The sequence below is a fragment of the Ruminococcus sp. BSD2780120874_150323_B10 genome, from assembly GCF_015553695.1.
GTDB classification, from domain to species: domain Bacteria; phylum Bacillota; class Clostridia; order Oscillospirales; family Acutalibacteraceae; genus Ruminococcoides; species Ruminococcoides intestinale_A.
The window spans coordinates 1-41100 of sequence record NZ_JADNHD010000019.1; the positions used below are offsets into that span (position 1 = coordinate 1).

Here is a 41100-nt window from a genome sequence, read left to right on the forward strand (position 1 = left end):
AAATTGAGTAAACTTTTTTTGTTTTTGGGAGGATAATTTAGCGTTAGCTAAATTTCAATGCCCGACCGACACTCCGCTAAACCATAATTTACCCCAACTTTTGACAAAGAACCACAAAAAAATAAGCACGATGCGTTTAATGCACCGTGCTTTTGTTTACCACTCAGTAACTTCTTTAATAAATATTTTATCTTTATATCTTCCGTTTTTATTAGCCTTGGCAAGTCTTAATCTGTCAAGTTCACCGTCTGTCATACCTCTTGCATTGGCAATGGCATAAACAACTTCAAGAATATCGGCAAGCGCCTCGGTATTTTTATCAATCTGATACTCTGTACACTCCTCTGAAAGCTTTAATTCAAGCATTTCAAGGTATCTTTCGTCAGAAAGAATTTCGGTTTCACACATCTGACCGTTTTCTTCAATGATCTTCGGAATTTTATCTCTCACAAGTTTATTATACTTCTTAATCATATACCACACCTCTTATCCGTTGAAAATCATATTAATATGTAATTATTATACACAACAGCAACAAAAAAGTCAATAAAAGGAGTATTTTGCAATACCCCAACTATTTAATTATACCACAATGCAAAATGCACTTCAATAGATTTTGATAAAATAAAAATATAAATATTTTTAATATTTATATTGACAACAGTTGATTTATTCTGTATAATATAGACAAAGAAAAGGAACAAAAGGAGGTTTCTAATATGAAAGTAAAAGTCCATTACATAAGATATATCAGAGATTTCATGCGGAGCCTTCCCCCAAACAAACAATAACCTGATACATTAGAAAAGGTTATAATATCTCGTTTGTTTGTCGGGCAGCTGATAATTTCAATGTTATTAAACATATTATTAATTTAAATCAGACAAGGTTTCCGATTACTACCAATCAAACAATTGCATTCAAAGCGTACGAATACAAAAAAGAACTTCATATTTTTTATATAGATTGTCTGCGAAAGTAGTTGTTAGGTTATTATTCGTAAAAATGAGCTTTAAAGTAATCACAATTCTAAGGTAATCAGGTTTATCCGAGATTATGATTACAACTTAATATAATTTAAAATTTTGTTAATGGTGGTCGTACCAATGTACAGATAAAATTTATCTAATAAAAATCTAAAGATTGGAGATAAGACCGATGTACGAGGAAGTTTATATTTAGATATACTATAGTATAGGAGATAATTCCGATGTAAACTTTAACGATTTCTAAATTATACATAATTGGAGATGAGTCCGAAATTTAGTTTATAAAAAGCCGATAACATAAGTATTGTTACCGGGTAATGATGATAATAAATTAAAATTTCAATAAAACAATACCTACCGACAGAGAATACTCTGTCGGTAGATTTTTGTTTTGCGGCTTTATTAAGTTGCGTAAACTATTTACAGAACTGATAATATTTCCCTCATCACGGAAAAATGTGGGATAATCAAAAATAAATATTGAAAAAGAGCATAGGAAGCTCCAAAATTGTAGTTGACAAGACAAACAACGGAGGAGAGAAACCTATGCTCTTTTTAGATGACATCAAAGTCGAATTTTAAAGTAAAGGATTTCAAGGAACACATATAGGAATCAGCCCTAATAAAGATAAAAGCGTACTGTTTCTGGAGAGCTTAAGGTCAACGCAGACAGTCCGGTGCCCTTATTGTGGAGGCAGTGTGTATATTTATGAAAACGGACAAGTCAAACTCAAAGATATTCCAATAAGGAGAGGTACTACACACATATGGAACTTCTTTATCCATAGATATCAATGCAACTGTTGCCACGAAACATTTACAGAGGAAATACCTTTCAAATATCCCGGAACACGGATAGCATACCGAGCTGCAAACTGGATCAAGGGCTTTTTGCAGCAAAAAATGTCCATCAAAGCAATACAGGAATTGACCGGTATTCACTGGGACACGATTCGCAAAGTACAGCGAGAGATTATGGACGAGGCAATTTGGGAAAGGAAAAAAATGTTAAGAGAGGAAGGCTACAAGCCGAGGATACTTGCTGTTGATGAATTTGCAATCCATAAAGGACATAGTTACGCAACCTGCGTGATGGATTTGGAGCAGGGAGATATCTTATGGGTCGGAAAAGGCAGAGCGATGAAGGATTTTGAAAAGTTCTTTGAAGATGTGCCTTCCGACTCCTTGTCAGCAGTCATCGCGGTAGCGATGGACATGAACGCATCTTACAACAAACTTGTAACAAAGGATTTGCCCAAAGCACGGATTGTATATGATCGGTTTCATATGCAGTCGCAATTTGGCAGAGATGTTCTCGGCGCTGTTCGTCTGGATAAAGCTCGAAGGCATAAAGCCAAAGAAAAAGAAATTCTTGCCGATATCTCGGATGATACCGACAAGGAAACTATGAAATCTCTTAAACAAGAAGCTAAAGCGGAAAAGCAGGAATACAGCCAACTCAAGAAGCTGCGCTGGTCATTACTCACTAACTCTGATAAACTCTCCGACAGTAAAACCGAGAAATTACAACCTATTCTGCAAGATCATCACGACCTTGCTGTTTGTTATGCCATGAAAGAGGAAATGTGCAGACTTTATGAACTGACAGATTAGCAACAAGCAGTCATCGGATGGACAAAATGGTTTCAGGCGGCGAAAGAAAGTGAGATTCCCGCATTGATACGGTTTGCAGTTCAAAAAGAAAAACGGCTCTCCGGATTAGCTGCCCATGCCATCTACTCAATCAGCACTGGCAAGCTCGAAGGCTTCAACAACAAGATAAAAGTCGCTAAACGAATCGGCTATGGTTACCGTGACGACGACTTCTTCTTTACCTTAATTCGCTATCTTTCTATTTCTTCTGTCTGTTCTCCATCCCACAAAAAATCGTGATGAACCAGATATTTTCAACTTTTTTTAAAATTTCATTCTTACTAAAACTTGATCAATCAAAAATTAGGGGCTGTTGCAAATTTTTCTCATTTGCGACAGCCCCTTTAGTATTCAATCTCCTTGTCAAATACAGCCAGAAGCGTTGACAAGTTAAATGAAAAATTAGCAAAACACCTCATTTGGAGCAACAACAAAACAATGCGGACACTCGGAAGAAAGAGCCCTGTTCAGCTCCTCGCAGAGAAGCTGTCGGAGTGACCGCCGATTTTTTGGAAGCCTTTTTCGTTCCGCTACGCTCCACTTCAAAGGCTTCCAAAAATCATTGTACTATACTTTGACTTATTTTTTTACTAAAAATGGGTCACATCTATTTACAACGCAGAGCAGAGCGTGAAAAAATAAATAAAAATATCTTGACTAACATTGCAATATTTGCTAATATATGATATAAATTTATAAGTTTTTCTTTATTTTACAATTTTATTGTGGTTGAAAAGAAGGTGTAATATTTGAAATATTTGTTTTTGACGGCGTTGGTTTTTGTTGTATCTGTATTTTTTTATGGTTGTAGTGATGAAAATCAAAATTTAAGTGATTTATCTGAGTCAAAAAATCAATCTTTGACCATAGGAGATATAGCCTATGATAAAAATAATTCAAATGGATATCGAATATATCTTAAAGAAAATGAAAATTTAATTCCTTTTTGTGTGCTTACCTCTGATTATGACGGTTATTGCTTGATTTTGAGAGAGTTTTTATTAGATGAATATGTTGTTTACAACACTCCGAGAGAATATGCCTCTTACTATGCCGATAGTAATATTGATGTTTTTCTTAATCAGACATATTATTCCCAACTTTCGCAAGATATACAGCAATTAATAGTTCCGTGTAAAATAGAAATAACTACAAAAAATGCAATAGACACACACGATAATGAAACCGAGATTATAGAGCGTAATGTGTTTTTACTTTCAGCAAACGAGGTAAATTCCTCATTAAGTCGTGCGGCAATCAAAGAGGGAAAGCCACTTTTGTTTTTTGATAAAACTTCGAACAGAATAGCAACATTTGATAATTTGGAATCAAGTTCTTGGCTGTTGCGTACTCCGGCATTAAGAGATGGAAATACTATTATTGGTGTTGCGGACGATGGCAGTATTGGAATGGGAGGGATAAGTACTATCACGGGAAGTGGAGTCGGTGCAGTCAGACCGGCGTTTTGTATTCCTGCTAATGTTCCTATAACATTAGAAAATACTGATACAGGTGAAAAACGCTTTTTATTAAATAAAAAATTATAATTAACTAGGAGGTGACTCTGAAAAATAAGGAAAAAACGCAAGAGTAAAAAAGGATACAAAAAAACAGAGCAGCTATAAAAACTACTCTGTTATGGCTCCCCCAACTGGGCTCGAACCAGCGACATCATGATTAACAGTCATGCGCTCTGGCGAGTGTAGGGAAATAGCAGAATAAATATAAAATACTAATTAAAATGTATTTTTAAATAATTTTTCATTTTTTCCTTTTGATGTAAAGTCTTTGGAATACCTAATTCAGATGAAATCATAGACAAGTGTTCAACATAATCCTCACTTGTCATATTACTCTTAACAAAGGAAGGTTTTATGCAATTCTCAACCTCGGGCCACTTAGCAGTATCATCATCTAACTTTAACAAAACATACTTAGCAAAATCATCAGGGTTTATAAAAATTGATTTCGAGTTAAAGTACTCTTTTTTTAAATTGAAATCTAGTATTATCATTTTTCTTAATGCCCTAAATACTTGGTATTGAATTTCATATTTTGACAATTGTGGTATAATTAATTTTCTCAATTGATATAAAAACATACTTAAATTTTTATTGCATACAACTTCCCTATGAATTGAAAATTCATTAAGAAGCGATAACAATTCTTCAATTGTAAATGAAGACTCAAATGCACCCAAGTAATCACTTTGTTCTAATACGCAGCATTTAATAACTACTATGTAAAATAAATCAAAATATTTATCATCTTTAATCTGCAATATCAAGTTACTTGTTAAGCCACTTTCAAGATAATAAACAAGTTGACTAATAACATTGTCATCAATCCTGTGCGATATATTCGAATGCATTAATCTTTCAGAAACATATCCAACATCTACTTTATCTAAACTATAAATAGAAAAAAGTGATTTTAAGTTATCTATGTTTATGTATTCCCAATCGCTTCTAAATCTGTAAACAGAGTAGTATATGATCAAATAAGTAAAAATGTAAAATCTATCACTTACATTAAAAATTTCTGTCAAGTTTTTAATATCAACTGAATTATTAGAAATCATATTTTCAGTAATTTTCAGGCATAAATAACCCATCAAATTACAATCGCTGTTTACAATACTATAAATAGAAACAAAATTTTCAAAAGTTGCTGTACCAACAAAACAGCTACATAGTTATTTTCTAATCGACCTTTTTATTTCATCTTGACAGAAGATTGAAACCGTTTTATTTTCATAATTATTCATATATGCAAATAAGTATTCAATCGTTGCTTTTTTACTCATTGTATTATTATCTTGATATAGGCAATCAATAATTTCACAATATCTCTTTTTTAAGCTATTCGAGTAAAAATCATCTGATAAATAATAATCAAAAAGAAGAATATTTATAATTAATTTGGTGAATGAATGTATATTGTTTTCGTCAATTTTTTCACAGTAGTTTTTTACAATAACCAGTAAGGCGTCAACCTCAAAACACTTATTAAATACCTTTTTAGCTTTATCACTAATAATAGCCGATTTGTCTTTGTTTAAATCTAACTTTCTATCATAATACCTTTCCAATATTTCAAGAGCAAACATATCATAATATATTTGTTCTTGCTTTGCTTCATTTTTATTATCATCCAAAACTATAACTTTTGCCAATTTATTTGAAATATTAAGGAAATTTTTTGAATTAATTTCTTGTGAATAAAAAAGTTATTGTCTTTGAGGAACTTTTCATAAGCTTTTGTAACCACTCTTATGGAAATCATATTTCTTGTCTTATTCATACCTAAAACATATTTAGCTATTTGAAATAGCAATAAAAACATGACACCAAAATACAACATAATTGCAATTATATCAATAATAATCATAGTATTTACTACTATCTTTGGCGTAACATATATCACACGAATTGCAGGCAATGAAATTATTTCGAATAATATTAGAACTAAAAACAGCTTACTCTTTACTAAGCTAAGAATGGTTACATTATCCTTTAATTCTAATTCAAAGATATTATACCCAAGATAAAAATTACTTCGTTGATCATTTTTTTGATGATCACAAAGAAATTGAAAAGAAGCTAAAACAATACCAAATATTGTAATCAGACCGACAAGTAATGAAATATAATTTTCCATTATTACATTAAACATTTTATTAATTCCGCAAATATCAAAAAACATTTTTATCTTTTTCCTTTTTGGCACAATTTTGTCAGTAAATTACGCGTGTAACTTGAGCGAGATATTTTTATAGTCAGGCGCAACAAACCAATCAGTTTTTAAAGGCGCTACAATAAACTCAGAATTTTCAATACATCTCTTATCAATAACAAACATCGGTCTATCTAGTTGCAAAAAATAATTCAACTCATATTTACACCATACAGAATTTTTTGAATTCTCTGATTCAACAAAAATAAGTGCTTTTGATTGAAGTAATCTTTTTTCTATCACTCTAAGTGTAGCATCACACATTAGATTACGTTTCAAATAATCTGCATCACTTATCCAATCACAAAATACGTTATTTCCCTGTTGATTTTCATACACTATCAATTTTTGTACAGAAAAACTATCTTTACTACTGTGAGAAATAAAAAAATCATATTCTTTTATTTTTTGTTCTTTTGAATTCTCTATACAGTATTCAAGTTCATAAGGATTTTTAGGTATATGATATGTTTGATTTGGATAAACATCTCTTAAGAATATTTTTCTTTTTTTATTTCTTGTGTGTACTTGCATATATTTTTGTTTTCTTGCTCGTGGCTGGTAATTAAAACTCTGTAAATGATAGAACGCCTCCCAGCGTAACTGTTTATTGAGTTCTGTATCATTTATTTTAAAGAAAAACCGAATAATTTTCGGACTATAGTATTTTTTTAGTTCTAAAAGGATATATAACCTGTCCTTTTGACTTGTATTTTTTCGTTCATAAAATCCTATCAGTTGATCTAAATATGCAGGAGTAATTTGTTGAGTTTTTGCTAAAGCTTTTTCTATTTTCTGATCTATTCGTTCTATTCTTGGTCTTCGTTTACTCCATAATGCTTCTTTTGCTTTTAAAAAATCTTCTTCCGAAAAAGAATCAGAATAGTGTTTCTTGTATTCAAAAGAGGTAACTTTTTTATACAAACTAACACTTTGAAGCAACCTCTCAGGTTTCTTCATACCATAGCGAATTTTCCCAAAGCGTTTCTTTAAATACTTATCCTTTTGCTGATAGTAAGAATATTTATATTTAACAGAATTCCATTCGTGGGGATAATAATGTTTTAGTAATGCTATTATATCACTTTCTTTGTAATATTGCGGCAATAAAGGTAATAAAGATTTTATCTGTTTTTGCCACATTTGCAAGATATCTCTAATTTCATGTTCATAAATATGTTTTGTTACGCCAGACATTTTCTTACTTCATTCTCCTAAGGCATTAAATATGAGTGATTATAATAACACAAGTGCAAATCAACGCAAGCGGTATGTAAAACCATATTTCTGTTTTTGATAATAAACTAGAACAAAATGTATTTTTCACTGGATTATTTGCATAATTTGATACATTTAATGAAAAGTCTATATCGTTTTCATCTTTCATACGAACATCATTATATAAAGTTCTATATAGCCGTTCTTGCCATAAATAATATGCATCTAAAAACCAAAAAACAATAACCGGTACATAAGTAATAAGAAAATACATTTTATCTGATTCTTTACTTGCCAAAGCAAAAATACCTGATGCTAATGTTACTGCCCAACCTTTGAGTTTAAAAGAATTACTCGCCATTCGATTAATAACACCCTGAATTAGTTCTAAATGCTTTAATTTATTATCCATAATTTCACCATTATTTGTTGTGTAATTTTGCAGCTTTTTCTATCCATGAACCTAAGTTATAATATCCATCATCAAGTTTATAATCATAAACACCATCACAAATCTCATCAAAATAGACAGGCCTATTATTATCTTTATTATAACCTATTACGGTGTGTACGTTACCTGCTTGTGATGTTTTTTTCGTTCGCATATCTTTTAGGTTATGAATATATACACCAATAACAGCATTACCCCTATTTATACTTTTTCTAATTTCATGTTGTACAAAGGGTCTGTTTAATGTTTCGCTACCAATTAGTACTACTGTTACAGATGTACCTTCCAATTGGCGATCAATCCATCTATGTATTGCCGATTCACCTTGTCTCTTTATCTGTTCAAACTCAGCCTTATCAATAAATCCAGCCGCCTCTTTTCCTTGTATAACCCAACTGTTTCTTACAGTCATTGAACGATTAATGTCATTATCGTAATGAAAACTAAAAAACACTCTTCTTGCCATTTATTTGCAACCTCTATCTATATTGAATTTACCTATTTATAAACCATTCATTTAATGGTGTAATAAAATTTCCATTTTTTGTAACTTCTCTAACATAATATCCTTTTGCGATAGGCGCTCCACCATTATATTTCTCTGTTCCATCATAATATACAATGTACGGATAAATTCTCATGTACTCATTACCTTTGTAATTTCTATCATATGTTCCTTCGGGTTTCATTGGAAACAAAGCAATATGCTTATTATATTTTTTTGCATCGCCAAAACCAAGTTCCCAATTACACCATTTTGAATCAATAGCTCCATTAGTTGCCAATAGAATAAATTTATCACATCTTGAAATTCTATCCTTTATACGTGTTGCAGTTTCAGCTGATGTAACTTTCGGCATTGAAGGATCCTGACTATCAATATAAGCTTTTACATTATATTTGTTCTGCAAAAAGCCAATAACACCCTTAAGGTCATCAAGTTCATCATGTTTATGTGATATAAAAACTGTTGTTTTTGCAGATGCATAATGTAATATTTCAGAAACTTCCGCTCTTGATTCATTTAAACTTATATTTGAATAATCACTAAACTCACCTTGTTGAAAAATTCTCATTTTACTAACACCTCAACTATTATTATTATTTATTTTAATTGTGATAACTTCTATCATATTGCTTTGGCTATATCGTACTCATCCTGATTATCTTGAATTGAATAGGCTCTATCAATATATTTATCTACATTATCAACAAAATCATTCCATTTAACACAAAGCATATAATTGCATTCTCCATGATATATGTAATTGTTGTTGTCGCATTGCTCTTTATCAGGACTTTTCTGATTAAACATATTTTTACTCATAATTGTAAAAATCCTATCTGAGTCGTTATTATAATGAGTACACTTTTTGGTGCAACAATCTTTTTGATATGTAAAATAGTCATAAGAACCATTTATATCTGGTACAATTACTGCTATTAATGCATTTGTTTTGCTTGTCACTGAATTTCCACTGGAATCAATCCTTGAAATTTCTTTAAGTGAATAAGATATTTCCTGAGGAATCCACTGATGTTTTTCAGCTTTATACTTTTCCCTCATTCCTTTTGATAACATAACAATTGTAAGCGTACTATCGTATATTCTATTCTTTAACTTTTCCCAAATTATGTCGTCTGATAACTGAGATAGATCCTCACCATCAGATTCACCCTTATAAATATGTTCTGTTTTATCTTCTAAAATATCTTCAAGTTTGTCAACATAATTTCTAACAGTACATAGTCCTCCTTTGCCGTCCATACCTATAATATTTTCGACATTATTATCGCCATATTTATATGACACAAAAATTTTTCTTCCCATTTTTATTCCTCCTTGGATATTTGTTTAATATAATCAATGACTAATCTGGCAGATTTCTTATAATCTATTCCTTTCTTCAGGCTGATATTTAACTCCTCAGATGCATCATTTATTTCGCTCCAATTACCTTTTTCAGAGTAGTCTTTTGCAATTTCTGATGAACATCCGCCAACAGAACCGATCAAAAATACCGGTATTCCCTTACTTTTTGCTATGGCGATTTCCTCTCTTATACCTTCTTCACTCCTATTTTCTTTTATTTTTCCGCCCAAACAAATTAGTGCTTTTACATTTTCTCTTTCAATTAGTTTTTTTCTTAACTCTGTAAGACTTAAAACCTGATTATTATCAACTTTGTCGATCTCTATAGGAGTACATCTATCCTTAAAATTTAAAATATTATTATGTGATACAAAATAATTAGAAATATACATCTTAACTTTTTCTACATAATTTTCTGTAACAATTTTTGCAGTATCAAAAATTAATTCCTGAAACGTCGGATGTGCTCCAAAACACAAATTAAATCCTTCTTTAAGTATCTCTTTCACAAAACAAATTAAAGAGTAAGTCAAATTTTGCTTAAAAATCTCATCGCTGTCAGGGAAAGCTCCCGAAATAACAATATCATAAGGTGAATCTACCGAATTACCTTTTAGATATTTAAAATAGGTATAATAAAAATCATCGAAATTATCGGATAGTATGTCGTCATATTCAGTACGGGTAATTACTCTTTTTGAAAGCATTACTGCTGAGTCAAACTCTGAGGATGAGTATTGGGCTAAGATGCTTTTCAATTCGTCCGCATCAGATTGTTTCGGTATTCTTCCAAAAAATTGTACAAACTGCTTGATTGTCCTTTGCGGATAGCTATAACCTTTCCTCGGCAACGATAAAGAATAAATCATTTTTGTGTCATTAACTAGTTCCAATTTATCATTCAATAAATCAGTAATACAGTTCATTTCATCATAAACATCATCACTTTTAGATAAAAGTATTTCATATGATTTATCCAAAATCTGATCTGCGATTTCATTAAGTGTTTCCTGATTACTAAAATCTTCTTCTAAATACTCAAGATGTGGTTTTTCGGAAGGCATATATTTTAGACTTTTTATGTTTGGATTACCGATTTTAACCCAAAGAATCGGAATATTGTTAATTAGTGCATATAATATCTCTTTAAGTATCCAGTCTGAAGTTGCAGAAAGTTCAGTGTGAAAAAACACAAGCACATCGCTATATACCAATGCAGTATCAATAACATCTTGTGCATTTTCGCCAATATTAACATTTACTATATCTCGAAAACATTCTTTCTCCGGTGCCAAAACATTTAAAGTATCACAAATAGAAGCCGTAATTTCTTCTCCATCCAACCGTCTATGACTTAGAAAAATATTTATATTCTCGTTGCAAATTGTAGGCATACATTCAGAAATTATTTTACGAGCAAACACATTGGCTGGAATCTCAACATAATCGTTCGACAAATCTCTTCTTCTCAATTGTTCATAAACATCAAAACTTTGCTTATTAGAAATAATTGAAGGAGGTATTCTGTTTTCTTTGTCAAAGGCTACAGGAAATATTTTGGATTTCTTAATTAAAGCTTCTTCTAAAAAATCATAATAAGTATCTAGATAACCATTAAAAGCTACCACAATTGAATCATTATCCAATTTTGAAACACACTTTTTATAATTCATTTTTTGAACACGATAATACTCTATTCCATAACAACCCAATTGTTTCTCCACGATTTTTAAAAAATCCATAACTTTATTAATATTTTCTTCATCATTTGTTGTAGAGTTAGGTGCTAATATATATACTTTCATATTTTTATTCACACTTTCCTTTTTGTTTATATAATCAATTAGTTTATGTTTTCTGTTTCAAATACAGGATAACTAAGAATTATCAACTAATTGTTTTGAGGTGCAAAATGGATTGTTCTACCTTTGATTGGACTGTTTTTGATGCAATGATTAATTTATTTGATACTTTTATTATAGTGATACCTGCAATTATTACCTTCATACATTATAAAGTTAATAAGTTGGAAATTAGTGTCATATCAAAAACCGATTCTGGAATTAAACTATGTTTGCATAATGTGAGCAGGAATACTATTTTTGTGTTAAAAGCATCATTAGATTCTAAGGAATTAGACAATAAAATAGATATTATAGAGTATTTTACTTCAGAAAGCAATGAAAAGCTACTATCTATTAAACCAGATGGTGTTATATCCCTTACATTAGATTATACAATAATGAATATTCCTCCTATAAAAAAGGGAAACATCACTATTTATAATGGAAATCATAAAATCAAAAAGAAATTAAAATGAGGTATTAAAGTGTTCTTTGATAGAGATAAAGCAACTCAAGATTTGAGAAATCAACTATCTACATGTGAAGGATGGATAGTTGTATCAGGAGATCTGAATATAGGTAAAACAGCTTTCGTAAAAAATGCAGTTACAGATTCTTTAGTTTTATATTGTGAGCCTTTATATGAATTAGATTATATGCGTGAATTTTGTAAACAGATAAGTAATTTTGCACGTGATATTCTTATAAATTTCGCCAACAAAAAAATATACATATCCAATAAATATAATGAACTTGTAAAAACAGAAACAGGATTTATAAATGATTTAAGCGATGAAGAAGTAAGTGATTGCATTGAACGAATAATAAAAAAGGAACTATCTGAAAAAATATCTTATTTTGCAAGAACAGTTGGTTCTGTTTTAAAATCAAAGGTTAATTATATTGTGATTGATAATTTATTTAATTGTGATGTGTCTTTTTATGAGTGGTTTGTATCTTTATCAGAAAAATTCACGTCAAAAAATAATCATATAATTGCTGTATGTGATACTAATACGATATGGAAAAGTGATCATATAAAATGTACATTCAACAATATGTTTTCTCCAATAAGTATTAATAAATTTGACGATGAAGAAGCGTATTTTCAATTACTAAACCATAAGATTTATTTCAACAATGATTTTTATACAAGAAGATTATCTAAAATTCTTTACCATAAATTTGATGGTAATTCTTTGAAAATATTTCAACTTATAGATTTAGCACTTAATAAAATTGAATCATTATCTAGTGATGATGAAAGGGAAAAAGTAATTCTTAAAGAAAGCGATACAATCGAAAAAAGCATATTTAATTCAATAATTTACCTTCAAAGGTTTATATTGTCTGCTCTTGCGATATGTCCAATCTCTTTGACGGCTAAACAAATTGGAACAATATTAGAACACCCTTCAGATGAAATAAAAAAGGAAATGCTACACTTAATTAGCAAAAACTTGATACTTTGTGAATTTAATATCGAAAACAACGAAACATTTTATCGTATATCCACTACATTTTCACGCCAAGATTTTATAAACTTAGTAGATAGTAATATGATTTTTTATATACAGAAGAAATTATATTCAATGCATAAGAATGATATAATTACTTTATCTGCTCGTGATTATACTGAAATAGCTATAAAAATAAAAAGTTCAGATTTGTATTCAATTGTTAAAAAATATCGCTTAGAATTAATATCCATAGAAGATGATGAATTATTGGCAGATATTATAAACAAAACAATAAATTCAACAAAGCAAGTGTTTGATTACCTTAAAAATTCTACAACAGCTAAGTTGCTCTATAGGTTTGGTTGGTATCAAAACGCCCTTAAAGTAATTAACGAAGTTGATAAAGAAAACCAATTTTCTAATTATGATTTATTGATGAAAAAAGGTGATATTCAACATCTATTATTACATCCTCAAACTGCAGATACGTATAAATTTGCTTCAGAAATTAATGGAATAACAACAAATCAAAAATTGAGTGCAATTAATCGGCAGATAATGGCGATGACGCAACAAAACCAAGATGGATTAATTGAAGCAAGGGAATTGTATAAAAGAACCATTAAACTACACATAGATAATAAATGTAATGGATTAATTGAATTATATAGGAACGCAAATAATATATTCAATTATGATGAAGCTATGCAATACACAATCAAAGGATATCGTATTGCATGTGAATTGGGTAATGATATTGAAAAGATAAAATGTATGCACAATATATGCATGCTAGATTTATATAATAATTCTTATTTAAAATCAAAGTATAAATTGGACTTTAATCCTTCATTTGAAACAGTTTTTAAAGAAATAACAAAATTAGGAGTGTATAGACATGAAACAGCCTATCCCTTACTTGATATGGGTACTGTCGAAATGTTTAAATTTAACAATGACCAAAACCCTAAGTATCTCCAAAAAGCAAGGACTTTTTATTCGCAAGCACAATTATATGCGAAATCGTTTTATGCAATTAATATAGCAAAAATGGGTCTGCTTATTGTTAACAGTTATTTATATAAAGACATCGCACCTTTACAAAGTATTAGAACCAGATTTTATAATGAATATGAATCACAAAAATATGAGATAAAAGATTTTAGAGTGCATCGAAAAATATTGTTTTCATTAGCTACAAGTTCCCTTATTACGAAAGATTATGATGAGGGGATAAAATATTTACTTGAATCAAAGAAACATGTTTTTGAAGGTGAAATATTAAGATTCAATAACTTATGCGATGCATTTAAATTAGAAAAAGAAATAATATCAACTGAAAATGTAGATTATATTCATACCACAGAATATCATAGAACTATTAAATTTGTTCCTTGGTTAATTAGTTTCGGACATTAATCTATTTGTTATTGTGGCTATTAACTTTTTGCAAATTTCGTTATAACTAATATTGCACAATTTGGAAATTTGTCCAATTTCTGATGTTTGACTAAATATAGGTAATGCATTCGCTTCAATAAAATATATATTATTATTGTTTACTCTAAAATCTATTCTTCCATAATCACGCATGCCTAATATTTCAAATATTTCAGTTGACTTATTTTTTATTTCACTCACTATTTCAGTATGTAAAACAGTCTGAGGCAATGAATAATTCCTAATATGATTAGCTTTATCATTAATAGTAAATATTCTAGACTCAAAATAATAATTACCATTAGCGCTAATAATGAGCGGTTGAACAAGTTCATAATTACCCTTATTACCAATAATCCATACAGTTATTTCGTATCCTTGAATATATTCTTCTACTAAAATAGGTTTGTATTGATTTAAAAGACTAATAGATTTTGCTTTTGCATCTTCATATGAAAAGCAAAGCGAATGTTCATCAATACCAAGTGACGACCCTTCAGAGTTAGGCTTTACAATAACAGGCAAATTAATATCAGCGTTCATTAATTCATCTGTATCATTAACATTATATATATCAATACTTTTAGGAATATTTAAATGTTTTTCTAAAATTTTTTTACAACAAGACTTATCATTAACTAATAATGATACAAAGGGATCTGAACCCGAATACTTTAAACCGAGCATTTCGAGAAATATCGGACTTTGACCTCTTTTGAATTGGGCTGGAAATCCATAGTTATAATTTATTATTATACAATCCTCTTTATCTATCTCATCGTTATTCCTACATAATGAAAGAAGTTTATCCATGCCACCAAAAAATTCACAATTGTAACCATTTTTATTGATAGCATCTACTAACTGCATCATACTTTTTTCACTCACATAATCATTATATATATTACTCTGCTTTAGTAAGTTTGTATGGTTTTCTCTTAACTCAGCTATTACGTAATATTTCATATTTCTTCAATCCTTTAGTTGATAATTCTTAGTTATCCTTTATTCATTATTTTCAGGTAAGGTCAATAATACATTTCTGTTAACAAAATACGCTACACATCTTAAATTCAACTGGTGTATGTCTATGTAGTGCTTAATCTCATTCTAAGAAAAAAGTATTAAGCCTTAACTAAATCTATATTTCGGGTATGTAATATAAAAACATTTATAATTACACTTTATGGTGTCAATTATAACATAATTTGACAAATATTTAAATAACTTTTACGCAAATCAGTTATAAAATTTCACATAGTGTTTTTATGCATTTTGTATAATACAATTTTGTTTATTGCTCAATAAATAAAATTTTTAGGCAAAATAAATATAGATATTTGAATAGACTTTCTTTATTTTCTGTTGCATAATAAATTTATAAACAATAAGGAGCTATATGCGATGGAAATAAAAAATGTACAAGCAAATAATCTAACAACTGATTATCTAAACTTCTGTATTTCAAGGAAAAATCTCGATCAGAAAACGATAAAATCATACACTATTGATTTAAGGCAGTATTTTGAATTCACTATGGAATCTGCTATTGAATGGACAAACAAAAAATCCATTGAGCAATATATAAATTTACTGCACTGTAAGTACAAACCTAAGAGTGTTAAGCGTAAAATTGCTTCGCTAAAAGCATTTTTTCACTATCTTGAAATTGAGGAACTTATTGATATTAACCCTTTTCATAAGATACAAATCAAGTATAAAGAACCCTTTATTCTCCCAAAAACTATTCCCATAAATAATATTGAACAAATTATTAGGTTTGCTTATCTACAACTTACCAAAGCGAAAACTGAGTATGCTAAAAAAGTTGCTCTGCGGAATGCACTCATACTTGAGTTACTGTTTGCCACCGGAATGAGGATTTCAGAATTATGCACACTCACGACTGAACAAATTGATTTTAATGATTACATAATCAAAATTTACGGAAAGGGCTCAAAAGAACGCCTGATTCAAATCTGCAATCAAAATGTTCAGGAGTTGCTCAAAAAGTATAATCAATCATTTAAATTTGAAATAACAAACAACAAATTATTCTTTATAAATAGACTCGGAAACCGTCTATCTGAACAGTCTGTTCGTAATATGATTACCAACTATGCAATCGGTGCAGAAGTGCCGCTGCACATTACTCCGCATATGTTTCGTCACTCTTTTGCAACTCTACTGCTTGAAGAAGATGTTGATATCAGATATATTCAGCAAATGCTTGGTCACAGCTCAATTACTACAACACAGATTTACACTCACACCAGCATCAATAAGCAGAAAAATATTCTATCTACAAAACACCCAAGGAATAAAATTGAAATTGGGATATAAAAAAAGCCTTGCAAGCTTTTTAACTCACAAGGCAATCAGAATACTTTATTCACTTTTATCAAAATCATTTTCTATTACATCGGAAATGAGATTTGAAAAATCGACGGCATTTTTTGAAGTAATCACAGGTTTTCCTGTTCTTTCCTCGATATCTTTTCGTGCATTTCCGGCGACTTCTCCGCCCTCTTTTGCAACACTTCTGTTTTCAGAAAAAGATTGAGGATTTTTCTCTTTGGAAATCTCAGTTGTGGTAGCTTCTGCCAACATATTCAGTACCAACTCAAGCGTACTCATATTATCTCTCAGGTTTTCCTTTTTCAATCCTTTGAGATTTTTATACTGGCGGGTTGTCATTCCTGACCACGCTTTTGTAATTTCATCAGTCAGAATTGCATATTCTACACCCTGCTTTACACCACGAGAATCCCATTCATCAGTAAGCTCTTTTCTCACCTGTATAGCCTGAAGTCTTTGATTTATCCACTCTCTGCTATATCCTTTTTTCAGGTATGTTTCAAGAGCTCGCTCTATGGTAAGTTCGGGATCAATAGTTTCATCTATTCTTTCTCTGCCAACTTCTGCAAGCCACATTTTAAATGGTTCTGCTTTTGGTGACGGGATTGACTGTATTAATCTTAAAAGCTGTTCTGTATTTGCAACATCTGTTTTGTAATTTTTACCATCCTTAGGAGATTGCATTTTCAGTTGTACGATATTTTCGTACAACTGGTTTGCTCCTTCAGCTTTAAGCTTTCGCTTAAGATCGCTCCAGTAACGACGAGGTTCATTACTGTCAGTCAGAACTGAAATTACATCAACTATGGAAAAATACCATTCTTCTTCTGACTCATTCCACGCAGTACGAATCTTTTTATCTTCAAAAATTTGTATTTTATTTTCTTCACTCATATATGTTCACCCACTTCTAACCTAAAATTATTATAGCAGACTGAGTTTACAAATTCAATCTATTAAGCTTTATAGAGATAGGAATTGTTCATAATTAAGGTCGAATATAATCTCTAATTCATAACCTCGTGATACTTTCACTTCTCTTATGAGCTGACAGGCTATCATTTTCTTCTGCTCCATTGTTGAATTGTCAAATTCGTCTGCCCAAGTTCTGAATTGTGAATAATAAAAATCAAGCCTGTCCATCGCATTTTGCTGATTGGCAAGCTTGTACTTTATATCACTTAATTCAATTTCTTTTTTATGGAGCAAATCGTTTGTATTGTCAATAGAAGTGGACAGTATATCGGGAGTGAAGCGGCTTTCGCCGAGTAAAGAGCGTCCTATTTCGGCGGACAATTCAACCACCTGTCTTTTAAGCTTTTCAATTTCTTTTTCAAGCTTTGTCTGTTTTCTCCTATACTCCGATATTTCGGAGTTGTAGCGTTTTTCGAGTGCTATATCTTTTGGTGTTGATTTGATTTTAGCGAGATAATCCCTCAGCGTTGCAATCACGGCACCGTCAATTCTGTGCGCTACATAAGCCGACTGCCCGTCACATGCACCTCTTTTCATCGCTTTATTGGTACATATATACCTCTGTCTGCGAACTCTGTACTGACTTCCGTCTGCCCTGTCGTATCTGTCGATATAGCTTGTTGATACCATCTTCTGACCGCAGTGGGCACAGTATATATTTCCCGACAGCAATGTACTGCCTTTGGTAGTCCTTGCAATTTGTTTCTTCTCTTCATTTTTGTTAGAACGCTGACTTAATATAAATTGTGCTTGTTCATATACATTTTCATCAATGATGTGAAGTCTTTCGATATACGGTGATTCAACACCTCCTGATACAAGATAACCGCAGTACAGCCTGTTCTTTAGAATACGATTAACCGTATTACATTGAAACTTGCTGTTATTATGGGTTCTGATTCCGTGACTGTTCAGATAGTCAGCCATTCGATATGAGCCGTAACCCTCTTTAACTGTCATCTCAAATATCTTCTTGACTATCGGAGCTTCATCATCGTCAACGACTATGTCCATAAGCTCTTTTCCCTTTTTATTGATTTCACCGCTTTTGATAAGTTTGTAGCCGAATGGTGCAACACCTCCGGTAAATTTGCCGTCTAACGTCATCTGGTTAAGGCGAGTTTTAACACGAGCGGACGTTTTCTGACTTTCACCGTTGGCTTGCCAAAATCGTATGTAATTCATAAGCTTGTCCACATGATTATCCATACGCTGTTCGCCCTCATTAACGCTCCACACCTCTATGCCGTGTTTGATGAACCATTCGACGACAAACGGGGTTTCATCATCAATTCTGCCTATTCTGTCAAACATAAAGACAAGGAGTACATCAAATTCTTTCTTTTCTGCGGCGGCTTTTAAATCCTGAATAGCATCTCGGTCACTTGCCGAAACCTTGAATCCCGACACACCTTTTTCCTGAAACTCTTTCAGAATGGTCCAGCCGTTGCGTTCTGCAAATTCTCTGCACGAAGTTTTCTGCATTGGAATATCATCTTTATCAACCTGACCTTTGGTTGATACTCTGTACAAGCAATATACTCTTTTCATTTTATCACCCTTTCATACGATTTTTGCAAACCAACAATACTACATAATTCCTATAATATCCAGCGAAATCCAAAAAATAAATTGAAATAAATTCAGCATCCAATCTGAGTTTTCATTCTGTTCTCAAATGTATCCAAAAGATTTTCGAGAATATTCCTTTCAACATGGTTATTTCTGTTTTTAGAAAAGTAGATTGTGACCTTGCAGTCGTTTATAACAGATTCTATTCTGTGTTCTGAATCAATGTTATTTTCATTTATATAGTTTTCGTTCAAATTATCACCTGTTCCTTATTTTTTGTCATCTATATTATCTTTCATCTGCTCATCAGCTTTTGCCGCTGCATTGCACAAGCACATAAAAACTACACCTATAAAAGCACCGACAAAAAGGCCAATCATAAATCCTAACATTTTAACACCTTCTTTCAGTAATTTTCTTCTAAATACCCCGACAGAAGAAAACAAAAAATCTTCTGCTGTCGGGATAATATCAATCGTTTGTGGATAGCTCTAATTTTCACGCTATCCTGTTGTCGCTATTTATCCTCGATGCCCTGCGACAAGGAACACATCAGACGGCTATTGCATATAGCTCCATTGGAATTTCACCACCGTGAGGATCTCCCACGGCCGCCCTCTTTGGTTACGACGGTTCTATCACGCTCGACTTTTGACTGGACGGAAGTATCATTATCCCCTCTGCCTGTCATCGCCTTCATTGAATTTGCCTTTCAATGTCTGAGTCCTGAAGAACTGTAAAGGTGTTCGCTCATGTAGCTTGTCCGTTCCGAACAGCAGAAGGAATGTATCTGATGTGCTTATATTTGTTTTTCAAAGAGCAACGCCTGTTCTCTGAAAAAAGAGAACAGGCGAAAGGATTATTTATCCCTTTCACCTGTTTCCTCACTTAAAAGCTAAAACACACCCCTAATTTATAAATTTTTTAAAATATTTTTGATTTTTTCTACTGCACGATACACCGATCTTTGCACACATTGATAAGTACAGCCTTCTTCAAGTGCTATTTTATCAAAAGTTTTTTCTTCAAAATAGTACTTTTTCAATCTGCGTTTTTGCACATCGGGTAATTTGCTTATTGCCATATGCAAATTTTCTGTAATCTGAACATTTTCAAAGTATTCTTCTAACGACCATTCACTTGCATCTTTCTTTTTATTCAAAGTATGTTCATATACTTCGGAGTGTTCCAAATGTCTGTTGTACTCATTCATTTGGAAAATATCTTCAAGTTCAAATATATTGAAAGTTTCAAATACGCTCTTTGAAACTTCAACCATTTGAATGCGGTTATTAACATCAACGAAATAAACATAGTATCTTCCTTTTTCTGAGCATAAAGTATAAGGATTATACTTGTCTTTTCTTCTCTTAGGACGTTTGTCCATTAATTTTTCCTCCAATCAATCTGAATCTTTTAGTAATTCAGGTTGTTTGGAGGACCTCTGTTTCTATATTTCATCATGCCCTTCCATTTTCATGTAAAAAGGGCATAAAAATACCGACAAGTATAGAAAGCTATTACTTGTCGGTATTCTATCACACGCTATTAAATGTCTTTATTCTTCTTGCTATCACAAAATTCATTAATTATATAGTTATTAACATAAAACTTGCCTTTGACCCCTATTTCTTTTCTTATATTACGGAAGCACTTCTCAGTTTTCACTCGTATATTATCATAAGCAGTTACAGAATTTGAACATTTATATTCCGAACAAGTGCAAGCACTGCGGTAAATTCCTTTTTATTCGTGGTGGCAAATATTTCAGCTACTGTGATAATCCGTTAAAGGACGAGCCTGACAAGACCTGTCGAGATGTCGGCTCAAGACGGCACTATGACGACAAGTGCAAAAACGATCCCATCTGGCAAACTTACAACAGGGCATACAAAGCACACTATGCAAGGTATATGAAAAAGAAAATGACCATTTCCGAATTTGAGAAATGGTCACGGTTTGCGTCAAGTTTGAGGGATAAGGCGGTTGCAGGAAAGGTTGATTTTGCACAGTATTATGCCAATATACGGAAGTAGCTTTTCTTTGTTTACTGCTATGCAGATTTTAGATATGTATAATCAGGTATTATATAATTATAAAAATATTACAAACGTTTGAAACAAGAATTTGATAACACAAAAACAAATATACTACTTATCAATATAAAAATATATGGACATATTATGTCCATGGTGCTGCTTGGAATATCAGATGAAAGCATATTAATAAACTTAAGAAAGTCAATATTGGCAGTCATGCAAAATATTTCGTAACACACACTGATAATAAAAGGAATTGCTATATTTTTTAAAATTATAGATATTGAAAAACTAATACTAAAAAAAGCAAATGTCTGAACAAAAAATATAAAAATATAATTAAAATAATTAAAATTTAGTATTATACAATATAAGCCAAGCAATACACATATATGCAGGAAATAAAAAACAAACACAAGAAAAAGTTCAACTATAAGACTTTTTTTATAAACAAGCAATAGTTCTCTGATCCTGCCCTCTACATACTCTCTGAAACCAAATAAAGTCCACCATACAGCAAAAAATGGGCAAAAAATTTGTAACATTATGTATGTTGAAAAATAACATTGTTCGGGTGAATATCCTTTAGCAAAATCCAAATATGTTAAAAAAGGAAGTACAAGAAATAAAAAAACAACAGGTACAATATAGAGAATTCCCATTCCTTTAAGTGTTAATTGTATTAATGAAAGGCGGTTTATATATCTTTTAAGGCACATAAATATCCATCCTCTATATCAGCGTTAATACTCACTCCCTGCTCAATAAAATTACTTGAGAGAACGATTATATAATTTTTATTATCCTTACTGATTCTGTCTTTAACATAATAATTTCCCTCTAAATTATTTTCATATTCTTCGTCTAAAAGAAAAACTTTTTCATTTCCGATAGAAGTAATATCGCTGCAAGTTCCCTGAACAACATTTCTTCCCTCATTAATTATAACAATCTCATCACATATTGATTTTACGTCCGAAACAATGTGAGTAGAAATAATAATAGTTTTATCATTTTTTATTTTCCTTAAAAGAGATTTAAATCTTACTCTCTCCTCAGGATCAAGACCTGCAGTCGGTTCATCAAACAAAACAATTTCAGGATTTCCCATTATAGCTTGGGCTATTCCCAATCGTCGAACCATACCTCCTGACAGCGAACCCACTTTGTTTTTAATTTTATCACTTAGGTTGACCAAATCAATGCAATATCTGATTCCATTGTCTTGATTTGACTTAGGTATTTTCTTTAATGTGGCAAAATATCTCATAGTTTCATATACAGTCAATGACTTCATAGCACCAAACTGCTGAGGCAAATATCCTATATTTTCACAATCGCACTCAATGCTTCCCTTTTCGGGAGAAAGCAAACCGCATATACATCTCATCATAGTAGTTTTGCCGGAACCGTTTGGCCCAAGCAAGCCATAAATACCGTGCTTAAATTCGCAGGAAAAATCATTTAAAGCTTTTGTTTTCTTAAAAGACTTGGTGCAGTTCTTCAAAATCAGCACAATTATACCTTCTTCCTTGTTAATTATCATTTATACTTTCGGAGTCAACCACGGCTTTTTCTACATATTTAGAATAGCCCATATCTCTTTGAGCAAGAAGTATTTCAGCAACTTGCTTCTTTGTTTCCTCATCAGTTGCTTTATTAATAAAAACTGTATCATCTCCTAAAAATATTCCATCATAAATACAATTAGAAGAAAGCATTTCATTTATCTGAATAATAGTATATTCTTTGAGATTTAATTTATTGCTGCTATTGTTATCCAACTCATTAATGTATTTCTGAATTTCGTCTATATATTCTTCATCTATTTCGCTCAATCCCCACCCCTTTACAGTAATTGCATAAATCTTATAAATATCAGACGAATTTGATTTATAAAATCCACTAAAAAGCGTAGGATAGCTTGTAACCCCGACAAAACAATTTTTCTCATTCTTTACCTCATCAAGATTTGAATAAAACTGCCTTGCTGAATCAACTCGAATATTAAATTCTGTTCCGGATTTTATCTCAATCGGATTATATGTGGTATAATCACCCGTAATTTTGTGAAATCCGGGAATAGGGTAATATGCAAAAAAGCCGGGCAGAGAACACGCCTGATAATTACTGTATAATATAGGTGAATAACCGCTGTACTTTATGCTTATAAGTTGCAGGTTTCCGTTCCCTATTACAGTAACATAATCTCCTTCACGATTATATTTTAAAGCATTTCCTTCAATATCAGTTATCTTTAAAACATTGTATCCATGGTACAATGTAAAATTGTAGTACTCTAAACCTGTATCAGATAAAGTCATTGATACTTCGGCATCTAATTGTCTGTAAATGCTTAAATCCATATCGTATGATGTAACTTCAAAATCCGGTTCTTGGTTCTTTTGCTCATTTTCAGTATAAAACAAATAATCTGACATTGAAATACTGTCAAGCTGAGCTCCCTTTTCAATATGGCTTCCGCCATAAAAGTAGCCAACCAGATTAAATGTTGAAATTAATAGTGTTAATGACAGTAAAACAGCTTTTAATGCGGTTTTCTTTATTTGACAAAGTTTGAAAAACAAAAATGACAGTAGAGAAATCCAGAAAATAATTAAATTCCATCTATAAATTTCAGCATACATACCGTAATCATGGTTTATGTACCACTCTAAATCATTTGGCAGAATATATGCAAGAAAATATTTTGCTTCCCAAAAATTAATTTTGGTAACCTGACTTAACCCCCCCGGAATAAAGTCAGATGTACTTGACACAAGGAAAATTATAAGCGCCATAAGAGCATATGAAACAATCCTTTTCGTCTTTTGAGCAAAAAAAACGCCAAGTAAAATCGGGATTATTCCACCCAGAAAAACATATAAAAATAAAACTGAAAATATATGATACAAATAACTGTAGTCATTCATTCCAGATGACAAAAATATAACAAAATTAAATACAAATGCGCTAAAGAACTCTAAAGCCGGAATAAACAACAAAACTGTTACAGTACTTGTTAAAATCCTAGTCTTACCATTTTTGTGTGAATACAATGCTTCATCTATATAACAACGCTTATATAGGTAAAAGAATTCATATGATGTAAAACATAATATTACAAATGATAGTAAGCATAATTTTATAGAATTCTTTAAATATATTAATACATCATTATTGAGTGAAAAGCTATAACAACTATATACAAGATTCCCCAAAAAACATACTAACAGTATGATAACCGGAATAAATATTATTTTAGTTTTAAAAAACAATTTTAAATTTTGTTTTATCATTTTTACTCACCCTATTCCTTGTAAGTACGGGTCTTACAAGGAAATAATAAATACTAAATTAGATTGCTGTAATTTTACCTGTGGCTGAACAATTCTTTTTTGATTCCGTTTTTCATCTTGTTTGATAATCTTTTTTCGTTTTTCATTGTAATCAACCTCCTTATTATAAATTTATCAAAAAAATGCTTGTAAATGTTGAATTTTACAAAAATGGTAATAAATTCGACAAAAAATGCACTTTTAATCTATTATAGCCCTTCATCTTACAACTATATAAAAACTTTTAAATATTATAATCATATAAGAATATTATCTTTTTTAAATTTATTAACAATATTGCCGATGATTGATAACATTTTATTGGTTGATATTAATGTATGTAGACTACAAAAATAGGAATTTGTATAGCACAACATAGAAAAGAAATAAAAATGGAAAAAAATGCTTTAGCCAAAAAAACATGTTTTTCAAATTATCACATATCAAATATTGAAAACGGTTACTCTGTACTAGGTATTGAAACATTTGCTAAAATCTGCAATGCATTAAATATCACACCTGACTATCTCTTATTAAGTACTTTAAAAAGTAATAACATTCCTCAAAATATTGTTAACAAATTAAATCATTGAATCTAATATCAAAAATAATATATAGAGTTTTAACTGAACAGGAATAAAACAGATGACAAATTCTTTTTTTTGAGTTATAATCCTAATTAAGGAGGTATAGCTCTATGAATGTACTGATATGTGATGATGATTTGAAAATCGTTCAGCAAATCAAAAAATTTCTCCTTAAATTATCAAAACAGTCAACCTATAATTTTGATATTACCTGCTTTTCAAATGGGGATTCTATATTGGATAAACAAATTAAAACTGATTTTGCGTTTATTGATATAGAAATGCCCGGTGTTAATGGACTTTCTGTTACAAAACATCTCCAAAAAATAAATCCTAATATTATTATTTTTATAGTTACTTCTTTTCAAGGATACCTAGATGATGCAATGGATTTAAAGGTTTTTAGATTTTTATCTAAACCCATTGACGAAAATAGATTTTTTAGGAGCATGGAGATTGCTTTAAATCTGTATAAACAAAGCACAGAAAAAATTATCTTAGACTATTTTGATGAATATCACAATATATTTACAATTGACATCTTGTATTTAACTATAGAAAATCGCAAAACTAAACTAGTTACAAAAACGCAAGAGTTCATTTCAAATAAAAAGTTTGATTATTGGAAAAAGCAGTTATCCAAATACGAGTATTTTGCCCAATCACACTATAGTTACATAGTTAATTTAAAGAATGTAACAGACTTTAATAAAAATGAAATCACATTATCATTTAATTCTAAAAAAGCAACAGTACCTATATCCCGTAGTTTCTATGTATCATTCAAAAAAGCTTTTTATGAATATATGGGAGGTACAACATGATTTCTAATATCTGTTACGCTATAGTCTTTCTGATTGAGTCACTCATATCTTTTTATTATTTTGATTTTAAATTTAAACGAAAAATTGCTAAAAAATTCATATTTTTATTTGCACTAGGAAATTTTATTATTTTATACATACTTCATTTTTGTGAAATCCCCATTATAAATCTTTTGGGATTCTTTTTCTGTAATTTTCTAATTTCTATATTATGTTATAATACAAAATTAAAATCCGCTTTATTTAATAACTTAATTCTTTTATTTCTTATGATCGTCACTGAATTAATAGTATTTTATTTTTCTTCAATCATTTTCAGGATAGATTTACTTGAAAGCTATAATGATGATTTTGTATTAATTATTCAAGCTACAATTTGTAAATTGCTTTATTTCTTATCAATACATTTAATTATAAAAATATCACAAAAAGAAAGCATGGAAACGAATTCTAAATTTGCTCTTATTCTTTGCATTCTGCCAATCGCTTCTATTATTTTAATGCACACTACTGTATATCTTTGTATTATCTATTCAGTAAATAATAATTTTAAATTATCTTTAGTTATAGGAAACTTACTTCTATTGTTTTCAAATATTATTGTTTTCTATATAAACGAACTAACAATAAAAGTTAATCATAAATACACACAAATACTTTTAGATAAGCAGCAAGAAAAGGATACGATAGATTACTATAAGCTGTTAAGCGAACAGAATGAAAATTCAAAAGTGTTGATTCACGACATAACTAAGCACTTAAATACAATTAAACAATTATCAGAAGATAAGGATTCAAATATAGCTCAATATATTTCTGAAATTGTTAATGATTTTAGTATTATGAATCCAATTGACTACTGTAATAACCCTACAGTCAATTTAATTACTCATAGGTATTATGAGATATGCAAGAAAAATAACATCAACTTTACAATCAGTATAAAAAACGCAAATATTGATTTTATTAAAGAACATGATATAACTGCCTTACTTGACAACCTTTTAGAAAATGCAGTTGAGTCAGCGTTAATGACAAATGAAAAATTTATTGATTTTTCTATTAGTACAAGAAATTCCAATTTTGTAATCATTAAAATTTCAAATTCTTGCAATAAAAAACCTAAATACATTGATGGAACTCTCGTATCTTCTAAAAGCACATCCGGTATGCACGGAATTGGCACTAGAAGTATTAAACGAGTAGTTGAAAAATACAATGGAAATTTAGAAATGAAATTTGATAGCAATACAAATACATTCACTTCTACTATTGGAATAAACTCTAATACACAAAATTACGAACGAATATAATCTCTTATTTTTCTTCCATATATTTTTTCGTTATTTACTTATTGAAACAGTGTTACCGCCCTTGTTCACGGTAACACTGTTCAGTTACGATTTATCTAGGCTTTTTCGAGTTTTATAATAATCATGTAAGTGCTTAAGTATCGCTCTTTAGAAATAAATTATATTTTCTTAGACTTATATAATCTATCTGCATTGATACTATTGTCTGTTTCAACAATTATTTATGTAATTTTGATGTTAAAAATCAAATTATAGTATCAGGAAAAGGAATATCTAATGAAATGTTTTAAAAATCGCTATAACAATTTATCATATATAATTTTCACAATACTATCTTTGTTTTCAATAAGTCTGATTTTTAACAATAATGTATGGTTTGATGAAGCTTATACACTGTCGCTAATTCAGCACAATTATTCCGAAGTAATTGAAATATTAAAATCGGATATGCATCCTCCTCTATACTTTATATCTCTGAAATTCTTCTGTGAGATTTTCGGTTATTCGATTTTAGTAACTAAAATTTTTTCGGTACTCGGTTACATTGCAACGCTTTTGCTTGGCTGTACCGTGGTTAAGAAGCATTTCGGTTCGGATACATCAATGGTATATATGCTTACTATAGGGGCAATTCCTATGTCGCTTTATTTCAGCGTTCAGCAGAGATCGTATCAATGGTCCATATTTTTTGTTACACTTTGCTTTTCGGAAGCTTTGCTGTTTCTTGAAAATCACGGGACGCGGCATTGCGTTATATTTGTTATCACCGCTTTGTTTGCCGCGTACAACCACATTTACGCTTTGCTTGCGGTCGGCGTGATTTTCATTTTCGTGAATATCTATGCTTTTGTAAAAGACGGAAAGCTGATAAAAGCAATCATAATATCTGATATAGCTATGACGGTGGGATATTCTCCGTGGATTATCCCGCTGTTATATCAAACCGAGGCGGCTGCCGGTAGCTTCTGGCTAAAAGGAGTAGAACCGCTTTCGGTGGTTGTGTTTGCATCGGGAATTGTTATTTCGACGCTGATACTCGCCAAAAAGGAAAACCGCAGGTTATCTGTAATATTTGCGATAACCTGCGTATTAAGCGTTCAGGCAATAGGTCTGCTTGTGACAATTTTCATTCGCCCCTTTTACATAGCGAGGTACAGCGTTGTTATATCGGGAATTTTCGCGCTGCTTGTCGCTTTTGGCACACAACATATAAAAGAAAAAGTTAAAAATATTATTTGCGTATTGCTTTGCGCACTTAACGTAGCCTGTCTTATCGGCACGGGAATATTTGAATACAACCCGTCAATGAATAATTTTTTCAACCGCTTTGATGAAATAGCTTCTTCAACAGATACATTTTTATATTGCGACAGCTCATTCGGAATTTTGTCATATTATTATCCCGAAAACACGCATATCTGCACTTATTACGAACCGTGGTTTTCGGCTTTTGACAATGTTGATTGTGTCAATAAAAAGGATATTGTAAATGATATTGATTTTGATAATACGGTTTGGTTTGTTAAGAACGAATTAACCAAGACGCCTGATTACATAAAAGATAATTTTATTTTGGAATTAACGGATACATTCAAATGTGATTTCAATACCTTTGAGGTGTATTCGATACAAAAATAATTTTAATTCTAAATTTCATGCACCTAATTAATTTAACATAAACAGCAAACTGCTCTTACCGCCGTGTTCACGGTAGCGTTGCTGTGTTGTGACAAATCCTGCATTTCGCAAATCTTTAATAGCTCTGCGAACAGTAGCAGGCGACAGCTTTATGTCGCCTGCTATTTTGTTTACTGAGGGCCAGCATTCGCCGTTTTTGTTTGCTCGGTCATAGATGTAGGTATAGACTGCTATGGCTCTGTGTGGCAAGTTCATTTGATACAGAAAAGTTAATCTACTCATTGCTGTTATCCCCCTGTGCTGGTCGCTCGGTTCTGACGACTACTTTTCCCTGCTTATTTTTGTTCTGTTCAACGCTTGAATTTTCGGGTTCTTTTGTTGGCTCTTCTTGCTGTGCTGATGTTGGTTCATCCGCATCAACAATATCTTCACACTCAGTCTGTTCTGCATTTGGCGAGGTTTTAAGATTTTCATTTTTCTTCTTTTTTTCACCGCTTGCTTCATCAAAATCCGAGTTGGTAACAGGCTGTTCAAAGTATTGAGAACAGTATGTCTGAATTATGTTATTGAACAACTCCGAACGGTTTGCGTAATGAACTTCACGATTGCCATTTTCCATGACCTCATACTTTCCCTCAAATTCTATTCCCCATTTGAAGAATAATTTCAATTTAACTTTCATCGGATAAAAGCCTGTTTTCATAACAACGAATGTGCCTTTTGGAAGTGACTTCAACTCATCGGGAGTCATCAAAGGTCGTTCAATCATTTGCAAGGATTGTGACGGATTATCCTTGCCTTTGCTAACCGAACCAGACATTACAGTTCTTGAACCAAGTGCTTTTGATAGTACCTCGGCACTTGTGCTGTTTGGTGCAAATCCACCGAAGATTGTAAGCTGTGTGTTGTCGACAATTACATCAGCCCCCTCTTTGCCGTAATTCTTCTCAAGCTGTGCAAAGGATTGAATTATCGGTACTATCTGCAAATGCCTTGAACGGGAAGCGGAGAACATCATCTCGGCTGAATCAATCTTTGGCAAGGTTCCAAATTCATCGCAGAAGAACACACAGCGGTTTTTCAGTACACCGCCGTTTTCATCTGCGACTGACAGTATTTCACGGTAAAACTGTTGGATAATAAGCGAAACCATAAAGAATGTGGTTGGGTTTTCCTCGGGCATTACAATGAAGATTGCACACTTTTCATTGCAGAATTTTTCAGCGTCAATCTCTGTATCAAAGCACAAAAGCTGTTCAAGCTCACTGTCAAGAAAAGCGTTGAGCCTTGACAATGCCGTACTCATAACGCTTGACATACTCTGTTCGGCTGTGTTGAGAGCCGCCCCGGCAAACCACTTTGCTTTGTGGTCGTCTGGAAGATAGTCCATTAAAAGTTGAAACTGATTTTTGCCTTTCTTGTTGGTCGGAGCAAGTAACTCCTGAATGATTTTGAATACCGAAACAATATGCCGTTCTTCGTGTTCGCAGAATTCCGAAACAAGCAGAATAGTTGCTGTTAAAAGTCCCTCTGCCGCATCATAAAAGTAAGCGTTCTGTCCGAATGAAGCTGAGTCCATACCGGAAAGAATAATCGTTTTTGAAATGATTTTTGCATATTTTTCTGCTCTTGCCTTGTAAACAAGCTGTTCGGGTTCGGCTTTGTATAAGTCCATATATTTGTTTACGAGGTGCAGAAGATTATTGCCGTGTGAGCGTGTGGGATTACGCAAGTCAATAATAGAAATTTTGTAGCCGTAATACTTTTCTGCGATTGTTCCATAGTTGCGAACAATATCGCCCTTAGTGTCGGTTGATAAAAATGACATACCTGTGGCACAGGCATACTCAATGCACGGATAAAGCCAATATGCAGTCTTGCCGACGCCTGCCGCACCAATCATCAGAGCGTGAACATCGCCTGTGTCAACCATTGCTGTTGTTCCCTTTTTGCTGTTCTTACAGCCGACAACTATTCCTTGTTCAGTTGGTCTGCTGTCAGGATTTATGCGCCATTCATCGGGTTTGAAGTCAATCTGCTTGTAGGTTCTCTTTATCTCTTTTTTAGTTGCCCAACGAGCCGTTCCGTATTGCCCTTGTCCAACTGTTTTGTTCTTTATTCGATTTAGTGAATAGTGATTTCCGACCGTTGAAATTATTATGAACAGTGCAAACATTGAACCCGCAACAATAATCAAAGTTATAACACTTGACGGCATATTTCATCAGTCCTTTCACCGTTTAAAATATCCTCATTCCAGTCTTTATGGGTAGGAATGAGGATTTCGCTTTTGATATTCATTGAGTTTAATTTATCGGCTATGCGTTTGTTGGCGGTCTGTCCTGCTTCGTCATTGTCAAAGCAAAGAAAAACATTTTTGATATTCGGATTGTCATTAAGACATTGAAAAAGCACCCTATCCGAAACGGAGCAGGATGCCGCATAGCTGTGTTCTTTCCAATTTTTCTTGTGCATTGAAATGTAGGAAAGCATATCAATGGGAGCTTCGAATAAAAATAGCTTTTCGCTTGTGCCGTGCCAATGAAAGCTGAACTCAGGCTGACTGCCGGCAACATTTCCTTTGTACGGATTATTCGTTACAGTTCCTCGCTTGTGAGCATGGCAAGGTTTACCGCTTGAATCGTAACCGACAAATACCGCATTGTGATAATTGGCAGATTCATAAATCATTTTTCTCCTCACAAACTCAAAAAGTACATCCTTGTCAATGCCACGAGTCAACAGCAGATAAGAAAAGACTCTGCTCATTCTGTCATTCCTCGGTGGCAGTTCAAAAAGTTTATGCTCTTTTTCTATGGGTGGTGATGTTATGATTTGACCGCCACAGTTATTCAAAAGCATTTCAACCGCTTCGACATAGTCCTTGTTATAAAATCTGCGAACGAAGTCTATTGCATCTCCACCTTTCTGTTCGTACTGATGATACCAGAGGTGACCTCTGATTGTAACCTTTTGCGAGCCGTCAAGCCATTCATATTCTGACCCTGATTTCCTGACTTTCTCGCCTTGACTGATTAAAAAATTCGCAAGGTCTGTTCGCCTTGCCTGTTCTCGCTGTTCTTTTGTAAAATGAATGTATGTTGATATTGTTATCACTTCCTTAGTTTTAATATATTTTTCTTTTCTGCTGTAATATCTTATAGTGGGTAGTTCTTGTCTTATCACAGTGACAGGAGGCACCTATCAGTGATTTGGGGCAGTTATTCCTTGGCAAAAAATTTTTATTGACATTCAAATAACTATTGATTATAATAATATTAGGATATATTTATCCTATTTGCGCATAATAATTCTGGAGGTGTTTTTATGAATGTAAACACAAAATCTCTTGTTTCAATCACAGAAGCAAATCAAAATTTTTCTAAGGTTGCAAGATTAGTTGATGAAAATGGTTCGGCAGTTATTCTGAAAAATAATATTCCTCGTTACCTTATTGTTGAATTCAGTCAGGCAGAAAACGAACAGATTGCTGTTGATGAAGATGTTATGGATATTTCAAAAAGGCTGATTGCAAAAAATAAAAAAGCCTATGAGGTTCTTGCAAAATGATAGTTTTATCTAAACCACAAATTCTTATGATGCACAAATCCTTGATTGAGGAAACAGGCGGACTTGACGGTATCAGAGATGAGAACTTGCTTGATTCTGCGATAAATGCACCTTTTCAAAAATTTGACTGCCAAGATTTATTTCCAACTGTACAACAAAAAGCTGCACGGCTTGGGTATGGAATCATAAAAAATCACGCTTTTGTTGACGGTAATAAACGCATTGGCACGCACACTATGCTTGTTTTTCTTGCACTCAACGGAATTGAACTTGACTACACACAAGAAGAACTTTACACAACAATACTGGATATAGCTGATGGCAAACTTGAACTTGCCGATTTAACGAAATGGATAATTAGACATCAAATATAGTACAAATTGGCAAACGCAAACAAGAATTTATTATACGGTGAAAACAATATGAGATTTTTATTGATAATTGATATGCAGGAAGATTATATGGGCGAAAAAAGAAACAAGAAAAAATTTCCCTATGATACTAAAAAACTCATAGATAATGTAAACCATAAAATCAATTCATATTCGAAAGAATACGTAGTCTATATTAAAAATCAGTTTTTCTGGGAATCACCTAAAAGAGAAAAGTCACTATCAAAAGAGATGAATGTGATTTCCAAACAGATTTTTACAAAGAGAAATCCAAATGCTTTTAAAAATATTCAATTTGCTAATTTCCTAAAGAAAAAGAATGTAACAGAACTCGAAATTATAGGCATTGATGGTAATTATTGTGTAAGGGCAACAGCAATTGCGGCTTCCAAGACTGGGTATGAAGTGTTTTTAGATGAAAACTGCATTGGAATTTCTAACGCTAAAAAGTATGAAAAGTCTAAATTAAAAATGAAAAGTGTTGGAATAAAATTTTTATAGATTACATTTTCAACCCCTGAGCCTGCTTTTTATCATCGATCTTCTGCTGTAATTTTTTATCTGTCCTCTGTACTTTCTGCTTTTCCTCAAAGCGAAGCCTACTTTGAATCATATTGCAGAGGTAACGCAGGAGATAAAGAGAAGAAACTGCAACGCTGTTTCGGTTGGTTTTAATTGAATAACGAGGATACAGAACACCTCTGTCTGAATCAAAGACTGATTCGGCAGAGGTGTTTTCTTCATATTCAAATGGATTTAAAACAGGTTCTTCATCTGTATTCTCTTTTGATTTCACTTCATCTTCGTTAGGAATTAATTTCAACGCTTCCTTGATTACAGCATTCTTAATTGACTTGAATTCCTTGTTGTTGACTAAAGGAATCCTGTCAGGCATTTCATCCGTGTAGGTGCGGATTGTATTTTCTTTTTGCTCATACCAAAGGTCATATAATTTTTTAATCCTGTCATCATTTGAAAGCTCATCAACAATTGAATCAACGATTGCTTTTACATTGGGTTTAAGATAGCCGTAAACCTTTTTACCTTTCGTTTTTGAAAGCCTGTCGGCAAGCTCCAACAGCTTATGTTGAATTGATGCGCTGATATATATTTCAGAGTTAATCTTTGAAACCAAATCCTCTACTATGTCACGAGCCTCAGCACGGAGCTTATCCCTGTGTTCGGTTTGCTTTTCATAGATGCACAATAAATCTTGCTGAAAAATATCTTTTGCAAATGACGAGCGCAGATTTTCAACTCCCTTTTGCGTGAGATAGCCTTCGTTCTCAACAGTTGAATATGCAATCAAATGCACGTGAGGGTGGTGCGATTCATTATGAAATGCAGCATACCAACGAAGATTCTCCATTGGTATTTTCAGATTTTTAGCAAGTGCTTCTGTCTGTGTGCGGAGCATATCCCGCCAGCGAGCTCCGGTATTAAAGCCAAGCCGTTGTGCATCTTCTCTGCGAATAGAAATTATCGCAGTCCAGATATTTCCCTTGTGTTTGTCAAGTTCTTCCGTTACTTTACTCAACTGAACCTGCACACCGTCATCAGTAAAAAGTCCGTGAGAGCCGAATCTCTCGGCACGAGGACGGGTTGCAATATAATCGGCATATGCTTTTCTGCCCGAGATTTCATAAGCGTAATCTTCCATAACTCGTGATATGAAGTCTAATGCTGACCCTACATTTTGCTTTTCAAGGTAATCGACATATTCAAACATATCCTTACTGTCGGGAAAATCTTTAAGGATTTTTTCAATAAGATTCTTCTGTTTTGTTGTTGCAGGGGCAAATTTTTTAGTATCATCAATCTTTTCCACTCCCTCACGAGTTGCAATATATTTTGCATAACCGCCTGCACTGACCTTTCTGTTTGGCTTTAGATATTTAAATTTCGTAACTAACCTTGCCACGAATAATTACCCTTTCTGCCAATCGTATGCATCGTCAAATGAAAACGAACCGTTGAGCCGTTTGACTTCTTTAACGCATTCTCCACGAAGCCTTGTGAGTGTCAGCTTGTCTATATCCTGCGACGAAGCAATAATATTCATTGTCATTGCAAGTTCGACGGCTATTTTGAAGATGAGCCTGCTCATTCGGTTGTCACTCTCGGCAACGATTGATTTCAAGGTTGAAGTAACCACATTGGGAAGATACTGACTGTTGTCGTTTGAGGAAAGGTAACCCACATAAAAGATGATTGCCTTTTCAATAAATTCACTTCGGCTGGAGCAGTTATCTTCCTTGTAGATATTCTGAACCATATCGAGTGTTGATTCTTTTATCCAGAGTGCAAACTTTCGCTTTACTTCTTTTCTGTTATCCGTTTCATTCAAGTGCAAAACCTCCTGTTTTCTCACAACCCACAGTTGCAACTCCTTTATTTTTGGCATTTTATTCGGCTAATCGGGCAGTTAAACCCACAAGTACAACCCCAAGGCTAAAAATTAACCCCTATGAATTTTAGGAACTAAAAATTGCGAAAAACCGCATGGCAGTCGGCGTTGCCGTCTGCCGTAAACCGACACGAGGGAGCGACTGCAACCCCGTGTCTTTCTCCTGCTTAAAATTCCACCCTTGAAAAACTGCCCGATTTGCCGAAACTTCGATTTTTTCACACCTTGCCACAAACCGCCCTGTTTCATTTTTTCTTTGAATTCGGATACTTTCCCGACTTCTTCTTTAAAAGCCGACACAGGGCGAGTGTAGCGAGAATACCGCCGTTATTCTGCTTTTATTGATTTGCCGTTTATTACTTCAAAATTACACTCTGTATATGACAGTCCGTACTCCTTAACCTCACGATTCAGAATATCGAACATAGCCTGCTCAATATTGCGTGAGCTGAGTTTTATTTCATCACCTAAAGTGTCGTAACAAATCCATTCCTCACTATCGGGAGTATCCTTAACGAGGATGTCAAAGCCGATGAGCATCTTATCGGGAGTAGGAAATACAACAGCATTGATTTTCACACAGCCGACTGTAAGTGAAGCAAACAGAGTGTCGTGCTTGTTCTTTGGATTTTCGGAAAGTAAATTCTTGACTTCATTTACAGACAAATACATTTTGAAAATATATTTATCAACGAGTTGCTTTTTCAATTTTTTTCTCTCATTCATAAAGCCATACCGCCCATTCCCATATTTTCATCTTCATCGGGTGAATCAAAAAGATTGTTCTGTTCAAGGTTTTCGTAAAATTTTTCGGCACTGTCATTCACGGCTTCGTTTAAAACATTCAAGTCAAAACCGCAGTCCTTGTAACCCTGTGACGCTGTATCGTAGTAGCTCGCACTTGGCAATCCGAACTGCTGTTTCAGATTCATAATGTAAACCATTGCAGTTATCTCTGAACCGCTATTCAATTTCACTGGCAAGTCCTGCTTGAAGTAGTGGGAGGGATAACCCTCGTAGCGGTCAAGGAGTTTTTCATCTCTCGGCTGAAGCTCCCACAGTGCAACAGGAACAGACTTGCCGATGCAAGGTGCAATTGTCGCATAGGAGCAATGAGGCATACCTTTGAACTGCAATTCGTAATTTTTGACTACACCCTTGCCGACAAACTTTGCTGTCGGGCAACGGTATTTCATCTGTTTAAGATTAAGGTTACTGCCGTAGGCAATGTATAATTTTTTACTCATAATAGATTTCTCTCCTTACATACTCATAACAAAACCCGAAGCTTCTTCCTGCTCATCATTTGGAACAGGATTGACTTCGGGTTCGTTGATATTTATATTTTCACTTGTGTTATTGATTTCTTCGGCTCGCCTTTGTACAAGCCTTTCCTTTTGTTTGTCAGCCTGAGCAGGGTCTTTCCACGCAATGTTGCCCTCGAGATTTTTCAGCAGATGATGACGAGCTGTCTTGAACTCATCACCTATCAAACCTAATCTCAAAAGCCAAGTTCTGAAAGTGTACTTTTCATTATCAGATACAGTTTTAGCGTGTCTTGCAGACTTCTGAATTAAAGCCTGATGACTGATTGCAAGGCAAAGCTGAATCGCACTTTTCACCTCGCCTGCGTGCAAAGTTGAATTGAACATTCTCCATTCGATTGTACCTTTATTGAACACGCTGTGAAGATTCAGTGCGTGGTAGCGAGTATCATCATAATGCCTGTAACTGTAATCTTCACCGTTATACCACATTGATTTTATCTGCTCCATTGACATAGGCGGACGGTTATTGATTTCATCAAGGAAGCGTGTGTCCATCTTCTGACAGTAATGCTCACGGGAAACATTCACTTTCAAAGCCTTGTAAAGCAAGTCCTCTTTCGCCGCCATAATGTTTACTATGTTGCGAAGTGTTTTAGGAGTATGTCTTGACGCATCTATATGGCAATGGAGACCACAGCTTGAGTTGACTCTCGCTCCTGCACCACGAAGTTTTCTGACAAGTTCCTGTATGGTTTCAATGTCATCGTAATTACAAATCGGAGTGACAAATTCAACCGAGTACATTGTGCTTGCATTCTGTCCTGAACGGTTTTCACAATGGACACTTGCGTCACGCATAATCTTCCACATCCTGCCGTCATTGTCACGGGCAGAATACGCATCGTAGCAACCGCCGACATGAGTTGCGTCTGTATGAAAATAACCGGCAATCACTTTCGCCGCAGTACTGCGAGTGATGCCGGTCATTTCAATTTCTATTCCGAAGTTTTGATTTTTCAAGTTACCACCTCGGTATTTTCTTCCTGTGGCTTTGGCTTTTTAGGCTTGGGTGTTTTCACCTGTGAATCTTTCATATCAATGAACTCCCTGACATTTGCAGGGACATATTTTGCGTACAGAGCGTCCACAGATTTTTCAAGTTCTACCTTGAAATCCAAATCACGCTGTGACATATACAGCCTGATTGCATTCAGCTTTTCATCATCGTACATTATGTTTACGCTTGTTTTCTTCATTTTGATTTTACCTCCACATATTTGATATTTAATTAATTATTTGTAGGCAAAGAAAGTACGACTTATATAACAGCTCATACTCTAACACTTTCTTCCTTATTAGCTATTAGAAAACCACTTTGATTCAAATTATTTTTTATTTAACAATATCATTTTCATTCCTATTAGTAATTTTAGCAGTTTCTTTAATTCATTGCTGAGTTTTGCGTGCTTTTCGTTAGAAACAACATTAACATAATGAAGTTTGAAATATATTTTATTATTACTTTACAAAAAGTAATACAAGAGTTATAATAATTATCACAATTTAGTAATTTCAAATGAATATAATCAAAAATCTCAAGTAACAAGTAATTTTATATTGAAATATATAATAGGAGCATACAAATGAAATACAAAATCTTATCAGCAATAATATCCATCGTACTTATGATTTTGCTTGTAGGCTGTCAGCAGAACAATACAATTATTAAGCCTGATATAGAAACAAAAACTGTGACGGAAAACAGCGAAGGTGATTATATAACTTTTTCACTTGATATTCCTTCAAACTGGAAATTATACGCTCAGAATTATACATCTATTGCTTGTTTTAGTCCTGATGCAAACAAAACAAATGCCAGCGAAAATATTTCTCCCTACAAATTAAGTATAGATAACTATATCATTCCATCACTAATGCCAATAGATGACAAATATAAACAAGCTTATAAAGATTTATTTAGTGGCAAATATGATGGTATTAAAGATTTAATTTGCGATAACATTGAATATATAAATATAGGGAAGGTAATAGACAGTTTCCCGGACGTTACTTTTGAAACTCCTGAAAGCATTATGGATTACTTTAATATACTTGTTGACGGTATAAGTACACCGGATGTTACAATGCCAGAGTCATGGAATGATAAAAAATGGGCAACTGATTTTACTTTCAGTGAATATAACGGTAAGAACGGAAAGATTATTGCGGTAGAATATTCCTATGTAATTATAGATAAAACCTACAAAGCTATTAATTGCTACCGTGATGACGACTTTTCCGTATGCGGAGCTTTTGATGACGATGCAGATCTTTCTTCGGGCGATTTAGCACTATGGGTTGCCGATAATATGGAAATTACCAAACACTATAAAATTGAAGATAATATGATAAAGCAAGAGGGAGTAGATTATTAAATTTTATGTTTTTAAAATCTATATATTGTAATTACAGCCGAAGTATTTTCTACTTCGGCTGTTGTGAATATATTTATGCTTTTACAAATTCAAAAAATGCTGCTTTATCTTGAGGTAATTCACTTATCGGATTAATCATAGGTGTTATATTAAGCCTGCCGTACTGATTTCCGCTCCCTTGATTGACTGCATCAGCTTCTGAAACTCACTATACTCAATCTCCGTACCAAACTTTACATTAACTGTTTTAATCAAATCTTCGTCAGATTGATTCTTTTTTAAGCAGGAAACAAAGTTTTTTACAAAATCCTTATCCTTTGATTTATCAGACAGAGAAAACAGATATATCACCTCTGCCTGCGTATTGCAGTCGGACAATTCCTTTTTATCGAGCTGTTTTTCAACTTCGGTCATTGTGTCGTTGATTAGCTGAAAATTTGCCATTTGCTCGGCAGATATATTTTCCTGTATAGATTGACTTAACTTGTCCGTGTCAATATCCATACTGCCGTTAAAAATAGAAATAACAGCAATAATCGGCATAATCACAACTATGATTATGCCGATTATTATACCGCCTATTATTTTTATTACCTTTTTGTCTGTCAGCAGAGAAACTGCTATTTTCTTTAGTGCCGCACCTATTGTGGCAGACATTGTATCACCTCCGTAACGCAAAAAATCCGATTGAATTTCATTTAAGAAAATCAATCGGATTATAGTTAATTATATTTGTGATAAATGGCTATCACAAATATAAATTCTAAAATTCAATCATTATTGCTGAGTGATCAGACAAATTTTCCTTAAAAAATTCTTGATGATTTTCTATTCTTGATATTTTGGGCATTTTCTTAGATAATATTGAATAGTCAATTCTTGTATCATATTTTGTAGTAAAATCCTTCGTTTTATTATTTGAGTTACATTTTTCGATCCAACCATCTCTGCTTGTTTCAAGAATTGATTTCAACTTTTTCTTTCCAAAAGTTTCCTCCTTAAAAACATTCATATCCCCTATATAGAGTAATTTATCATCTTCATGTTTTTTATAATGAGCTTCAAGACAATGCCAAAAATCTTCTGATTCTTTCTGATCTTTTTCACTATCAGGAATATGGACACCAACAATTCGATAATCATTTATTAGAATCTCATTCCATTTTAGCCAATTATTTGGACTTGATTCAGAATTTTTCCGTTCTCTTGTAAATGCCATTACAATAGAAGAATACCTTTTTGATATCCATTTCAAATTATTAGGATATATCCTGTAATAATCTCTTTTTGAGAGATTATCCAAAGCACATTTTCCTGAATCCGAGTTTACATCAAATTCAGATAAGAACAGTATATCAGGATTTGAAAATTTAAATATCTTACTTAAAATTTGATTTGCATTTGCAATTTTTTCATTGTTTCTATAATGACTATGTTTATCCCCTATACCACAAAATCCATTTGTGTTCAAATATACTACCTGCATATGGTTTTACATCTCCTGCTTACAAGTATATACAATTAATAAGTAATTTTACAATTATCATATCATAGACAAATAAATTTGTCTATCCGCAAAATCACCTACCCCCGGCACTACCAAAAATTTCGGACTTGAATTCAGGTGCTTGAACAAGTAACAAGTACCTTTCATTACCGCATCTATACAGGCAAGTGCCTCTTTCTGCAAACTTGATTAAGTCGTATTCGTTTGGCTCAAT

General features: G+C 32.7%; 41 protein-coding genes and 1 pseudogene. 13 read left to right on the top strand and 29 right to left on the bottom strand.

The genetic code is table 11. The features are described 5' to 3' along the window. Positions 1–156 precede the first annotated feature (156 nt). Positions 157–474: a nucleoside triphosphate pyrophosphohydrolase gene (locus I2E21_RS10660; RefSeq protein WP_022233941.1), complete on the bottom strand. Its 318-nt coding sequence runs from the start codon at positions 472–474 to the stop codon at positions 157–159. 1160 nt (positions 475–1634) lie between these two features. Between I2E21_RS10660 and I2E21_RS10665 the strand changes: the two are divergent. Then, positions 1635–2882, top strand: a pseudogene (locus I2E21_RS10665) (ISL3 family transposase). A 509-nt stretch (positions 2883–3391) separates the two neighbouring features. Further along, positions 3392–4189: a DUF6273 domain-containing protein gene (locus I2E21_RS10675; protein ID WP_195411301.1), complete on the top strand. Its 798-nt coding sequence runs from the start codon at positions 3392–3394 to the stop codon at positions 4187–4189. A 185-nt stretch (positions 4190–4374) separates the two neighbouring features. On the opposite strand, the gene I2E21_RS10680 is transcribed toward I2E21_RS10675, so the two are convergent. From I2E21_RS10680 to I2E21_RS10720, 9 genes are all read right to left on the bottom strand, one after another. Next, positions 4375–5259 (bottom strand): hypothetical protein, encoded by an 885-nt coding sequence (locus I2E21_RS10680; RefSeq protein WP_195411302.1) that lies wholly within the window; start codon positions 5257–5259, stop codon positions 4375–4377. Positions 5260–5337: 78 nt separating this feature from the next. Continuing rightward, on the bottom strand, positions 5338–5799 hold the full coding sequence (locus tag I2E21_RS10685; protein ID WP_195411303.1) for a hypothetical protein: 462 nt from the start codon (positions 5797–5799) through the stop codon (positions 5338–5340). A 2-nt stretch (positions 5800–5801) separates the two neighbouring features. After that, complete coding sequence (locus I2E21_RS10690) at positions 5802–6347, bottom strand: hypothetical protein (protein WP_195411304.1); 546 nt, start codon at positions 6345–6347, stop codon at positions 5802–5804. Between the two features lie 39 nt (positions 6348–6386). Continuing rightward, positions 6387–7574 carry a toll/interleukin-1 receptor domain-containing protein gene (locus I2E21_RS10695; protein ID WP_195411305.1) on the bottom strand — a complete coding sequence of 396 codons (1188 nt, stop codon included), beginning with the start codon at positions 7572–7574 and terminating at the stop codon, positions 6387–6389. A 25-nt stretch (positions 7575–7599) separates the two neighbouring features. After that, positions 7600–8007, bottom strand: a complete 408-nt coding sequence (locus tag I2E21_RS10700; RefSeq protein ID WP_195411306.1) for a hypothetical protein — start codon at positions 8005–8007, stop codon at positions 7600–7602. 10 nt (positions 8008–8017) lie between these two features. Next, a complete protein-coding gene (locus tag I2E21_RS10705; protein WP_195411307.1) occupies positions 8018–8512 on the bottom strand; it encodes a TIR domain-containing protein in 495 nt (164 codons plus the stop codon). 28 nt (positions 8513–8540) lie between these two features. Further along, positions 8541–9122 carry a toll/interleukin-1 receptor domain-containing protein gene (locus tag I2E21_RS10710; protein WP_195411308.1) on the bottom strand — a complete coding sequence of 194 codons (582 nt, stop codon included), beginning with the start codon at positions 9120–9122 and terminating at the stop codon, positions 8541–8543. Positions 9123–9175: 53 nt separating this feature from the next. Then, positions 9176–9877 (bottom strand): TIR domain-containing protein, encoded by a 702-nt coding sequence (locus tag I2E21_RS10715; protein WP_195411309.1) that lies wholly within the window; start codon positions 9875–9877, stop codon positions 9176–9178. A gap of 2 nt (positions 9878–9879) precedes the next feature. Further along, positions 9880–11724 (bottom strand): hypothetical protein, encoded by a 1845-nt coding sequence (locus I2E21_RS10720; protein WP_207735340.1) that lies wholly within the window; start codon positions 11722–11724, stop codon positions 9880–9882. Positions 11725–11831: 107 nt separating this feature from the next. Between I2E21_RS10720 and I2E21_RS10725 the strand changes: the two genes are divergently transcribed. Both I2E21_RS10725 and I2E21_RS10730 read left to right on the top strand, forming a co-directional pair. Then, on the top strand, positions 11832–12239 hold the full coding sequence (locus I2E21_RS10725) for a hypothetical protein (protein WP_195411311.1): 408 nt from the start codon (positions 11832–11834) through the stop codon (positions 12237–12239). A 9-nt stretch (positions 12240–12248) separates the two neighbouring features. Beyond that, on the top strand, positions 12249–14642 hold the full coding sequence (locus tag I2E21_RS10730; RefSeq protein WP_195411312.1) for a hypothetical protein: 2394 nt from the start codon (positions 12249–12251) through the stop codon (positions 14640–14642). Here I2E21_RS10730 and I2E21_RS10735 read toward each other — a convergent pair. Beyond that, positions 14622–15629, bottom strand: coding sequence for an ATP-grasp domain-containing protein (locus I2E21_RS10735; protein WP_195411313.1), 1008 nt, complete (start codon positions 15627–15629; stop codon positions 14622–14624). The two genes, I2E21_RS10730 and I2E21_RS10735, sit on opposite strands and share 21 nt — an antisense overlap. Before the next feature lie 438 nt (positions 15630–16067). Here I2E21_RS10735 and I2E21_RS10740 point away from each other — a divergent pair, with 438 nt between their 5' ends. After that, on the top strand, positions 16068–17006 hold the full coding sequence (locus tag I2E21_RS10740; RefSeq protein ID WP_195411314.1) for a tyrosine-type recombinase/integrase: 939 nt from the start codon (positions 16068–16070) through the stop codon (positions 17004–17006). 45 nt (positions 17007–17051) lie between these two features. Here I2E21_RS10740 and I2E21_RS10745 read toward each other — a convergent pair whose 3' ends face one another. From I2E21_RS10745 to I2E21_RS10765, 5 genes are all read right to left on the bottom strand, one after another. After that, positions 17052–17915: a BRO family protein gene (locus I2E21_RS10745; RefSeq protein WP_195411315.1), complete on the bottom strand. Its 864-nt coding sequence runs from the start codon at positions 17913–17915 to the stop codon at positions 17052–17054. 69 nt (positions 17916–17984) lie between these two features. Then, positions 17985–19547: a recombinase family protein gene (locus I2E21_RS10750; RefSeq protein WP_195411316.1), complete on the bottom strand. Its 1563-nt coding sequence runs from the start codon at positions 19545–19547 to the stop codon at positions 17985–17987. Between the two features lie 92 nt (positions 19548–19639). Continuing rightward, entirely contained in the window at positions 19640–19822 is a 183-nt protein-coding gene (locus I2E21_RS10755; protein WP_195411317.1) for a hypothetical protein, read from the bottom strand. Between the two features lie 15 nt (positions 19823–19837). Continuing rightward, positions 19838–20014 carry a DUF3789 domain-containing protein gene (locus tag I2E21_RS10760; RefSeq protein ID WP_243240626.1) on the bottom strand — a complete coding sequence of 59 codons (177 nt, stop codon included), beginning with the start codon at positions 20012–20014 and terminating at the stop codon, positions 19838–19840. A 467-nt stretch (positions 20015–20481) separates the two neighbouring features. After that, entirely contained in the window at positions 20482–20955 is a 474-nt protein-coding gene (locus I2E21_RS10765; RefSeq protein ID WP_195411318.1) for a sigma-70 family RNA polymerase sigma factor, read from the bottom strand. A gap of 310 nt (positions 20956–21265) precedes the next feature. On the opposite strand from I2E21_RS10765, the gene I2E21_RS10770 reads away from it, so the two are divergent. Further along, positions 21266–21604 carry a DUF6076 domain-containing protein gene (locus tag I2E21_RS10770; RefSeq protein ID WP_195411319.1) on the top strand — a complete coding sequence of 113 codons (339 nt, stop codon included), beginning with the start codon at positions 21266–21268 and terminating at the stop codon, positions 21602–21604. A 700-nt stretch (positions 21605–22304) separates the two neighbouring features. Here the strand turns inward: I2E21_RS10770 and I2E21_RS10775 are convergent. Beyond that, positions 22305–23153 (bottom strand): ATP-binding cassette domain-containing protein, encoded by an 849-nt coding sequence (locus I2E21_RS10775; protein WP_207735341.1) that lies wholly within the window; start codon positions 23151–23153, stop codon positions 22305–22307. Beyond that, a complete protein-coding gene (locus I2E21_RS10780; RefSeq protein ID WP_195411320.1) occupies positions 23143–24906 on the bottom strand; it encodes a hypothetical protein in 1764 nt (587 codons plus the stop codon). The genes I2E21_RS10775 and I2E21_RS10780 overlap by 11 nt, the downstream gene beginning before the upstream one ends. Before the next feature lie 736 nt (positions 24907–25642). On the opposite strand from I2E21_RS10780, the gene I2E21_RS10790 reads away from it, so the two are divergent. From I2E21_RS10790 to I2E21_RS10800, 3 genes are all read left to right on the top strand, one after another. Next, positions 25643–26356, top strand: a complete 714-nt coding sequence (locus tag I2E21_RS10790; protein WP_195411321.1) for a LytTR family DNA-binding domain-containing protein — start codon at positions 25643–25645, stop codon at positions 26354–26356. Further along, on the top strand, positions 26353–27669 hold the full coding sequence (locus tag I2E21_RS10795; protein WP_195411322.1) for a GHKL domain-containing protein: 1317 nt from the start codon (positions 26353–26355) through the stop codon (positions 27667–27669). Before I2E21_RS10790 ends, I2E21_RS10795 begins: the two co-directional genes overlap by 4 nt. Before the next feature lie 276 nt (positions 27670–27945). After that, positions 27946–29307, top strand: coding sequence for a glycosyltransferase family 39 protein (locus tag I2E21_RS10800; RefSeq protein ID WP_195411323.1), 1362 nt, complete (start codon positions 27946–27948; stop codon positions 29305–29307). 27 nt (positions 29308–29334) lie between these two features. On the opposite strand, the gene I2E21_RS10805 is transcribed toward I2E21_RS10800, so the two are convergent. Genes I2E21_RS10805 through I2E21_RS12600 form a run of 3 tightly spaced genes read right to left on the bottom strand, consistent with a single transcriptional unit; the run spans position 29335 to position 32493 of the window. Then, positions 29335–29589: a helix-turn-helix domain-containing protein gene (locus I2E21_RS10805; RefSeq protein ID WP_195411324.1), complete on the bottom strand. Its 255-nt coding sequence runs from the start codon at positions 29587–29589 to the stop codon at positions 29335–29337. Beyond that, entirely contained in the window at positions 29582–31525 is a 1944-nt protein-coding gene (locus I2E21_RS10810) for a type IV secretory system conjugative DNA transfer family protein (RefSeq protein ID WP_195411325.1), read from the bottom strand. The genes I2E21_RS10805 and I2E21_RS10810 overlap by 8 nt, the downstream gene beginning before the upstream one ends. After that, positions 31507–32493 carry a DUF3991 and toprim domain-containing protein gene (locus tag I2E21_RS12600; RefSeq protein ID WP_195411326.1) on the bottom strand — a complete coding sequence of 329 codons (987 nt, stop codon included), beginning with the start codon at positions 32491–32493 and terminating at the stop codon, positions 31507–31509. Before I2E21_RS12600 ends, I2E21_RS10810 begins: the two co-directional genes overlap by 19 nt. A 141-nt stretch (positions 32494–32634) precedes the next feature. On the opposite strand from I2E21_RS12600, the gene I2E21_RS10820 reads away from it, so the two are divergent. Genes I2E21_RS10820 through I2E21_RS10830 form a run of 3 tightly spaced genes read left to right on the top strand, consistent with a single transcriptional unit; the run spans position 32635 to position 33770 of the window. After that, positions 32635–32877 carry a type II toxin-antitoxin system Phd/YefM family antitoxin gene (locus tag I2E21_RS10820; protein WP_195411327.1) on the top strand — a complete coding sequence of 81 codons (243 nt, stop codon included), beginning with the start codon at positions 32635–32637 and terminating at the stop codon, positions 32875–32877. Next, positions 32874–33251: a type II toxin-antitoxin system death-on-curing family toxin gene (locus tag I2E21_RS10825; RefSeq protein ID WP_195411328.1), complete on the top strand. Its 378-nt coding sequence runs from the start codon at positions 32874–32876 to the stop codon at positions 33249–33251. Before I2E21_RS10820 ends, I2E21_RS10825 begins: the two co-directional genes overlap by 4 nt. 48 nt (positions 33252–33299) lie before the next feature. Continuing rightward, complete coding sequence (locus I2E21_RS10830; RefSeq protein ID WP_279310068.1) at positions 33300–33770, top strand: cysteine hydrolase; 471 nt, start codon at positions 33300–33302, stop codon at positions 33768–33770. 1 nt (position 33771) lies between these two features. On the opposite strand, the gene mobP3 is transcribed toward I2E21_RS10830, so the two are convergent. The 6 genes from mobP3 to I2E21_RS10860 all read right to left on the bottom strand — a co-directional run bounded on the left by mobP3 (position 33772) and on the right by I2E21_RS10860 (position 38200). Further along, positions 33772–35190: a MobP3 family relaxase gene (mobP3, locus tag I2E21_RS10835; protein ID WP_195411330.1), complete on the bottom strand. Its 1419-nt coding sequence runs from the start codon at positions 35188–35190 to the stop codon at positions 33772–33774. 6 nt (positions 35191–35196) lie between these two features. Beyond that, a complete protein-coding gene (locus I2E21_RS10840) occupies positions 35197–35616 on the bottom strand; it encodes a hypothetical protein (RefSeq protein WP_243240627.1) in 420 nt (139 codons plus the stop codon). A 387-nt stretch (positions 35617–36003) separates the two neighbouring features. Continuing rightward, entirely contained in the window at positions 36004–36402 is a 399-nt protein-coding gene (locus tag I2E21_RS10845; protein WP_195411331.1) for a hypothetical protein, read from the bottom strand. Then, the gene (locus tag I2E21_RS10850; protein WP_195411332.1) at positions 36399–36923 is read right to left on the bottom strand and encodes a gamma-glutamylcyclotransferase family protein; all 525 of its coding nucleotides are present in this window, start codon (positions 36921–36923) and stop codon (positions 36399–36401) included. Before I2E21_RS10850 ends, I2E21_RS10845 begins: the two co-directional genes overlap by 4 nt. Before the next feature lie 15 nt (positions 36924–36938). Then, on the bottom strand, positions 36939–37964 hold the full coding sequence (locus tag I2E21_RS10855) for an amidoligase family protein (RefSeq protein WP_279310069.1): 1026 nt from the start codon (positions 37962–37964) through the stop codon (positions 36939–36941). Further along, positions 37961–38200, bottom strand: a complete 240-nt coding sequence (locus tag I2E21_RS10860; RefSeq protein WP_195411333.1) for a DUF6103 family protein — start codon at positions 38198–38200, stop codon at positions 37961–37963. The genes I2E21_RS10855 and I2E21_RS10860 overlap by 4 nt, the downstream gene beginning before the upstream one ends. 387 nt (positions 38201–38587) lie before the next feature. On the opposite strand from I2E21_RS10860, the gene I2E21_RS10865 reads away from it, so the two are divergent. Further along, positions 38588–39379 (top strand): hypothetical protein, encoded by a 792-nt coding sequence (locus I2E21_RS10865; protein ID WP_117705836.1) that lies wholly within the window; start codon positions 38588–38590, stop codon positions 39377–39379. A 144-nt stretch (positions 39380–39523) separates the two neighbouring features. Here I2E21_RS10865 and I2E21_RS10870 read toward each other — a convergent pair whose 3' ends face one another. Both I2E21_RS10870 and I2E21_RS10875 read right to left on the bottom strand, forming a co-directional pair. After that, positions 39524–40036 (bottom strand): hypothetical protein, encoded by a 513-nt coding sequence (locus tag I2E21_RS10870; RefSeq protein WP_195411334.1) that lies wholly within the window; start codon positions 40034–40036, stop codon positions 39524–39526. Positions 40037–40142: 106 nt separating this feature from the next. Next, positions 40143–40865, bottom strand: a complete 723-nt coding sequence (locus tag I2E21_RS10875; protein ID WP_195411335.1) for an endonuclease/exonuclease/phosphatase family protein — start codon at positions 40863–40865, stop codon at positions 40143–40145. Positions 40866–41100: the final 235 nt, after the last annotated feature.

Excerpts from the sequence above, each read along its gene's own strand:
- I2E21_RS10850 (WP_195411332.1), bottom strand. The coding sequence starts at position 36,923 with ATGAGTAAAAAATTATACATTGCCTACGGCAGTAACCTTAATCTTAAA.
- I2E21_RS10830 (WP_279310068.1), top strand. The coding sequence starts at position 33,300 with ATGAGATTTTTATTGATAATTGATATGCAGGAAGATTATATGGGCGAA.
- I2E21_RS10870 (WP_195411334.1), bottom strand. The coding sequence starts at position 40,036 with ATGTCTGCCACAATAGGTGCGGCACTAAAGAAAATAGCAGTTTCTCTG.
- I2E21_RS10660 (WP_022233941.1), bottom strand. The coding sequence starts at position 474 with ATGATTAAGAAGTATAATAAACTTGTGAGAGATAAAATTCCGAAGATC.
- I2E21_RS10705 (WP_195411307.1), bottom strand. The coding sequence starts at position 8,512 with ATGGCAAGAAGAGTGTTTTTTAGTTTTCATTACGATAATGACATTAAT.
- I2E21_RS10725 (WP_195411311.1), top strand. The coding sequence starts at position 11,832 with ATGGATTGTTCTACCTTTGATTGGACTGTTTTTGATGCAATGATTAAT.
- I2E21_RS10845 (WP_195411331.1), bottom strand. The coding sequence starts at position 36,402 with ATGAATGAGAGAAAAAAATTGAAAAAGCAACTCGTTGATAAATATATT.
- I2E21_RS10790 (WP_195411321.1), top strand. The coding sequence starts at position 25,643 with ATGAATGTACTGATATGTGATGATGATTTGAAAATCGTTCAGCAAATC.
- I2E21_RS10795 (WP_195411322.1), top strand. The coding sequence starts at position 26,353 with ATGATTTCTAATATCTGTTACGCTATAGTCTTTCTGATTGAGTCACTC.
- I2E21_RS10740 (WP_195411314.1), top strand. The coding sequence starts at position 16,068 with ATGGAAATAAAAAATGTACAAGCAAATAATCTAACAACTGATTATCTA.
- I2E21_RS10745 (WP_195411315.1), bottom strand. The coding sequence starts at position 17,915 with ATGAGTGAAGAAAATAAAATACAAATTTTTGAAGATAAAAAGATTCGT.
- I2E21_RS10765 (WP_195411318.1), bottom strand. The coding sequence starts at position 20,955 with ATGGACAAACGTCCTAAGAGAAGAAAAGACAAGTATAATCCTTATACT.
- I2E21_RS10715 (WP_195411309.1), bottom strand. The coding sequence starts at position 9,877 with ATGGGAAGAAAAATTTTTGTGTCATATAAATATGGCGATAATAATGTC.
- I2E21_RS10775 (WP_207735341.1), bottom strand. The coding sequence starts at position 23,153 with ATGATAATTAACAAGGAAGAAGGTATAATTGTGCTGATTTTGAAGAAC.
- I2E21_RS10700 (WP_195411306.1), bottom strand. The coding sequence starts at position 8,007 with ATGGATAATAAATTAAAGCATTTAGAACTAATTCAGGGTGTTATTAAT.
- I2E21_RS10735 (WP_195411313.1), bottom strand. The coding sequence starts at position 15,629 with ATGAAATATTACGTAATAGCTGAGTTAAGAGAAAACCATACAAACTTA.
- I2E21_RS10865 (WP_117705836.1), top strand. The coding sequence starts at position 38,588 with ATGAAATACAAAATCTTATCAGCAATAATATCCATCGTACTTATGATT.
- I2E21_RS10780 (WP_195411320.1), bottom strand. The coding sequence starts at position 24,906 with ATGATAAAACAAAATTTAAAATTGTTTTTTAAAACTAAAATAATATTT.
- I2E21_RS10860 (WP_195411333.1), bottom strand. The coding sequence starts at position 38,200 with ATGAAGAAAACAAGCGTAAACATAATGTACGATGATGAAAAGCTGAAT.
- I2E21_RS10750 (WP_195411316.1), bottom strand. The coding sequence starts at position 19,547 with ATGAAAAGAGTATATTGCTTGTACAGAGTATCAACCAAAGGTCAGGTT.
- I2E21_RS10825 (WP_195411328.1), top strand. The coding sequence starts at position 32,874 with ATGATAGTTTTATCTAAACCACAAATTCTTATGATGCACAAATCCTTG.
- I2E21_RS10695 (WP_195411305.1), bottom strand. The coding sequence starts at position 7,574 with ATGTCTGGCGTAACAAAACATATTTATGAACATGAAATTAGAGATATC.
- I2E21_RS10805 (WP_195411324.1), bottom strand. The coding sequence starts at position 29,589 with ATGAGTAGATTAACTTTTCTGTATCAAATGAACTTGCCACACAGAGCC.
- I2E21_RS10710 (WP_195411308.1), bottom strand. The coding sequence starts at position 9,122 with ATGAGAATTTTTCAACAAGGTGAGTTTAGTGATTATTCAAATATAAGT.
- I2E21_RS10875 (WP_195411335.1), bottom strand. The coding sequence starts at position 40,865 with ATGCAGGTAGTATATTTGAACACAAATGGATTTTGTGGTATAGGGGAT.
- I2E21_RS10810 (WP_195411325.1), bottom strand. The coding sequence starts at position 31,525 with ATGCCGTCAAGTGTTATAACTTTGATTATTGTTGCGGGTTCAATGTTT.
- I2E21_RS10820 (WP_195411327.1), top strand. The coding sequence starts at position 32,635 with ATGAATGTAAACACAAAATCTCTTGTTTCAATCACAGAAGCAAATCAA.
- I2E21_RS10690 (WP_195411304.1), bottom strand. The coding sequence starts at position 6,347 with ATGTTTTTTGATATTTGCGGAATTAATAAAATGTTTAATGTAATAATG.
- I2E21_RS10800 (WP_195411323.1), top strand. The coding sequence starts at position 27,946 with ATGAAATGTTTTAAAAATCGCTATAACAATTTATCATATATAATTTTC.
- I2E21_RS10720 (WP_207735340.1), bottom strand. The coding sequence starts at position 11,724 with ATGAAAGTATATATATTAGCACCTAACTCTACAACAAATGATGAAGAA.